The sequence below is a fragment of the Amycolatopsis sp. WQ 127309 genome, assembly GCF_023023025.1.
Taxonomy (GTDB): domain Bacteria; phylum Actinomycetota; class Actinomycetes; order Mycobacteriales; family Pseudonocardiaceae; genus Amycolatopsis.
The window spans coordinates 7,601,223-7,658,375 of record NZ_CP095481.1 but is presented as its reverse complement, the minus strand read 5'-3'; the positions used below and the strand labels follow the sequence as shown (position 1 = coordinate 7,658,375).

Annotated in this window: 51 protein-coding genes (2 of these 51 running past the window's edge); 16 read left to right on the top strand and 35 right to left on the bottom strand. The window is 72.8% G+C overall.

Annotation, left to right across the window (positions count from 1 at the left end; translation table 11 throughout):
- The 14 genes from MUY22_RS34505 to MUY22_RS34440 all read right to left on the bottom strand — a co-directional run.
- Positions 1-480, bottom strand: partial view of a serine hydrolase gene (locus MUY22_RS34505; RefSeq protein WP_247051363.1) — the 5' end (the start) only. It extends 2,868 nt beyond the left edge of the window; the window shows 480 of its 3,348 coding nt (coding positions 1-480); its start codon is at positions 478-480; the stop codon falls past the left edge of the window.
- Positions 477-1,445 (bottom strand): ABC transporter ATP-binding protein, encoded by a 969-nt coding sequence (locus MUY22_RS34500; protein WP_247051362.1) that lies wholly within the window; start codon positions 1,443-1,445, stop codon positions 477-479. Before MUY22_RS34500 ends, MUY22_RS34505 begins: the two co-directional genes overlap by 4 nt.
- Positions 1,442-3,373: a dipeptide/oligopeptide/nickel ABC transporter permease/ATP-binding protein gene (locus tag MUY22_RS34495; RefSeq protein ID WP_247051361.1), complete on the bottom strand. Its 1,932-nt coding sequence runs from the start codon at positions 3,371-3,373 to the stop codon at positions 1,442-1,444. The genes MUY22_RS34500 and MUY22_RS34495 overlap by 4 nt, the downstream gene beginning before the upstream one ends.
- 10 nt (positions 3,374-3,383) lie before the next feature.
- Positions 3,384-4,364 carry an ABC transporter permease gene (locus MUY22_RS34490; RefSeq protein ID WP_247051360.1) on the bottom strand — a complete coding sequence of 327 codons (981 nt, stop codon included), beginning with the start codon at positions 4,362-4,364 and terminating at the stop codon, positions 3,384-3,386.
- Positions 4,361-5,953: an ABC transporter substrate-binding protein gene (locus MUY22_RS34485; protein ID WP_247051359.1), complete on the bottom strand. Its 1,593-nt coding sequence runs from the start codon at positions 5,951-5,953 to the stop codon at positions 4,361-4,363. Before MUY22_RS34485 ends, MUY22_RS34490 begins: the two co-directional genes overlap by 4 nt.
- Positions 5,950-6,837 (bottom strand): serine hydrolase, encoded by an 888-nt coding sequence (locus MUY22_RS34480; protein WP_247051358.1) that lies wholly within the window; start codon positions 6,835-6,837, stop codon positions 5,950-5,952. Before MUY22_RS34480 ends, MUY22_RS34485 begins: the two co-directional genes overlap by 4 nt.
- A complete protein-coding gene (locus MUY22_RS34475; RefSeq protein WP_247051357.1) occupies positions 6,834-8,219 on the bottom strand; it encodes a serine hydrolase in 1,386 nt (461 codons plus the stop codon). The genes MUY22_RS34480 and MUY22_RS34475 overlap by 4 nt, the downstream gene beginning before the upstream one ends.
- A 120-nt stretch (positions 8,220-8,339) precedes the next feature.
- On the bottom strand, positions 8,340-9,443 hold the full coding sequence (gene menC / locus MUY22_RS34470) for an o-succinylbenzoate synthase (RefSeq protein ID WP_247051356.1): 1,104 nt from the start codon (positions 9,441-9,443) through the stop codon (positions 8,340-8,342).
- Positions 9,440-10,321 carry a GNAT family N-acetyltransferase gene (locus MUY22_RS34465; RefSeq protein WP_247051355.1) on the bottom strand — a complete coding sequence of 294 codons (882 nt, stop codon included), beginning with the start codon at positions 10,319-10,321 and terminating at the stop codon, positions 9,440-9,442. Before MUY22_RS34465 ends, menC begins: the two co-directional genes overlap by 4 nt.
- Positions 10,322-10,352: 31 nt before the next feature.
- The gene (locus MUY22_RS34460) at positions 10,353-11,483 is read right to left on the bottom strand and encodes a M20 family metallopeptidase (protein WP_247051354.1); all 1,131 of its coding nucleotides are present in this window, start codon (positions 11,481-11,483) and stop codon (positions 10,353-10,355) included.
- On the bottom strand, positions 11,480-12,946 hold the full coding sequence (locus tag MUY22_RS34455; RefSeq protein ID WP_247051353.1) for an amidohydrolase family protein: 1,467 nt from the start codon (positions 12,944-12,946) through the stop codon (positions 11,480-11,482). Before MUY22_RS34455 ends, MUY22_RS34460 begins: the two co-directional genes overlap by 4 nt.
- A 121-nt stretch (positions 12,947-13,067) precedes the next feature.
- A complete protein-coding gene (locus MUY22_RS34450; protein WP_247051352.1) occupies positions 13,068-13,718 on the bottom strand; it encodes a TetR/AcrR family transcriptional regulator in 651 nt (216 codons plus the stop codon).
- Positions 13,719-13,837: 119 nt separating this feature from the next.
- Complete coding sequence (locus MUY22_RS34445) at positions 13,838-14,737, bottom strand: alpha/beta hydrolase (protein ID WP_247051351.1); 900 nt, start codon at positions 14,735-14,737, stop codon at positions 13,838-13,840.
- On the bottom strand, positions 14,722-15,474 hold the full coding sequence (locus MUY22_RS34440; RefSeq protein ID WP_247051350.1) for an SDR family NAD(P)-dependent oxidoreductase: 753 nt from the start codon (positions 15,472-15,474) through the stop codon (positions 14,722-14,724). Before MUY22_RS34440 ends, MUY22_RS34445 begins: the two co-directional genes overlap by 16 nt.
- A gap of 193 nt (positions 15,475-15,667) precedes the next feature.
- On the opposite strand from MUY22_RS34440, the gene MUY22_RS34435 reads away from it, so the two are divergent.
- On the top strand, positions 15,668-17,446 hold the full coding sequence (locus MUY22_RS34435; RefSeq protein ID WP_247051349.1) for an NAD(P)/FAD-dependent oxidoreductase: 1,779 nt from the start codon (positions 15,668-15,670) through the stop codon (positions 17,444-17,446).
- Here the strand turns inward: MUY22_RS34435 and MUY22_RS34430 are convergent.
- Complete coding sequence (locus MUY22_RS34430) at positions 17,439-18,416, bottom strand: 4,5-dihydroxyphthalate decarboxylase (RefSeq protein WP_247051348.1); 978 nt, start codon at positions 18,414-18,416, stop codon at positions 17,439-17,441. The two genes, MUY22_RS34435 and MUY22_RS34430, sit on opposite strands and share 8 nt — an antisense overlap.
- A gap of 55 nt (positions 18,417-18,471) precedes the next feature.
- Between MUY22_RS34430 and MUY22_RS34425 the strand changes: the two genes are divergently transcribed.
- The 5 genes from MUY22_RS34425 to MUY22_RS34405 all read left to right on the top strand — a co-directional run bounded on the left by MUY22_RS34425 (position 18,472) and on the right by MUY22_RS34405 (position 21,553).
- Complete coding sequence (locus tag MUY22_RS34425; RefSeq protein ID WP_247051347.1) at positions 18,472-18,957, top strand: MarR family winged helix-turn-helix transcriptional regulator; 486 nt, start codon at positions 18,472-18,474, stop codon at positions 18,955-18,957.
- A gap of 74 nt (positions 18,958-19,031) precedes the next feature.
- Positions 19,032-19,427, top strand: coding sequence for a DUF6010 family protein (locus MUY22_RS34420; RefSeq protein WP_247051346.1), 396 nt, complete (start codon positions 19,032-19,034; stop codon positions 19,425-19,427).
- A 10-nt stretch (positions 19,428-19,437) separates the two neighbouring features.
- The gene (locus MUY22_RS34415; RefSeq protein WP_247051345.1) at positions 19,438-19,650 is read left to right on the top strand and encodes a hypothetical protein; all 213 of its coding nucleotides are present in this window, start codon (positions 19,438-19,440) and stop codon (positions 19,648-19,650) included.
- Between the two features lie 38 nt (positions 19,651-19,688).
- Complete coding sequence (locus MUY22_RS34410; RefSeq protein ID WP_247051344.1) at positions 19,689-19,901, top strand: hypothetical protein; 213 nt, start codon at positions 19,689-19,691, stop codon at positions 19,899-19,901.
- Positions 19,902-20,068: 167 nt separating this feature from the next.
- A complete protein-coding gene (locus tag MUY22_RS34405; RefSeq protein WP_247051343.1) occupies positions 20,069-21,553 on the top strand; it encodes a hypothetical protein in 1,485 nt (494 codons plus the stop codon).
- Positions 21,554-21,604: 51 nt separating this feature from the next.
- Here MUY22_RS34405 and MUY22_RS34400 read toward each other — a convergent pair whose 3' ends face one another.
- From MUY22_RS34400 to MUY22_RS34355, 10 genes are read right to left on the bottom strand one after another with little or no spacing between them, the layout of a single operon-like run.
- Positions 21,605-22,420, bottom strand: a complete 816-nt coding sequence (locus MUY22_RS34400; RefSeq protein WP_247051342.1) for a CoA ester lyase — start codon at positions 22,418-22,420, stop codon at positions 21,605-21,607.
- A complete protein-coding gene (locus MUY22_RS34395) occupies positions 22,417-23,625 on the bottom strand; it encodes a CaiB/BaiF CoA-transferase family protein (RefSeq protein ID WP_247051341.1) in 1,209 nt (402 codons plus the stop codon). The genes MUY22_RS34400 and MUY22_RS34395 overlap by 4 nt, the downstream gene beginning before the upstream one ends.
- Complete coding sequence (locus MUY22_RS34390) at positions 23,622-25,496, bottom strand: SUMF1/EgtB/PvdO family nonheme iron enzyme (protein ID WP_247051340.1); 1,875 nt, start codon at positions 25,494-25,496, stop codon at positions 23,622-23,624. The genes MUY22_RS34395 and MUY22_RS34390 overlap by 4 nt, the downstream gene beginning before the upstream one ends.
- Positions 25,493-26,374 (bottom strand): ribokinase, encoded by an 882-nt coding sequence (locus tag MUY22_RS34385; protein WP_247064250.1) that lies wholly within the window; start codon positions 26,372-26,374, stop codon positions 25,493-25,495. Before MUY22_RS34385 ends, MUY22_RS34390 begins: the two co-directional genes overlap by 4 nt.
- Positions 26,375-26,420: 46 nt before the next feature.
- Positions 26,421-27,719, bottom strand: a complete 1,299-nt coding sequence (locus tag MUY22_RS34380; RefSeq protein WP_247051339.1) for an ADP-ribosylglycohydrolase family protein — start codon at positions 27,717-27,719, stop codon at positions 26,421-26,423.
- Complete coding sequence (locus tag MUY22_RS34375) at positions 27,716-28,879, bottom strand: ADP-ribosylglycohydrolase family protein (protein WP_247051338.1); 1,164 nt, start codon at positions 28,877-28,879, stop codon at positions 27,716-27,718. Before MUY22_RS34375 ends, MUY22_RS34380 begins: the two co-directional genes overlap by 4 nt.
- A gap of 13 nt (positions 28,880-28,892) precedes the next feature.
- Entirely contained in the window at positions 28,893-30,170 is a 1,278-nt protein-coding gene (locus MUY22_RS34370; protein ID WP_247051337.1) for an ABC transporter substrate-binding protein, read from the bottom strand.
- A 38-nt stretch (positions 30,171-30,208) separates the two neighbouring features.
- The gene (locus MUY22_RS34365; RefSeq protein ID WP_247051336.1) at positions 30,209-31,036 is read right to left on the bottom strand and encodes a carbohydrate ABC transporter permease; all 828 of its coding nucleotides are present in this window, start codon (positions 31,034-31,036) and stop codon (positions 30,209-30,211) included.
- Positions 31,037-31,039: 3 nt separating this feature from the next.
- Positions 31,040-31,951 carry a carbohydrate ABC transporter permease gene (locus MUY22_RS34360; RefSeq protein WP_247051335.1) on the bottom strand — a complete coding sequence of 304 codons (912 nt, stop codon included), beginning with the start codon at positions 31,949-31,951 and terminating at the stop codon, positions 31,040-31,042.
- A gap of 29 nt (positions 31,952-31,980) precedes the next feature.
- Positions 31,981-32,988, bottom strand: a complete 1,008-nt coding sequence (locus tag MUY22_RS34355) for a LacI family DNA-binding transcriptional regulator (RefSeq protein WP_247051334.1) — start codon at positions 32,986-32,988, stop codon at positions 31,981-31,983.
- Positions 32,989-33,563: 575 nt separating this feature from the next.
- Between MUY22_RS34355 and MUY22_RS34350 the strand changes: the two genes are divergently transcribed.
- Positions 33,564-34,409: an alpha/beta hydrolase gene (locus tag MUY22_RS34350; RefSeq protein ID WP_247051333.1), complete on the top strand. Its 846-nt coding sequence runs from the start codon at positions 33,564-33,566 to the stop codon at positions 34,407-34,409.
- Positions 34,410-34,454: 45 nt separating this feature from the next.
- On the opposite strand, the gene MUY22_RS34345 is transcribed toward MUY22_RS34350, so the two are convergent.
- Entirely contained in the window at positions 34,455-35,411 is a 957-nt protein-coding gene (locus MUY22_RS34345) for an alpha/beta hydrolase (protein ID WP_247051332.1), read from the bottom strand.
- 103 nt (positions 35,412-35,514) lie between these two features.
- Here MUY22_RS34345 and MUY22_RS34340 point away from each other — a divergent pair, with 103 nt between their 5' ends.
- Positions 35,515-36,549: a helix-turn-helix domain-containing protein gene (locus tag MUY22_RS34340; protein ID WP_247051331.1), complete on the top strand. Its 1,035-nt coding sequence runs from the start codon at positions 35,515-35,517 to the stop codon at positions 36,547-36,549.
- 20 nt (positions 36,550-36,569) lie between these two features.
- Here MUY22_RS34340 and MUY22_RS34335 read toward each other — a convergent pair whose 3' ends face one another.
- The 8 genes from MUY22_RS34335 to MUY22_RS34300 all read right to left on the bottom strand — a co-directional run bounded on the left by MUY22_RS34335 (position 36,570) and on the right by MUY22_RS34300 (position 47,295).
- On the bottom strand, positions 36,570-37,718 hold the full coding sequence (locus MUY22_RS34335; RefSeq protein ID WP_247051330.1) for an epoxide hydrolase family protein: 1,149 nt from the start codon (positions 37,716-37,718) through the stop codon (positions 36,570-36,572).
- Between the two features lie 66 nt (positions 37,719-37,784).
- Positions 37,785-39,506 carry an acyclic terpene utilization AtuA family protein gene (locus tag MUY22_RS34330; protein WP_247051329.1) on the bottom strand — a complete coding sequence of 574 codons (1,722 nt, stop codon included), beginning with the start codon at positions 39,504-39,506 and terminating at the stop codon, positions 37,785-37,787.
- Positions 39,503-40,282 carry a TIGR03084 family metal-binding protein gene (locus MUY22_RS34325; RefSeq protein ID WP_247051328.1) on the bottom strand — a complete coding sequence of 260 codons (780 nt, stop codon included), beginning with the start codon at positions 40,280-40,282 and terminating at the stop codon, positions 39,503-39,505. Before MUY22_RS34325 ends, MUY22_RS34330 begins: the two co-directional genes overlap by 4 nt.
- A gap of 1 nt (position 40,283) precedes the next feature.
- Positions 40,284-41,030: an enoyl-CoA hydratase/isomerase family protein gene (locus MUY22_RS34320; protein ID WP_247051327.1), complete on the bottom strand. Its 747-nt coding sequence runs from the start codon at positions 41,028-41,030 to the stop codon at positions 40,284-40,286.
- Entirely contained in the window at positions 41,027-42,979 is a 1,953-nt protein-coding gene (locus MUY22_RS34315) for a biotin carboxylase N-terminal domain-containing protein (protein ID WP_247051326.1), read from the bottom strand. The genes MUY22_RS34320 and MUY22_RS34315 overlap by 4 nt, the downstream gene beginning before the upstream one ends.
- Positions 42,980-42,983: 4 nt before the next feature.
- Positions 42,984-44,582 (bottom strand): acyl-CoA carboxylase subunit beta, encoded by a 1,599-nt coding sequence (locus tag MUY22_RS34310; RefSeq protein WP_247051325.1) that lies wholly within the window; start codon positions 44,580-44,582, stop codon positions 42,984-42,986.
- The gene (locus MUY22_RS34305; RefSeq protein WP_247051324.1) at positions 44,579-46,135 is read right to left on the bottom strand and encodes an AMP-binding protein; all 1,557 of its coding nucleotides are present in this window, start codon (positions 46,133-46,135) and stop codon (positions 44,579-44,581) included. The genes MUY22_RS34310 and MUY22_RS34305 overlap by 4 nt, the downstream gene beginning before the upstream one ends.
- Before the next feature lie 8 nt (positions 46,136-46,143).
- Positions 46,144-47,295 carry an acyl-CoA dehydrogenase family protein gene (locus MUY22_RS34300; RefSeq protein ID WP_247051323.1) on the bottom strand — a complete coding sequence of 384 codons (1,152 nt, stop codon included), beginning with the start codon at positions 47,293-47,295 and terminating at the stop codon, positions 46,144-46,146.
- 69 nt (positions 47,296-47,364) lie between these two features.
- On the opposite strand from MUY22_RS34300, the gene MUY22_RS34295 reads away from it, so the two are divergent.
- Positions 47,365-47,970, top strand: coding sequence for a TetR/AcrR family transcriptional regulator (locus MUY22_RS34295; protein WP_247051322.1), 606 nt, complete (start codon positions 47,365-47,367; stop codon positions 47,968-47,970).
- Positions 47,971-48,054: 84 nt separating this feature from the next.
- Positions 48,055-49,746 (top strand): AMP-binding protein, encoded by a 1,692-nt coding sequence (locus MUY22_RS34290; protein ID WP_247051321.1) that lies wholly within the window; start codon positions 48,055-48,057, stop codon positions 49,744-49,746.
- A gap of 65 nt (positions 49,747-49,811) precedes the next feature.
- Here the strand turns inward: MUY22_RS34290 and MUY22_RS34285 are convergent, their stop codons facing one another.
- Complete coding sequence (locus MUY22_RS34285) at positions 49,812-51,911, bottom strand: RICIN domain-containing protein (RefSeq protein WP_247051320.1); 2,100 nt, start codon at positions 51,909-51,911, stop codon at positions 49,812-49,814.
- Positions 51,912-52,066: 155 nt separating this feature from the next.
- Here MUY22_RS34285 and MUY22_RS34280 point away from each other — a divergent pair, with 155 nt between their 5' ends.
- From MUY22_RS34280 to MUY22_RS34255, 6 genes are all read left to right on the top strand, one after another.
- Entirely contained in the window at positions 52,067-52,801 is a 735-nt protein-coding gene (locus MUY22_RS34280) for an SDR family NAD(P)-dependent oxidoreductase (RefSeq protein WP_247064248.1), read from the top strand.
- Positions 52,798-53,856, top strand: coding sequence for a sensor histidine kinase (locus MUY22_RS34275; protein WP_247051319.1), 1,059 nt, complete (start codon positions 52,798-52,800; stop codon positions 53,854-53,856). Before MUY22_RS34280 ends, MUY22_RS34275 begins: the two co-directional genes overlap by 4 nt.
- Entirely contained in the window at positions 53,849-55,198 is a 1,350-nt protein-coding gene (locus MUY22_RS34270) for a hypothetical protein (protein ID WP_247051318.1), read from the top strand. The genes MUY22_RS34275 and MUY22_RS34270 overlap by 8 nt, the downstream gene beginning before the upstream one ends.
- Positions 55,183-55,833 carry a response regulator transcription factor gene (locus MUY22_RS34265; RefSeq protein WP_247051317.1) on the top strand — a complete coding sequence of 217 codons (651 nt, stop codon included), beginning with the start codon at positions 55,183-55,185 and terminating at the stop codon, positions 55,831-55,833. The genes MUY22_RS34270 and MUY22_RS34265 overlap by 16 nt, the downstream gene beginning before the upstream one ends.
- Before the next feature lie 182 nt (positions 55,834-56,015).
- Positions 56,016-56,639 (top strand): hypothetical protein, encoded by a 624-nt coding sequence (locus MUY22_RS34260; RefSeq protein ID WP_247051316.1) that lies wholly within the window; start codon positions 56,016-56,018, stop codon positions 56,637-56,639.
- A 145-nt stretch (positions 56,640-56,784) separates the two neighbouring features.
- Positions 56,785-57,153: the 5' portion of a hypothetical protein gene (locus MUY22_RS34255; protein WP_247051315.1), read on the top strand. It continues 54 nt past the right edge of the window; only the first 369 of its 423 coding nucleotides appear in the window; its start codon is at positions 56,785-56,787; its stop codon lies beyond the right edge, outside the window.

The following is a 57,153-nucleotide window of genomic DNA, read 5'->3' as shown; positions in this document are numbered from 1 at the left end:
GGCGCCGTCGGCCTTGAAGTCGAGCCGGTCGGCGACCACCGGGGCGCCCGCGCGGCGGCCGCGGGCGGCGGCGTCGTCACCCTCGTCCGCGGCCAGGTCGACCGGGGCCGAGAAGGCGATCTCGGCGCCGTCCGGCCGCCACACCGGGCGGCCCGCGCCGAGCGGGAGCGTGGTGACCTGCTCGGGTTCGCCGCCGTCGGCGGGCAGCAGCCACAGCTGCGCCGGGCCGTCCGCGGCGCGCAGGAACGCGATCCGCGTGCCGTCGGGCGCCCACACCGGGGCGAGGTCGGCGGTCCCGCGGGTCAGCCGGCGCGCCGGGCCGCCGCTCGTGGCGACCAGCCAGAGCGAGCGGGTGTCGCGATCCGCTTCGCGGTCGGCGGTGCGCACGACGTAGGTGATCCGCGTGCCGTCCGGGGAGAGCGCGGGCTGCTCGGGGAACTCCAGGGCGTACAGGTCGTCGGCGCTCAGACGGCGGGTCATGCGGATCTCCTCGTGGGATTCGGTGCGGTCGTGGCGAAGTGGCACGCCGCGGCGTGGGGCCGGTCCGCGGCCGCGGCGGCCGGGTCGGCGCTGAGGCAGACGGTGCGGTCGGGGTGCACGAGCGGGCCGATCGGGCACCGCGGGTGGTAGTGGCAGCCGGACGGCGGGTGGTGCGGGTCGGCGGGTTCGGTGTCGGCGAGCGCGTCGACGCCGGGGTCGTCGAGCAGGCCGTGGTGCGCGGACGGCGCGGCGGCCAGCAGCTCCCGCGTGTACGGGTGCCGCGGATCGGTGAGCACCTGCTCGGCCGGCCCGGCCTCGACGATCCGGCCGAGGTACATGACCGCGACGAAGTCGCTCACGTACCGCACCACGGCGAGGTTGTGGGAGATGAACAGCATCGACAGCGCGAGGCGCCGCTGGACGTCGCGGACCAGGTTGAGCACGGCGCCCTGCACCGAGACGTCGAGCGCGGAGGTGATCTCGTCGGCGATCAGCACCTTCGGCTGCCCGGCGAGCGCCCGGGCGAGGGCGACGCGCTGGCGCTGCCCGCCCGACAGCTGACCGGGCAGCGTCGTGGCGCGGTCCGGGTCCAGGTTCACCAGTTCGAGCAGCCGCGCGACCTCGGCCCGCCGAGCGGCCCCGCCGCGGTGCGCGCCGCGCGGCATCGCCTCGGCGATGGACTCGCCGACGGCCATCCGCGGGTCCAGCGAGGAGTACGGGTCCTGGAACACCATCTGCAGCGGCTTGCGCCGGGGCAGGCGCCGGACGTCGACGCCGTCGAGCAGCACCCGGCCGCCGCTGACCGGCGACAGGCCGACCGCGGCCCTGGCCAGCGTCGACTTGCCGGAGCCCGACTCGCCGACCAGGCCGACGACCTGTCCGGACGGTACGGTCAGGTTGACGCCGTCCACCGCCGTCAGCCGGCCGTACCGGACGCTCACCGTGTCGAACCGCAGCTCGCTCACGCGGCACCTTCCTTTCGCGACTGTCCGGAAAGGACACTCACGGCGGTTTCGTGCGGGTGCCAGCACGCCACGCCGTGGCCGTCTCCGGCCCGTTCCAGCACGGGATCCTCGGTGAGACAACGCTCGGTCGCCAACGGGCACCGCGCCGCGAAAGCACATCCGACGGGAACCTGGTCCGGCTCCGGCGGGCGACCGGGGATCACGGCGAGGGGCTCGTCGCGGTCGGTGCCGAGGTCGACCGTCGTGGCCAGCAGCGCCCGGGTGTACGGGTGGCGGGCCGCGCCCGGGAGGTCCGCCGTCGGCAGGTCCTCGACGACGCGGCCGGCGTACATCACCAGCATCCGTTCGCACGTCTGGGAAACCACCGCGATGTCGTGGCTGATGAGCAAGATCGCCGCGCCCTCGGCGTCGCGCGTGCGGGCCAGCAGCCGCAGCACCTGCCGCTGGACCGTGACGTCGAGGGCCGTCGTCGGCTCGTCCGCGACGATCAGCTTCGGCGAGCCCATCAGGCCCATCCCGATCATAGCGCGCTGGCGCATGCCGCCGGAGAACTCGTGCGGGTACTGCCGGGCGCGCCGCCGGGCGGCCGGGACGCGCACCGCGGCGAGCCGGTCCACCGCGCGCTCGAACGCCGCGCGCCGCGACAGGCCGTGGTGCTGCTCGGACACCTCCGCCAGCTGCCCGCCGACGCGCCGCGCCGGGTTGAACGACGTCATCGGGTCCTGGAACACCATGGCCAGCGACGTCCCGAGCAGGCCGCGCAGCTCGCGGTCGGACGTGGTGAGCAGCGACGTCCCGGCGAACTCCAGCCGGTCCGCCGTCACGACTCCGGGCAACTCGATCAGCCGTGACACGGCCAGCGCCGTCAGGCTCTTGCCGGAGCCGGACTCGCCGACGACGCCGATCGCCTCGCCGGCGCGCACGGTGAAGCTCACGCCGCGCACCGGCACCGTCCACCCACCCGCTCGCGGGAACGCCACCTGCAGGTTCTCGACGACGAGCACGGCGTCGTCCGCCGGCGCCCCGACGACCGCGGGCCGCGGCACGGGCACCGGGCCGGACGCGCTCCGGGCGGCGCGCGAGCGGACCCCGACCACGGCGGCCACGGTCTCCCCGACCAGGTTGAACGCCAGCCCGGCGAGCACCACGGCGACGCCGGGCGCGATCGCGGCCACCGGCGTCACGTAGATCCCGTCCAGGCCTTCACGCAGCAGCCGGCCCCAGTCGTAGTCCGGGGCCTGCACGCCGATGCCGAGGAACGAGAGCCCGGCGAAGGCGAGCAACGACGACCCGGCGCCGATGGTCGCGTTGACGACCAGCGGTTCGCCGATGTTCGGCAGCACGTGCCGGGCCAGCAGCCGGATCCGGCCGACGCCGGACACCCGGGCCGCGGCGACGAAGTCGCGCCCGGCCACCGACGCCGAGAGCGTCTGGACCAGCCGGGCGAACGCCGGGGCCATCGCGAAGGCGATCGCCAGCACCGCGCCGTGCGTGCCGACGCCGAAGATCACCGCGAAGAACAGCGCCAGCAGCAGCCCGGGGAACGCGACGGCGATGTTGATCGCCGCGGTGAGCAGCCGGCCCGCCCACCGGGGCAGCACCGCCGGCAACGACCCGAGGAGCACCCCGGCGCCGACGCCGATCACGGTCGCGAGCACCGCGAGGCCGACCGAGAGCCGGGTCGCGACGAGCGTGCGCAGGAAGATGTCGCGGCCGAGGGAATCGGTGCCGAACGGGTGCGCCCCGGACGCGCCCTGGCCGATCGCGTCGGTGTCGACCACCGCGGCGCCGTCGCCCCAGAACAGCGGCGCCAGCACGGACAGCGCGATCACCAGCACCAGCAGCACCGCCGAGCACGCGCCCACCGGCGTGCGCACGGCCGTCGTCCACACCGAGCCGCGCTTCCCTGCCGAACGCCGTGCGCGCATCGCCGTCACCTCAGCTCTCCCGGATCGTCGAACGCGGGTCGAGCAGCCCGAGCACGACGTCGACCAGCAGGTTCACCAGCAGCACGCCGATGCCGTAGACGAGCACGATCCCCTGCACCAGCGGGTAGTCCTTCTGCAGGATCGACTGCACGATCGTCGAGCCGAGCCCCGGCCAGGCGAACACGTTCTCCACCAGCACGGTGCCCGCGACCAGGCCGGTCAGCATCAGCCCGCCCAGGGTCAGCGTCGCGGTCAGCGCGTTCGGCAGCGCGTGCCGGACGTACACCAGCCGCGCGGGCAGCCGTTTCGCCCGCGCGGTGCGGACGAAGTCGGCGCCCAGCACCGAAAGCAGCTCCACCCGGACGATCCGGGCGAGCACCGCGGCCGGCCCGATCGTGAGGGCCGCCACCGGCAGCACGTACGCGCCCGGGCCGTCGCCGCCCGCGACCGGGAACCAGCCGAAACCGACCGCGAACACCGCCACCAGCCCGACCGCCAGCAGGAAGTCCGGGATGGCGGCGAGCAGCACGCTCCCCGACGTGAACGCCAGCTCACCACCCCGGCGACGACCACCGCGCGTCAGCACCGCGAAGCACACCCCGACCGGCACCGCGACCACGACGACCACCACGAACGCCAGCACGGCCAGCTGCAACGTCGCCGGCAGCCGGTCGCCGATCACCTGGGTCACCGGCTGCCCGCTCGCCATCGACGTGCCGAAGTCGCCGGTGACCAGGCCCTTCAGGTAGTGCCCGTACTGCGTCCACAGTGGATCGTCGAGGCCGAGCTCGGCGCGCCGCGCCCGCACCAGCTCGGCGGGCGCGGTCATCCCGAGCGCGGCCCGTACCGGATCGCCGGGGACCAGGTGGATCATCAGGAACGCCGCCGTGATGAGCGCCCACAGGGACACGGCGAACCGGGCCAGCCGGCGCCCGGCGAACGCCGGCCACGGGCTGCCCCGCAGGCCGGCGGGCGCCGCCGCCGTGGTCATTTCGCGTACATCCGGATCGAGGACGGCGTGACGGCGCCCTGGCTGACCGTGAACTTCGTGCCGCTGCCGTAGACCGGGATGACCGAGTCGACGTAGGGCACCACGTCCACCCGCTTGATCAGCGCCGTCTCGGCGGCGTTCCACATCGGGCAGCCGGCGTCGCCGCTGATCGCGGCGGCCTGCTTAACGCCCTGGTCGTAGCCGGGGTTCGCGATGTGCGCGAAGTTCGTCCCGTCCGGCGCGGACGGGCCGGACACGAACGGCACCAGCCAGCTGGGCAGGGTGAGCCCGATCGGGCCGAGCGACACCTCCCACTCGCCGGTGCCGAACAGCACCTGGGACAGGCCCGGGCTGTCGACGCCCTTGAGCGTGACCTCGGCGCCGAGCGCCTTCCAGGTCTGCTGCACCAGTTCCGCGGTGGGCGCCATCGTCGGGCCGAGCTGGGTGCCGTAGATGACGTTCAGCGTCAGGCGCTTGCCGTTCTTCACCCGGACACCGTCCGCGCCGGCCCTCCACCCCGCGGCGTCCAGCGCGGACGCGGCCGCGGCGGCGTCGTGGGCCGGCAGGTTGCCGGTGACGGTGTCGCCCGAGCACGCCTTGGGGTCGGCCGTGACCAGGCCCTGCGACGGCTTGCCCGTGCCGCTGGCCAGCACCTTGCCCAGCTGCGCCAGGTCGAGCGACTGCGTCAGCGCGCGCCGCACGGCTTCGTCCTCGCCGGGACGGCCCGCGGCCTGGTTGTAGAAGATCTCGCCCAGCGGGGCGTTGTAGTCCCCGTGGAACAGCTTGCGCGCGTCGAGGCGCTGGCGGTCCGGGCCGGTGATCGCCGCGGCGTTGAGCTCGCCCGAGAGCAGCAGGTTCGCCGCCGTCGAGGTGTTGGAGATGACCCGCAGGACGACCTTGTCGGGCAGGCCCGGCTCGGCCTTCCAGTCGCCGGGGCCCCACGTGTAGTCCTTGCGGCGGGTGAAGGTGTAGTGGTCGTTCGGCACGGCTTCGGAGACGGCGAACAGGCCGGTGCCGCTCTCACCCTTCGCCAGCAGCTTCCGGTCGGCCAACCCCTTGCCGCAGACGATCGGCAGCCCGCCGATGTTGCGGAGCAGGAACGCGTCCGGCGCGCCGCTGGTGACCGTGATCGTGCGGGTGGTCTCGTCGGCGGTGGCCTTGGTGCCGGACGTGACCGTTATGCCGGCGAACGGCGACTTGTTCGCCGGGTCGCCGACGAACGCGATGTTCGCCGCGACGTCGGCGGCGGTCAGCGGGGCACCGTCCGCGCAGGTGAGGCCCGGGCGCAGGGTGAAGGTGGCGGCGGTGGTCGACGTCGCGGTCCACTTCTCGGCCAGCTCCGGCAGGGGCTTGCCGTCCGCGCTGAGCTCGAGCAGGGAGTCGTACAGGAACTTGTCGACCTGGCCGGTCACCGACAGCACCGACATGTGCGGGTCGAGGTTGCCCGGGTCGGAGCCGAGGGCGAGGGTGAAGGTCTGGCCCTCGACGGGGGTCTGGCCCGAGCCGGTGTTGTCTCCCGGTCCCGCGCAGGCGGTCGCCACGAGGGCGAGCCCGCCGAGCAGGACCACCGCGGTCCGTGTGGGGGTCATGGGGTTTCCTTCCGCAGGTGGTCCACGGCGAGGCGGGCGGCCGCGCCGATCGCGGCGTCGACGGCGGGCTGCCGTTCGTCGAGCGAGTCCGCGCGGGTGAAGACCGCGACGGCGAACCGGCGTCCGTCCGGAAAGGACAGCACGCCGGCTTCGTTGCGGACCGCCGGCAGGGTGCCGGTCTTGGCCGCGATCGTGACGTCCGAACCGAAGCCGGAGGAGATCCGGTGCGGCCAGATCTGGCGCGCCATCATCCAGCGGACCCGCTCGCACGCGGCGGGTTCTGCAGCGCGGTCGGTCCAGACGGCGTCGAGCAGGGTGGTGATCTCCCGGGGCGTCGACGACGTCGTGCGGTCCGGGTCGAGCACCGAGAGCTTCCACGTCTGCTCCGGAGTGGCCCCGGCGAACGCGGCGTCGAGATCACCGTCGGCGCCCAGGTCGGCCATGACCGAGGCGAAGAGGTCCTCGCAGCAGCCGATCAGCCGCGTCCGCTTCAGGTCCAGGTCGGCGAGCACGCGGTCGACGGCGTCCTGGCCGATCCGGTGGTAGAGCACGTCGGTGGCGGCGTTGTCGCTCATGGTCAGCATGAACAGCGCTAGGTCGCGCCAGCTCATCTCGACGTCGTCCGCGCAGCCGGCGGTGCCGATCCCGCCGATGCGGTAGCGCTTTCCGACGCGGGTGCGCTCGGTTTCGTCGAGGCGGCCCGCCACCACTTCGCGGGCGTAGGCGACGGCGACCGGGATCTTGAACACCGACGCCAGCACCACCGGGTCGTCGGCGCCGAGCGCCACCTCGGCCGGGCCGCCGCCGATCTCCCGCGCGTGGACGAAGCCCCGCGCGCCCGCCGCGGTGAAGACCGCGGCGATCTCGTCTTCGACAGCGGTCATGCGCGCACCCGGCGGTCGGCGCGGCCGGTGTGCAGGTACAGCGCGTGGCCGGTGCCGTCGTCGCCGACGAAGGCGTGCGGGATGTACATGCCCTGCATCGGCTCGGCGAGGATCAGCGTGTCGCCGTTCATCGCGACCAGTTCGCTCTTCACCGGGCCGCTCAGCTCGGCGAAGATCCCCTTCGGGACGCGCTCCACCCAGACGCGGCCGCTGTCGTCCTGGCTGACCACGATGTCCGCGACCGTCGAGGAGTACTCGCCGACGTAGCGGGAGGCGTCGACGCGCGGCGCGGCCGGGTCCGGCACCGGCGGGAGGGTCAGCTCGATGCCGGTCAGCTCCCGCAGGACGTGCCCGATGATCTCGGTGTAGAGCGGGATCGGGTCGCCGCCGTTGGTCAGCAGCGCGACGGCGACGCCGTGCTCCGGGGCGACCCGCAGGAACGACGCCTGGCCGATCGTGTTGCCGTCGTGCCCGACCAGGGCGCCGCCGGGTGAGTCGAACAGCGACCAGCCGAGCCCCCACGCGTCGCCCATCAGGCCGAGGTCGGGCAGCTCCACCAGGCGTTCCCGCATCGCCTGGGCGCTCGCCGCGCTCAGCACGCGGGTGCCGTCCGGGGCCTCGCCGTCACGCAGGTGCATGCCGGCGAACATCGCGAGGTCCCGCGCCCGCATCGCGAGCATCGACCCGGCCGGCGCGTTCGACGGCGCCAGCGCCCAGATCCCCGCGGGTTCCGGCTCGGCGCACGGCTCCGGCGACAGGTGGCCGAGCGCGGCGCGGAACCGGATCGCCTCGTACGGGCTCTGCGCCGCGTGCGTCAGTCCCAGCGGGACGAACAGGTGACCACCCAGGCACTGGTTGTAGTCCTTGTCCCGCAGCACTTCCACGACCCGGCCGAGCACGCAGAGCGCGGCGTTGTTGTAGGAGAACATCTCGCCGGGCGGAAAGAGCTGGGGCACGTCGTGGAGGGTGGCGACGTACTTCTCGACGCAGTCCTCGCCGCGGCCGGTGTCGGTGAAGATGTCGCCTTCGAAGCCGGAGGTGTGGCACATCAGCTGCCGGACGGTGATCCGCGCGGCCGCGTCGTCGTCGGCGAGCGCGAACCCGGGCAGGTACCGGCGGACGGGCTCGTCGAGGTCCAGCTTCCCCTCGTCGACGAGCTGCATCGCCAGCGTCACCGTCCAGACCTTGGTGACCGAGCCGATCTGGAACACCGAGTCGGCGTCCGCCTCGACGCCGGTGGCCTTGTTGAGCACCCCGGCCGCGCGGTCGAGGATCTCGCCGCCGGCGTACACGGCGACCGACGCGGCCGGCACGTGGTTTTCGGCCAGCAGTGCGGGAAGCCGGCTTTCGAGCCAGGCCCCGAGGTCGGTGAGTTTCGCCATGACTGCCTCTCGTCCGATGGTGAACCGGCGTTGCCGGGGATGCTATGACCTGCGCTTACCCCACCGGTTCGTCGAATCCGACGAGACCGGGGGAAACTTTCATCGCGGCGGACGAACCGGTCAGGCCAGCCAGCTCTTCGCCGTGGTCACCTCGGCGAGCCGGCCCGCGATCGGCGTCACGCCGAGGCCGGGGCCGGACGGCACCGGCAGGTGCCCGTCCGCCAGCACGAACGGCTCGGTGATGTCCTCGCGGTAGAACCGGTCCGACGCCGACGTGTCGCCTGGGAGCGTGAAGCCGGGCAGCGACGCGAGCGCGACGTTGGCCGCCCGGCCCAGCCCGGTCTCGATCATCCCGCCGCACCAGACCGGGATCCCGTGCGCGGCGCAGACGTCGTGCACCCGGCGCGCTTCCAGGTATCCGCCGACCCGGCTCGGCTTGATGTTGACGATCCGGCACGCGCCGAGCGTGATCGCGTCGGCGGCCGAACGCGCGGAGACGATGGACTCGTCCAGGCAGATCGGCGTCCGGATGTGCTTGGCCAGCTCCGCGTGCCCGAGGACGTCCTCCTCTTCGAGGGGCTGCTCGATCAGCAGCAGCTCGAACGGGTCGAGCCGGGCGAGCTGCGGGATGTCCGACAGCGTGTACGCGGTGTTGGCGTCGACCTGGAGCAGGACGTCGTCGCCGAAGCGTTCCCGGACCGCGCGCACCGGTTCGACGTCCCAGCCGGGCTCGATCTTGAGCTTGATCCGGACGTACCCGTCGTCGAGGTAGCCGCCGACGACGTCGAGCAGGTGCGGGACGGTCTCCATGATCCCGACGGACACTCCGCACGGCACCGAGTCCTTTGTGGACCCCAGCGCGGCCGCGAACGACACGCCGTGCGCCCGCAGCTCGGCGTCGAGCACGGCCATCTCCAGCGCCGCCTTGGCCATCCGGTGGCCCTTGAACTTCGCCAGCAGCGGCGCGACCTTGTTCGCCGTCAGGTCGCCGGCCGCGGTGAGCGCCGGAACGAGGAAGGTCCGCAGCACGTGCTCGACGCCGTCGACGTACTCCGAGGAGTACAGCGGGTCGACCATCGCGCCGCACTCGCCCCAGCCCTCGCCGTCGGAGGTGACCGCGCGCAGGAGCAGCAGTTCGCGCTCGGCCTGCGTGCCGAACGACGTCCGGAACGGCGCCACCAGGGGCATCCGGACGCGCAGGAGCTCCACACCACTGAGTTTCACGGCTTCTCCTTGGCCAGAACGTAAAAACCGGCACGATCGAACCCGACGACCTCGGCGCCGCCGGCCATCAGGCCGCCCAGCACCTCCCGCAGCGCCGCCCGCCACGACCGGCCCCGGCCGGGGTCGGTGCGGCGCAGTGCCTCGATGTCCGGCGGCACGGCGACGAGCACCAGCGGCCCGTCCGCGGGCCCGCTCACCGGGCTGCCGTCCGGGCCGACCGCCAGCGCGGTCGACGCGCCCCGCGCCCGCAGCGCGACCGCGTCAAACCTCGCCGGTTCGCCGAGCGCGGCGGCCCGCACGGCGGGGCTCGCCAGCTCCCAGGCGACCATGATCCGGTCGGTGTCGCCCGAGCCGTTGATGCTGTCGTGCATCGGGCCGTAGAAGTCGGGCAGGTACTGCGCCGGGCGGGCGCCGAGCTTGGTCACGTTGAAGTGGGCGTTGCGCCGCACGAGCGGGTCGAACGTCCAGGAGATCACCGGGACGTCCTGGTGCAGCGCCCACGCGCGCTGGTGCAGCTTGAGCGCGAAGCCGAGCCCGCGGCCGAGCCCGGCCGGGAGGACCCCGGCGATGTGGCTGTGCAGTCCGCCTTTCGCGGGCCGGCCGAAGAACCCGAAGCAGGCGCCGAGCAGCCGCGGGCCGTCGAAGGCGCCGGCGACGTAGTTGCCCGCGGCGACCATCGCCTTGAGCAGCTCGGCGTTCACCGGCCGGCTGCCCGGTTCGGGCTGCCAGATCGTCTCGAAGAGCAGGGCCACCGCGTTCAGATCGGGGATCTCGGCGAGCTCACGGACCTCGGCCCCCGAAGCCGCGGCGGCAGCGGTGGCCGTGAGGGCCGCCTCGTCCCGCACGGACGGGACCGTGTTCGTCACAACGTCAGTCACGGGACCATCCTTTCCGGACACGGCCGGCGCGTCACCGTTGTCCCGCACCGGATTCGCCCCCGGTGTTGGTCGTGGCGGACGAAGTCCCGCTCGCCAGCACGGTTTTGGCCAGCGAGACGAGCAGCGCGGTGCGCGGGAGCAGCTGGTCGACGACGACGTGTTCGTCGTCCGCGTGCGCGCCGCCGCCCACCGCGCCGAGGCCGTCGAGGGTGGGAACGCCCAGCCCGGCCGTGAAGTTGCCGTCCGACGCGCCGCCGACCGACGCGGACGTGAGCGTGCCACCCGCGAGGGAGTTCGCCAGGGCGAACAGATCCGCCGACGCGACGGCGTCGAGCGGCGCGCGGTTGATGCCGCCCGCGATCCGGATCCGCGAGCCGGGCAGCACCGGTTCCAGGCTCCGGACGGCCTGGTCGACGCGGTCCTGCTCGGCCGCGTCCCACACGCGGGCGTCGACCGCGACGCTGGCCGCGGCGGGCACGGTGTTGGTCGTCGTCCCGGCGGACAGCGCGGTCGGGACGACGGTGGTGCCCCGCTCGGCGTCGGCGAGCGCGGCCACCGCCAGGATCTGGTGGGCGAGCTCGATCCCCGCGTTGATGCCCTTCTCCGGTTCGAGCCCGGCGTGCGCGGCGCGGCCCTCGACCTCGATCCAGTACCGGGAAACGCCCTTGCGGCGGGTCTTCAGCGCGCCGCCGTCGGCGGACGCTTCGAGGACGAACACCGCGTCGCAGCCGCGGGCCTCCTCCTCGATCAGCGAACGGGACAGCGGCGAGCCGATCTCCTCGTCGCCGGTGACGAGGATCGCCAGGCCGGTGCGGTCGGCCAGCGCCGCGGCGGCGTGCAGGGCCATCACCACGCCGGCCTTCATGTCGAAGCAGCCAGGGCCGCGCAGGACGCCGCCGGTGATCGAAAACGGGTGCGTGCGCAGGGAACCCAGTGGCCACACGGTGTCGTGGTGCCCGAGCAGCAGAACGCGCGGCGGGCCGTCGCCGAACCGCCAGCGCAGGTGCGTGCAGCCGTCGGTGACGATCCGGTCCGGCTCGGCACCCAGCAGGCGGCGGCCGATCTTCGCGACGGCTTCGGCGCTGCGCGCGACGGCGTCGTGGTCCTCGGACGGCGACTCGCACCGGACGAGCGTCTCGATGTCGGCGAGGAGGTCGTTCACCGCGGCTCACCCCGCAACGGCTTCCCCGGGAACGCGCTGGTGCGCAGTTCGCCGTCGCCGACCACGGCGACGCCGCCGACGAACAGGTGCCGGACGCCCTGCGACGGCCGGGTGGGATCGGCGTACGTGGCCGCGTCGGTGATCGTCGCCGGGTCGAGGACGACAACGTCGGCGTCGGCGCCCACCCCGAGGTGGCCCTTGCCGCGGGCCGCGGGCGCGACGTCGTCGAGCAGCCGCGACGGCAGGTAGGCGCAACGGCGGAACGCTTCGAGCCAGGTCCAGGCCCCGGTCTCGCGCACCATCAGGCGCAAGGTCTTGGCGAAGGTGCCCGCGGTCCGCGGGTGCGTCGTGCCGCCCGGCGGGAGCGGCCACTCGGTGCTCTCGGTGCGGCCATCCGTCCAGTACACCGGCATCGCGTCGCTCGCGACGATCGAGTCGGGGAAGGCAAGCGCCTGGCGCAGCGTCGCCTGGTCGCGGGGGTTGTCCTCGTCGAGGAACTCCAGCAGGCACGGCGCGCCGGGGTCGGCTTCGCGCAGCTGGCGCAGCCGGGCTTCGTCCGCGACGCGCTCGCCGGTCTCGAGGATCACCACGCTCGACGGTGAAAGTCCCCTGAGCCGCAAGCGGTCCGGCTCGATGAACGCGGCGCCGACGGCGGTGCTGCCGGCGCCGTACGGGTAGGCCTCGACGGTGACGCGGGAGCCCGCGCGGCGGGACTTCTCCAGGGTGGCCAGGACGCGGTCGAGGTGGTGGCCGGAGGTGCTGTTGACGTGGCAGTGGTGCATGGCCGCGCCGGTCTCGGCCGCGGCGATGACGATCTCCTCGGAGCCGTCGACCGGGATCGCCGGGTCGACCTCGACCAGCTCGCGGACGTGCGTGTAGGTCGGCACGCCGGCCTTCGCGGCGAGGTGCGCGACGGCCAGGAACTCGCCGGGCTCGGTCGCGGGCGCGTACCCCATCAGGACGCCGATGCCGAGCGCGCCGGCGGCCAGCTCACCCTCCACAAGGGACAGCCAGGCGGCGAGTTCTTCCGGCGACGACGACCGTTGCCACAAGGGGTTGCCCAGCACGGCCAGGCCGCTGTCGATCTGCGCGTCCGGCTCGATCCCGGCCAGCACCTGCGCCCGCGCGGCGGCCCAGCAGGCGGAGAAGCCGTAGTTCAGCGGCCGCCCGGCCGCGGCGGCCTCGGCGTAAGCCCGTTCGAGGGGCATCAGGCCGGCTTCGAGGTCGAGCGCGGTGGTCACGCCGTCCAGCGCCTGCAGCCGCTGCCCGGCGACGGAGTGCACGTGGCTGTGCAGGTCGACGAACCCGGGCCCGACGACGAGCCCGCTGACGTCCACCACGGCGGGCGCGTCGAGCCCGCTCCCGACGGCGGCGACCTTGCCGTCGTCCAGGAGCACGTCGGCGACGCCGTCGAACCCGGTCCCGGGGTCGACGACCCGCCCGCCCCGCAAGAGTGTCCGCACCGCTGCGCCTCCTCGTCGTCACGTACTCGGGTCGTGGCGACGATAGGAGGGATTCCGGCGGAGCCGTTGGTGCGCGGCGACGAACCGGGACGGTCCGGTCCATCCGCGCGGACGAACCCGGTCAGGGAGCGGCGGTCACCGGGGCCAAGAGCAGGCCGGTGACCGCGTCGATCAGGCCGGTGCCGGCGTCGTACCAGGTCGCGCGGGGGGTCGCGGTGTCCTCGGCCAGGGCGCGCTCGCGCTCCGCCGTCATGTGGATCATCAGCTGACGTGCCATGTCGCCGCGCTCGGCCCGGACGTCCGGCGGCAGGACCGACAGGCTCCGGTTGAGCCCCGCGACCACCTTCGCGAGGACCGGTGAGGTCAGCGACTCCTCGGCGATGATCGCGCGCAGGGCCGGGTCGGTCAGCACCTGGGCGGTGAAGCGGGCGAACCACGTCGGGGAGCCCAGCTCCTGCAGGTACGTCGTGGTCGGGCGGATCAGGCAGGCCACCCAGTCACGCAGCTCGCCCGGGCCGTCGATGGCTCCGGCGAGCTCGGCGCGCAGCTTCTCGACGCGCTCGGAGTGCTTGCGGACGATCGCGCGGACCAGGTCGGTTTTGGTGCCGAAGTGGTAGTTGACGGCGGCGTTGTTGCCCTGGCCCGCGGCCTCGCTGATGTGCCGGTTGGACACCACCTGCACCCCGTGCTCGGCGAACAGCCGCTCCGCCGTGACGAGGATGGACTCCCGAGTGGCGCTCGCGCGCTCCGCCCGGACGGCCTTCACGTTCATCTCTGCCACCTCGTCTCCCCCGTGCTCGGCTGCCTTCACCTTACGGAGCCCCCGCCCGCCGGACGTCCCTGGCCAGGCACGCCGTACACCGGCTCGGCTCCTCGGCGGCCGGCCGGGGCTCAGGCGAAGCGGCTCAGCCACTTCCGCGCGGTGGCGAGGTACACCCGGGCGAAGCCGGTGTCCGGGGCCCAGGCCTCGAACCCGTGCGGCGCGCCCGGCACCACGTGGACGGTCGTGTCCACGCCCGCCGCGCGCAGGCGGCGGGCGTACTCGGCGTCTTCGTCGTGGAACAGATCGATGTCGCCGACGCCGATCCACGCCGGCGAGAGCCCGCTCAGGTTCTCGCGGCGGGCGGGCACCGCGTAGTGCGGGACGACCGCCGCACCGGGTTCGACGCCGAGGTAAGCGCGCCAGCCGAAGCGGTTGAGGCGGTTGTCCCAGCCGCGGTGGCGTCGCGCGTCGAGATCGCGGCGGGCGGCGGTGCGGTCGTCGAGCATCGGGCAGAACAGCCACTGGGCCACGGGCGTCTCCCCCGCGTCCCGCAGCCGCTGGACGAGTGCGGCCGCGAGCCCGCCGCCGGCGCTCTGCCCGCCGACGACCACCCGTGCCGGGTCGGCGGCGTGCGCCCGCGTCCACGTCCAAGCGGCGTGGCAGTCGTCGAGCGCCGCCGGGTACGCGGCCTCCGGGGCGAGCCGGTATTCGGCCGACACCACGGTGATCCCCAGCTCCCTGGCAGTGTCCGCGCAGAACCGGTCGTCCTGGACGGCGGCGCCGATGACCAGGCCACCGCCGTGGATCCACAGCAGCGTCAGGTCGGACCGCGGCACGCGCGGCCGGTAGACGCGCCACCCGGGGGTGACCTCGACGTCGACGTCCGGTGGCTCTGCCGGGCGCGTCCGGGTGGTCGCCCACCGCACCAGGCGCAGCCCCCAGGGCCGGTCCAGCGGCAGGCGCGGCAGCCACCGCGCCTTGCCGCGCAGCTCGGGCGCGATCTCCGCGAGCTTCACTGGGCCGCCCACCCGCCGTCCGACGGCAGCACGACGCCGTTGACGTTCGCGCCGTCGTCGCTGAGCAGGAACGTGATCGACGCGGCCAGCTGCTCCGCCGTGGCGATCGGCGGCATCAGGCCGAAGAACGCGCCGAGCCGGCCCTGCCCGAACGCCGACGGCGTGCCGCCCGGTGCGATGCCGGTCGCCACCCCGCCCGGCGCGACGGCGTTGACGCGGATGCCGTGCGGCCCGTACATCACCGCGCAGTTGCGGGTGATCCCGACGACCGCGTGTTTCGAAGCGGTGTAAGCGATCCCGGCGGCCGAACCACGCAACGCGGCCTCGGAGGCGATGTTCACGATGGAGCCGGAGCCGGCCGCCAGCATCGCCGGGACGACCGCGCGGATGAGCCGGAACGTGCCGTCGACGTTGACGGCGAAGACACGCCGCCACAGTTCGTCGCTGACCTCGTGGGCCGGCGAGAAGTCGTCGGCGATCCCGGCGACGTTGGCCAGGCCGTCGATCCGCGTCCCGGCGGCGGCCAGGATCCGCTCGACGCCGCCGGCGTCGGTGATGTCCGCGGCCACCGGGACCAGCGCGGGCGTCTCGGCGGCGAACTCGTCGAGCCGCCCGGCCGAGACGTCGACCGCGACCACCCGGCCGCCCTCGCGCGCGATGCGGGACGCCGTCGCACGGCCGATGCCGGACGCGGCACCGGTGACGACGACCGTGCGGCCGTCGAACCGGCCGGGGACGGTGCTCACCACGGCGCGAAGCCCGCGCCGGCGAGCAGGGCCCGGATGAGCGGGCCGCCTTCGGGGTGGGCCACCCACTCGCCGATCGGTGTGTCCGCGGTGATCATGACGACAGCGTACCGCAGATTTAAATCAGCTGCTTGACCAAAGTTCCCGAACTGGGTTTGCTGGAGGTGAGCCGATCACCGAACCCGGAAGGGCACCCATGTCCCCCACCTCGCCCCTGCCCGCCGACCTGGGTTTCGACCCGGACGCCCTGCGCGCGAAGTACCGCGCCGAGCGCGACCGGCGCCTGCGGCCGGACGGCAGCGCGCAGTACCAGCGGCCCACCGGCCGGTTCGGGTACTACGCCGAAGACCCGTACGTCGAGGGCGACCTCGTGCGCGAGCCGCTGCGCGACCGCGTCGAGGCCGTGGTGGTCGGCGGCGGGTTCGGCGGCCTGCTCGCCGCCGCGCGGCTGCGCCAGGCCGGCGTCGGGACCATCCGCGTGATCGAGAAGGGCGGCGACTTCGGCGGCACGTGGTACTGGAACCGCTACCCCGGCATCCACTGCGACATCGAGTCCTACGTGTACCTCCCGCTGCTGGAGGAGGTCGGCCACGTCCCCGGCTGGAAGTACTCGCCGGGCGCGGAGATCCTGGAGCACGCCCGCGCGATCGGGCGGACGTTCGACCTCTACGACGACGCGTGTTTCCGCACCGCGGTCAGCGAACTGCGCTGGGACGACGGCGAGTGGCTCGTCCGCACCGACCGCGACGACGAGATCCGCGCGCGGTACGTCGTCGTCTCGAACGGGACGCTCGACCACCCGAAGCTGCCCGGCATCCCGGGCATCGAGACGTTCGCCGGGCACACGTTCCACACCAGCCGGTGGGACTACGGCTACACCGGCGGCACCGCCGACGGCGGCCTGACCGGGCTGGCCGACAAGCGCGTCGCGCTGATCGGCACCGGCGCGACCGCCGTGCAGGTCGTCCCGCACCTCGGGCGCGACGCGCGGGAGCTGGTCGTCTTCCAGCGGACGCCGTCCACTGTGGACGTCCGCGGGAACGGGCCCACCGACCCGGCGTGGGCCGGCTCCCTGACCCCGGGCTGGCAGCGACGGCGCCGGGACAACTTCCTCACCGTCGTCACCGGCGGCAGTGCCGAGGAGGACCTGGTGGGCGACGGCTGGACCGGCAGCGCCCGCCTGCTGAAGGACCTGGTCGCGACCGACGCCTACACGGACGTCCCGGCCGAGGCGCACGAGCTCGCCGACTTCCGGAAGATGAACGAGCTGCGCGACCGGGTCGACGCGCTCGTCGACGACCCGGCCACGGCCGCGGCGCTCAAGCCCTGGTACCGCTACATGTGCAAGCGCCCGACGTTCAGCGACCACTACCTGCAGACGTTCAACCGGCCGAACGTGACCCTGGTGGACACCGCCGACAGCGGCGGTGTGGAAGCCGTCACCGAACGGGCCGTCGTCGCCGGCGGCCGGGAGTACGAGGCCGACTGCATCATCTTCGCGACCGGGTTCTCGGTCGGCGCCTCGGACGTCATGGCCGGGCGCCTGCCGATCGTCGGCCGCGACGGCGTCTCGCTGCTGGAGCGCTGGCGGAGCGGCCCCCGGACGCTGCACGGCGTCGCGAGCCACGGGTTCCCGAACCTGTTCCAGCTCGGCTCGCTGCAGAACGCCCCCTCGGTGAACTTCGTGCACGTGCTCGACGAGCAGGCGAGCCACATCGGCGCGGTCGTCGCCGAAGCCCGCAAGCGCGGAGCGTCCCTTGTGGAGCCCACGGCGGCGGCCGAGCAGGCGTGGGTCGAGACGATCCGCCGGAAGGCGCCGGACCGCTACGCGTTCCAGCTGGAGTGCACCCCGGGCTACTACAACAACGAAGGCAAGCCGCGGGAACACAGCCAATCGTTCGGCGACGGGCCGGTCGCCTTCCACGCACTGCTCGCCGACTGGCGGGAGAACGGCGGAATGGACGAGGTCATGTGAACAGCTCGTCGACCGTCCGCCGCCGGTCACCCAGGCCCTGTTCGAAGAAGTAGCGAAGGAAGGTGTCGAGCGTGTCGCGGTTCTTCTCGACGCCGTAGGGCCACCAGTCGCCGTTCAGCATCCGGTCGTCGCGCTCGAAGAGCGGGGTGAACCACGGGATCATCAGCTCGACGTGCTGGCCGAGGGCGCCGCGCCGGTACTGCGTCAGCGCGGCGTCCTTGGCCTCGCCGAAGGCCCGGCACGTCGCGTGGACGACGTCCGGGTGCTCGGCGAGGAACTCCCGGCGCACGACCAGGATGTGCATGATCGGGTGGCTGCCGGTGCGCGTGAAGTACTCCCGTTCCACGGTCTCGTAGTCGGGGAACAGCCGCCCGACCGCCGGGTCGCCGTCGACGACGCACTGCGGGACGCGGCCCGAGATCAGGGCGTCGATCTCGCCGGTGGCCAGCATCGGGCCGAGCGCCCGGCCGGCCGGGGTGACGTCGACGTCCGCGGGGTGCCGGAAGGGCACGAAGCCGAAGGGCGCCATGGGTTCGTCGACGCCGCCGACCAGCCAGTGGGACTGATCGGGCGTCACGCCGTAGTCATCGGCGAGGACGCCTTTCGCGACCACGCCGGCATCGTGGCCGTAGGTGCCGAACTCGCCGATCGTCTTGCCGGCCAGGTCCTCGGGCTGCTCGATGCCGCTCTTGGTGTTGACGAAGACGGCGGCGTGGCGGAAGTGCCGGGCCGGGAACACCGGGAGGGCCACGAACGGCGGGTCCGCCAGGTCGAGCGTGCGCAGGTAGAACGTCAGGCCCAGCTCGGCGATGTCGTAGGCCTGGTCCCGCACCATGCGTTCGAAGACGTCCGAAGCGAGGCGCGCGTCTTCGAAAACCGCGTCGGCGCCGGGGATCTCGACGGTGCCGTCGAACAGGGCACGCGTCCGGTCGTACTTCATGCAGCCGATCTTCAGGGGTACGTCACTCATACTAAACGACTTTAGTATCGGCCTTCACGTCTCGCAACGCTTAGGATCCGGCGGCATGGAGAACGACACCCGCGCCCTCGACGCGCTCTTCGCCGACGCCTCCCTCGGCGCGCCGGAGAACGCGGTCGGGTTCGTGCTGTGGCGGCTCGTACACCGCTACCAGCGCGAGGCCGACCGCGCGCTGGTGCCGCTGGACCTCACCCAGCTCCAGTTCATGACGCTGACCATGGCCGCGTGGCTCGCGCGCGCCGGCGAACCGGTGCCGCAGGCCGCGCTCTCCCGCTTCGGCGACATCCACCCGATGCAGCTCTCGCACATGCTCAAGGCGCTGGCGGGCAAGGGATTCATCACCCGGACGCCCAGCGCGGCCGACGTCCGGGCCAAGTGCGTCGAGGTCACCACCGCCGGGCGGGACGTCCTGCGGGCGGCGCTGCCCTTGGTCATCGAGGTCCAGCAGCGGCTGTTCGGCGCCGAAGGCGCGCCGGGCGGCGACCTGCTGGCGGCGCTCGTCCGGCTGGACCGGGAGCACCTCGGAGCCTGACTGGCGAGAATCCGGCGGAGGATGGCAGAACAGCCACTGGCCGGTGCGGCCGCGGGTTCCTAGCGTGGTCCACCATGATCGCGGTACTGGCGCCGATCCTGGTCGGCCTCGTCTACGTCCTGCTCAACTCGCTGATCCGCGAGCCGCACCGGCAGCGCTTCAACGCGCTGATGGTCGCCGGTGCCGGGGCGGCCTACCTCTCCGGTGGTGCGCTCGGGCCGTGGGAGCTGGCGTTCTGCGCGGTGCTGACCTACGTCGCGTTCCGCGGGCTCGACTCGTGGACGTTCATCGGGATCGGCTGGCTCCTGCACACCGGCTGGGACGTCGTCCACCACCTGAAGGGCCAGCCGATCCTCCCGTTCGCCCACGACTCGTCGTTCGGCTGCGCGTTCTGCGACCCGGTGATCGCGATCTGGTGCTTCACCGGCGGGCGGTCCGTCGTGGCGTCGCTGCGCACGGCTCGCGCGTAGGCTGACGGCCATGTCCGACTCCCTCGACGTGCTCATCGAGCAGCTGGGCGAGCGAGGCGACCTCGCCGGCCTCCGCCGCATCGCCGACACCGGCGACCCGACGGCGCTCGACGTGCTCATCGAGGTGGCCACCGAGCAGGAGAACCTCGCCGAGCTGCGGCGCCTCGCGGACGGCGGCAGCACGACGGCCGCGGAAGTGCTCGCCGAGCTCACCGCGGACTGACGTGGTTGCCGCGCCGGCCGGCCGGGTATCCCGGATCCATGAGCGCCAGCCAAGACAGCACCGCCGTCGAACGCGCGGCGCACGCCTACTGCCCCCGCTGCAACCCGGATCCCCAGCCGGGTGACCGCGTCACCGCGTTGTGCGGGGCCACCCACCCGTACTGGGGACGTCGTGAGCGCCCGATGACGCGGTGCCCGGCCTGCGAAGCGCTGGCCGGCGCGGCGGTCCTGCACTGCGGCCACTCCGGCTGAGGCGCACCCCGCGTCACGGCGTGCGCCGAACGCGCCGCGCACGTCCGCGGACACCCCGTGACCAGGCACCCAGCACCGGCGCGTCCGGCCACGCGCAGTGAGATCCGGACCACCGGAATCGGGTGTTCCGGAACCACCCGGCGAACCGACCACCTAGGCTGACCGGTGTGAAGAGGGTGGGGATGGCCGTCGCGGCCGGGTTCGTCGCTGCGCTGGGGCTGATCATCAGCCTCGGTCTGCTCGGCACCCCGAACGGCGCCGGCGACAACGGTGACGGTTACCGGCTGTTCTGCACCGCCGGGCTCAGCCCGGCCACCCCCGACCACAAAGCGAGCTGGCTCGGCGGCGTCGTGCTGGACTTCGGCCGCGGCACGCCGTGCCCCGACCCGCAGCCCTCGAGCGCCGCGGTGCTGTTCAAAGCGGTCGCGGACGGCGACGGGCCGTTCAGCCTCACCTCGCTCGGCTGGCTGTACACGCTGCTGGTCTTCCTGGTCACCGCGCTTGCGGCCTGGGCGTTGCTCGCCCGTGGCTGGCGCCGTCTCGCACTGCTGCTCCCGCCCGTCCTCCCGCTGCTCAACCCCGACTTCGCGCGGCTGTTCCTCTCGACGTTCGGCGAGCCCGCCGGCCTGTTCGGCGCGTACACGCTGCTCTGCGGGCTCGCGGTGATCGCCGGCACCCAGGTCGAGGACGGCTTCGAGCGGCTGTCCGCGCTGCTGCTGGTCGCGGCCGGCGGCGTCGTCGCGGGGCTGGCGAAGATCGGGTTCCTGCCGCTGTTCGTGCTGGCGGTGCTCGTCTGCGCGGTGACCGGCGCCCGGGCGGGGGCCGGGCGCTGGTGGTCGGGCCGGCTCGTCGGGCCGCTGATCGCCGTCCTGCTCGTGCTGGAGATCATCGCGCCGATCCGGGCGAACCTCGCCTGGCAGGAGCGCAACTACGCCGACGTCAACGCGGTGAACGTCGTTTACACCCTCGGCCTGGTCGAGCTGCCGGGGTCGGCGGCCGAGCTGGGTCTGCCCGAAGCCGCGAGCCAGAGCGCGGGCAAGGCGTACTACCCCGACGGGCCGGAGCAGCTGGCCGGCGCGGACGTGCTGCTGGAGGAACCCAGCGCGGTCAAGGGCAAGGTCTGGAGCCTGCTGCTGGCCCACCCGGCGGCGCTGGCCCGCGCGATCGGCATCGGCCTGCAGGCCACGCACGGCCGCGACCTGCCGTACCTCCCGAACCGCCCCTGGGGCGCGGCGACCAAGGCCCCGGACAACTCGGCCCCGGTCAGCGGCGACATGGGCGGCAACCCGCAGACGTTCCGCGAGTGGCTCGACACCATGAGCCTGCCGTGGTGGCCGTCCCTGCTGGTGCTGCTCGGCCTGGCCGGCGCCGTGCTCGCCCTGCTGCGCCGCCGGGCGTGGACGAACCGCGCGGGTCTGCAGGCCGGCGTCTCGGTGACGGCGGCCCTGGGCATCGCGGTGATGGCCGTGGTCGGCGACGGCTACTTCGAGATCGCGAAGCACGTCTGGCTGGCGGCGTACCTGCTGGACGTGGCGGCGCTGTCGTTGTGCGTCATGGCGGCCCCGGTGGTCTACCGGTTCGTCCGGGACCAGCTGAACCGACGTCGGAAGGTCGCGGCGCCCGAGCCCGAGGCGCCCGCTCAGGTCGGCTGAGACCGCTCCACTGCTGCTGTTCGGACAACAGCTTTGTACTGCTCCGCTGTACTACTCCGCGAGCGAGAGCACCGTGCGCGCTTGTTCGACCATGGCGACGTCGAGGAAGGTGCCGTCGGCGAGGGCGATCGCGCCGACCCCGGCCGCCGTCGCGTCCGTGACGCGCTCGACGACCTCCCGCGCCCGCGCGATCTCCTGCGGCGTCGGCAGGAACGCGGCGCGGATCGTGGCCAGCTGCACCGGGTGGATCGCCGTCCGGCCGCGGAAGCCGAGGGCCCGCCCGGCCCGGCAGGACTCGGCCAGGCCGTCGAGGTCCCGGACGTTGGCGTAAGCCGACATCGCGGGCGGCGCCAGCCGGGCCGCGCGGGCCGCGACGATCACGCGGCTGCGGGCCCACGTCAGCCCGGCGTCGCCGGCGACGCCGAGGTCCGAGCGCAGGTCGGCTTCGCCGAGGCCGAGCGACGCGATCCGCGGCGACGCCGTCGCGATGTCGAGGGCCCGTTCGACGCCCAGCGCGGACTCGATGAGCGGGTGCAGCGCGCGGTCCGGCAGGGCGGCCGCGACGGCCCGGATCTCCTCGGGCGACTCGACTTTCGGCAGCCGTACGCCCACTTCCAGCGGCAACGTGGCGACCGCAGCGAGGTCGGCCGCGTGCCACGGTGTGCTCGGGTGGTTGACGCGCACCTGCACCGGACGCGCGACGGAAGCCAGCAGCCGCAAGACGTTCGCCCGCGCCGCGTCCTTGTGCGCGGGCGCGACGGCGTCCTCCAGGTCGACGAGCACGACGTCGGCCGCGGAGCCGAGGGCCTTGGCCACCCGGTCCGGCCGGTCGGCGGGTACGTAGAGGAACGTCAGCGGCGGGCTCACACCGCACCCCGCTCGCGCAGCTCGGCGACGCGCTCCGGGGAGAACCCCAGCTCGCCGAGCACCGCGTCGGTGTCGGCGCCGTGCGGCCGGCCGGTGAAGCCGATGACGCCGTCGTGGCCCGAAAGCCGGAACAGCGGGCCCTGCATCAGCATCGGCCCGAGGTCGGGGTCCTCGATCTCGTGGATCGTGCCGAGCGCCCGGAACTGCGGGTCTTCGACGATGTCCGCGGCGTCGTAGATCGGCGCCACGGCGGCCTGTGCCTGTTCGAACGCGGCGACGACGTCGTCGCGCGTGCGCTGCCCGATCCACGCGCCGACGGCTTCGTCGAGTTCGTCGGCGTGCCGCGCGCGTTCGGCACCGGTCGCGAACCACGGCTCGTCGGCCAGGTCGGGCCGTCCGACGAGCCGGACGACGCGCTCCGCGATCGACTGCGCCGACGTCGACACCGCGACCCACTGGCCGTCGGCGGTGCGGTAGGTGTTGCGCGGCGCGTTGTTCGTGGACCGGTTCCCGGTGCGCGGCTGGACGGTGCGCAGCTGGTCCCAGCGGGTGATCTGCGGCCCGAGCATGGCCAGCATCGGCTCGATGATGGCGGTGTCGACGACCTGGCCGCGCCCGCTCTGCCCGCGCGAGGCGAGCGCGACCATGATCGCGTACGCCGTGGCCAGCGACGCGACGCCGTCCGCGAGCCCGAACGGCGGGAGCGTCGGCGGGCCGTCGGGCTCCCCGGTCGTGGCCGCGAAGCCGCTCATCGCCTCGGCGAGCGTGCCGAAGCCCGGGCGCGACCGGTACGGCCCTAGCTGGCCGAAACCGGTCACGCGGGCGAGCACGAGCCGCGGGTTCCAGCCGGCCAGGACGTCGTACCCGAGGCCCCAGCGCTCGAGGGTGCCCGGGCGGAAGTTCTCGATCACGACGTCCGCGCTGGTCACGAGCGCGAGGAAGACCTCGCGGCCGCCGTCGCTGCCGAGGTCGGCGGTGATGGTGCGCTTGTTGCGGCCCAGGGTCTTCCACCACAGGTTGACGCCGTCCTTGGCGGCGCCGTGGCTGCGCGACGGGTCGGGTTTGCGCGGGTGCTCGACCTTGATCACCTCGGCGCCCATGTCGCCCAGGTGCATCGCGGCCATCGGGCCGGCGAACAGCGTGGACGCGTCGACGACGCGCAGCCCGGCGAGGGCACCGCCGGCGGGGTCGCGGGTGACGCTCATGCCGGCACGTCCCACGCGCACCGGAAGCCGACCGTCGCCGCGCGGGCGAGGCCGAGTCCGGGCAGCAGCAGCTTGACGCTGTACGCCGGTTCCCGGCGCCCGCCCTCGACGTACCACTCGGAGCCGTCGGCCCGGAAGTCGCTGCCGCCCTTGAGCATCACGAAGCGCGTCCGTCCGTCCGAGTGTTCGCTTTCGGTCCAGTTCCACACGGCCGGAGTGCCGCGCTTGAGGCTTCCGGTCTCCCCCGCGAGCTGCCATTCGTCCTCGGTGGGCAGCCGCCCGCCGCGCCAGGCGCAGTACGCGCGGGCGTCGTCGAGGTCGACGTAGGTCACCGGCTCGTCCGGGCCGCCGCGGTGCTCCAGGAACCGGTGCGGGTACTCCGGCCGGTAACCGGTGGCCTCGACGAACTCGGCGAACTCGGCGTTCGTCACCTCGGTGGCCGCGACGGCGACCGGCGTGGCCAGCTCGCCGTCGCGTTGCAGCGTCCGGGCGTCGTGCAGGCGTGGCGGGAGCGGTTTCCATTCGTCCACGTAGGGCGCGCCCTGGTACATCCCGGTTTCGCGGGCGCGGTACCGGACGGTCAGCACGTACGGTCCGTTGGGGACGATCACGGCGTCCGGCTCGGGTTCACCTTTGGTCCTTTGTGGACTTATGCGCGTCGCGAGCCGGTGCGGGAAGCGAGCGTCGGGGTCGTGCGGGGTGGTCTCCAGGTCGTGCAGCCACGCGGGCTCGGTGGCGCCTTCGGCGACCTCCAGTGCCGCGCCGATCCCCCGGGCCGGGACTCCGCCCAGGAGGTCGATGCCCGGCAGCGCACCCTCGTAGTCGGTGTCGCCGCGGTTGACGATCGTCCACAGTGTCACGCCGTCCCGCTCCCAGCTCGACGCGTGGAGCCCGCGGGCCAGGTCGGCCAGCGGTGTCCAGTCGCCGTCAAGGAGCAAGTCGCTCGCCGCACGCTGGACGGTCACCATCCGCCGCACGGTCGCGGCGTCCCGGCGGGACCAGCCGACCCACACGCCGAACACGACCTCCCAGACCATCACGCCGACGCCGTTGAGCCACGCGGACTGCAGTTCTTCGGTGTGGTCGCGGTGCCAGCGGCGGACGTGGTGCTGCATGTGCCGGCGCTCGTACCAGTGGGAGCGCAGGACGCCGGGCACGGGCGAGTCGGCGAAGAACTGGGCCCACGACGCGGCGTGGTCCTCGATCCGCTCGACCGCGAGCTTCGACTCGCCTTCCAGCACGAGCCCCGGCTTGGCGGCTTCGAGCCGCTCGACGAACTCCGGCTCGGCCTTCTTGAGGGTGTCGAGGAAGACGCCGTCGACGTCGAGGTCGGCGACGAGCGCGGCCAGCTCGGTGAGGTCGTCGGCACCACGGCGGGTCCCGACGTCCCAGGGGTTGTAGTCGACGAACACGCGCAGGCCGGCCCGGTGCAGGTCCTCGACGAGGACCTCGAGGCCGGGGACGTCGCGGTAGAAGTCCCACTGGTTGCGGTCGTCGAGGCCGATCACCGGGTAGGCGTGCCACAGGACGACGGCGTCGAGGCCGCCGAAGCGGGCGCGGGCGTCGTCGAGGAACCGCTCGGGCGTGAAGCGGTGGTCGGCGAAGGAGTAGAGCAGCTCGTCCCACAACCACACCTGGGCGACGCTGTAGCAGGTCTGCGCCCAGGCCGCACCCGGCCGCGCGTAGGCGTCGCCGGTGTAGCCGTGGCGGGCTCGCGCGTCTTCGCGCCAGACGTGCAGCTTCTCGCGCCACGCGGGGACGTCCGCGGGATCGTCGGGTGCGGCGAAGATCTTGGCTTCGTCCAATTCGGACAGCGGGCCACGCACCGGCGTCGGCCGGTCGATGGGCCGCGGGACAAGCGGGTCGGTCATGACACCCTTCCTCCGAGCAGCGCGACCTCATCGGCGGACGGGACGGCGGTCTGCGCCCCGGGCCGCGTCACGGCCAGGGCACCGGCCGCACAGGCCAGCCGGGTGGCGGCTTCGACGTCGAGCCCGCGGGCGAGCGACGCTGCGAGGACGCCGCAGAAGGTGTCGCCGGCGCCGGTCGTGTCGATGACCTGCACCGGGATACCGTTGACGTGCACCGGTTCCCGCTCACGGCGGAGGACCACGCAGCCCTCACCGCCCAGTGTCACCACGGCCACCGGCACACGGTCGAGCAGCGCTTCGGGAGTGCCCGTGAGGTCGGCGGCTTCGTGCTCGTTGACGACGAGGATGTCGACCGCGCCCCACAGCTCCGGCGGCAACGCACGCGACGGCGCGGCGTTGAGCACGAAGAGCGCCCCGGCCTCGCGTGCCGCGGCGGCTTCGGTCACAACGTCAAGAGGAATCTCCAGCTGGGCGAGCACGACGTCGGCTTGAGCGATCCGCTCGGCGTGCTTGTCATTGAGCTGCAGGAGGTCATTGGCCCCGGGGGCGACGACGATGGCGTTCTCCCCGCCCGGATCGACGGTCACGAACGCGGTCCCGGTGGGCGCATCCACGCGCGCGACGAGATCGGTGCGGACACCGGCGCCGCCTAGCGAGACGAGCAGCAGATCGGCGGCCTCGTCGTCCCCGAGAGCGCCGACGAAGGAGGTATCGGCCCCACCGGCCCACGCGGCGGCGACGGCTTGGTTCGCACCCTTGCCGCCAGGACTGCGCCGCAACCGATCCCCGAGGACGGTCTCGCCCCCATGCGGATGCCGGGGCACGTCGACGACAAGGTCCACATTCGCCGACCCGACGACGACCACACGCCCACTCACGCCACACCACCCACGAACGCCGTGCCGATCTGCGCCGCCCACTCCGTCACGACGTCACCTCCACCAGCGCCGCCGTGCGGGCCGCCAGGTCCGTGATCTGCCGTTCCCCGCCCGGCAGGGATGTCGCGATGCGGCCGTCCAGGGGCTTTGTCCAGTACTCGCCGATGCCGTCGACTCCGCGCAACGCGCCGACCACTCCCCCGACCGTCGCCGCGGCCGAATCCGTGTCCCAGCCCGCCGTCACCGCGATCGAGACGCTCGGGCCGAACTCGCCGCCGCCCTTGGCCAAGGCGAAGGCGATCACCGCGGCGTTGTTGAGCACGTGTACCCAGTGCAGGTCGCCGTACGCGGCGTGCAGCTGGTCGAGGCCCGCGCGGACATCGCCCGACCGCGCCGCCGAACGACCCAGCGCGACCGCGGACGCCAGCGAACTCCCGGCGGGGATCACGACGTCGGCCGCGTCGAGGACCTCGTCCGGCGTCGCGCACACCATCGCCGCCGACGCCAGGGCCGCGGCCCACATCGCGCCGTACACGCCGTTGCGGGTGTGGCTCAGCCGCGCGTCCGTCCGCGCCAGCCGTGCCGCCGCCACGACGTCACCCGGCGAGACCCAGCCGAAGACGTCCGCGCGGATCAGCGCGCCGATCCACTCCCGGAACGGGTTGCGGTACGTGGCGGGCGACGGTCGCGCGTCGAGGATGTTGCGGTACGCCGCCCGCTCGGCCGTGAACACCCGGCCCGCGGGCAGGTTGTCCAGCCACAGCTGGGCGACGTCGTCCGTGCCGAAGTCCCGCCCGTGCGTCTCCAGCAGGGTGAGCGCGAGGATCGGGTAGTTGAGGTCGTCGTCCTCGGGCATCCCGTCGATGTTCTCCTCGAGCGACGTCGGGGCCGAGCGCCGGTTCCACGGCCACCGCGCGGCCACCTCGTCGGGCAGGCCCACCGCGGTGAACCAGCCCGACAGCGGCCAGCGGCCGGTCGCGCGCAGGATCTCCTCGATGCCCGCGCGCGGGATCTTCTCCACCGGCTTGCCCAGCAGGCACCCGGCGGCCCGGCCGGTCCACGCGCCGAGCAGCCGGTCCGTCCCACCCCGCGGCAGCTCAGGCGAGGCCGGAAAGTCCCACGACGGCTCCGGAACAGACGGCCGCGCGTCGAGTTCGTCCAGCAGTTCCCGCGCCAGCGCCCGCAGTTCCGCCGCTCCCGGTCCTGCGCCGCTCACGACCGGGACGGGGTCGCCGCCCGCCGCGACCCAGCGGGCCCGGACCGCCGAGACGTCCCGGCCCTCCGCGGCCGACTGCACCAGTTCGTGAGCCAGGAGGTCCTCCGGTTGCGCCCAGGTCAGCCTCACGCGGCGCCCCCGAGGACGTCGAGGGCCGCCACTCGCGCGAGCGCGCGTTCGCGGTCGGCCCGCAGGATGTCCGCGGCCGCCGAGGCCAGCAGGTGCCCGGTCTCCCGCAGGTCCATCCGGCTGGCGTCGCCGATCGTGTCGACCCACTCCTTCGGCACGACGGCCGTGCCACCGAGGCCCGCGCAGAGCGCCGCGGCCATCACGGCGATCGAGTCGGCGTCGCGGCCGTAGTTCACCGAGGCGAGCACCGCGCCGCGGAAGTCGCCGCGGTGCGCGAGGACGAACGCCAGCGCGGCCGGCAGCTCCTCGATCGCCTTGGTCCGCGACGGGCGCCTCGCGTCCATCGACATCTGCCGGTAGTGCGGCCCGACCGAGTCGAACGGCGCCACCGTCTCCCGCACGAGCGCGGCCAGCTTTCGTTCCTCGTCGTCGGTGGCCGGGGCGACGGTCCGGCCACCGAACTCGTCGACGACGGCCCGCAGCGCCGCCGCCGTCCCGTCGTGAGCGACATCCAACCCCGCCGCGACCACGTCGTCGAGCGACGCGCCCGGCGCGACCGCGGCGGCGACCATCGCGGCCAGCACCCCCGCCGCCTCCCGGCCGTAGCTCGACTGGTGCGCGGCCGTCAGGTCGATCGCTTCGGCGTACGCGGCCCGCGGGTCACCCGCGTTGACGACCCCGACCGGCGCGACGTACATCGCCGCCCCGCAGTTGACGACGTTGCCCACACCGGCTTCGCGCGGGTCGACGTGTCCGTAGTGGAGTCTCGCGACGATCCACTTCTCCGCGAGGAACACCCGCTGCAGCAGCAACGCCGTCGACTCCAGCTCCGGCACCCAGCGCGGCTCGCCGATCATGAGCGGCACCAGGTCCTCGGCCATCGCGTACGCGTCGAGGTGTTCGCGGCGCTTCGCGTACACCTCGACGAGCGCCCGCGTCATGAGGGTGTCGTCGGTGACGTGCCCGTCGCCCTTGTGGTACGGCGCGATCGGGCGGGCGGCCCGCCAGTCCGGGTACCACGGGCCGACGACGCCGGTCACCCGGCCGCCGTGCCGCTCTTCGATCTGCTCGGGGGTCCACCCTTCGGTGGCGCCGCCGAGCGCGTCCCCGACGGCCGCGCCGGTGATCACCGCGACGGCCCGGTCTTCCAGCCAGGTCAAGAATCCGCTCCTGTCACTTGCTGACGCTCTTCCAGCCGTCTTCCAGCTGCTTGGCCAAGCCGGCCGCGTCGATCTTCTGCCCGAGGAACTGCTGGTACGCCGGGGTCGCGACGGTGTCCTTCCACTGCGCGTACTTGCCGGCGAACAGATACGGCGCCGAAGTCAGGTACTGGCCGGACGCGAGGATCGGGCCCCAGCCGTTCAACGCGGCGAGCTTCGTGGTCAGCGCCTGCCGCGCGGACGTCGTCGGCGGGATCAGCGCGTCGGCCTCGTTCATCGCGGCGAGGTTGTCGGTGCTGGTGAAGAAGTCGACGAACTCCGCGGCTTCCTTGACGTGGCCCGAGTCCTTGTTCACCGACAGCGTCTGCGGGTTGGCGGCCTGCGCGGGCCCGGCCGAGCCGGCCAGCGGCGGCAGCACGACCCAGTCGAAGCCCTTCGGCGCGTCCTTCGCGATGTTGGCCGCCTGGTAGGAACCCTGCACGGTCATGGCGATCTGGCCGGCGTAGAACGGCGCGAGGGCCTTCGTCCCGGACTGCGTCAGCGTGACCGGCATGATCGAGTGGTCCTGGTGCGCCATCGCGTCGACGAGCTGCGGCAGTGCCTGCTCCCCCGGGCCGACGGCCAGCTTCGCGTCGTTGCCGGCGCCTTCGAAGTACTTCCCGCCGAAGCCCGGGGCCAGCGCGACGAACGCCGCCGTCGGGCTCGACAGGCCCCAGCCGAGGCCGAACTTGCCGTCCTTGGTCGTCGCCTTCGCGATGTCGCGCAGCTGGTCCCAGGTCATCGTCGCGCCGGTCGGGATCGTCACACCGGCCTGCTGCAGCTGGGTCTTGTTCGCGAAGACCACATAGGACTGCAGCTCGGTCGGGAAGGCGACCACCTTGCCGTCGACCGTCACCGAGTCGAGGACGCCCTTCGGGATGTCCGCTTTCTTTTCCGCCGGCAGGTACTGCGTCAGGTCCGCGAGGTAGCCGTCGGTGGCGAACGGCGCGATGCTCGCCGCCTCGTAGTGCACGATGTCCGGCGCGGTGCCCGCGTTGAACTGGGTGATCAGCTTGTCGTAGACGCCGTCCCAGCCCGCCTGGACGATCTTGACCTGGACGTCCGGGTGCGCCTTGTTCCAGTCGCCGACGATCTTCTGCGTCTGGGCGATCGCGGCCGGCTGGTCCGAAAGGGACTGGAAGGTGAGGGTGACCGGCCCGTCGCCGCTGTCGCCGCTGCCGCCGCCGCACGCGGCGAGCAGCAGGCTGGTGACCATCAGGCAGGCGGCGACCACCGCGCGTCGTGTCTTCATCGACCGACCTTTCGAGGAATCTCTCAGTGGGGTGGGAGTCATCCCTTCACCGCCCCGGCCATCAAGCCGCTGGTCAGCTTGCGGCGCAGGATGCTGAAGAAGACGATGCTGGGGATGGCGGCGAGCACGGCGCCCGCCGCGAGCGGGCCGAGGGCGACCTTGCCCTCGCCGCCGACGAACATGTTGAGCGTGATGGGCAGCGTGTAGTTCTCCGGCGACTGCAGGAGGACCAGCGCGAAGAAGAACTCGTTCCACGACGAGACGAAGCTGAACATCGCCGTCGCGACGACGCCGGGGGCGAGCAGCGGGAACACGATGGTGCGCAGCACGTTCAGCCGGCTCGCGCCGTCCATCGCCCCGGCTTCCTCGAGCTCCACCGGGATCGCGGCGACGTACCCCTGCAGCATCCACAGCGCGAACGGCAGCATGTACGTCGTGTGCACCAGCGTCAGGCCGGCGAGGTTGTCGGCCAGCCCGAGCGTCCGCAGGATCAGGAACAGCGGCAGGATGATCAGCACGACCGGGAACACCTGGCTGACCAGGATCCAGCCGACCCCGGCGACCCGCAGCTTGCCCCGCAGCCGGGCCAGCACGTAGGCCGCGGGCACGGCGATGAGCACGGCCAGCGCGGTCGACGCGAGCGCGACGACCAGGCTGTTGCCCGCCGAGCGGATCAGGCCCTGCTTGTCGAGGGCCTCGGTGTAGTTCTCCCAGTGCCACTCGCTCGGCAGCAGGCTCACCGTCAGCGAGTTCAGCTCACCGGACGACTTCACCGACGCGGACATCAGCCACAGCAACGGGAACCCGAGGAACAGGATGTACAGCGCGAGGGCCGCGTACTGGGCCGGGCGCACGAGTCCGCGCATGGCTCAGCGCCCCTTTCCGGCACGGTCGTCGCGGAACTGCGACCGCAGGTAGACGGCGAGGATCAGCACGACCACGAGGACGAGCACGAGGCCCATCGCGGCGGCGTAACCGATCTCGCGGTTCTTGAAGGCCTCCAGGTAGACGAACAGCACCGGGACCATGGTCTTGCCGCCCGGCCCGCCCGCGGTGAGGACGTAGACCAGCGAGAACGAGTTGAAGTTCCAGATGAAGTTGAGCGACGTGATCGACGTGACGATCGGGCGCAGGCTCGGCCACGTCACCGCGGTGAAGCGCCGCCACGCGCCGGCGCCGTCCATCGCCGCGGCTTCGTGCAGCTCGGCCGGGATCTGCTGCAGGCCGGCCAGGAGCGTCACGGTCGTCTGCGGCATGCCGACCCAGACGCCGACGACGATCACCGCGGGCAGCGCGAACGAGAAGTCGCCGAGCCAGTTGATGTCGTCGGGCAGGCCGACGCTGCCGAGGACGGCGTTGAGCGGGCCGCCGTTGGCCGAGTAGATCATCTGCCACATGATCGCCACGACGACCGGCGGCATCGCCCACGGCACGAGCGCGAGCACCCGCGTGAGCCCCTGGAGCCGCAGGCCCGAGTTGAGCAGCAGTGCCAAGCCCATCGCGGCGGCAAGCTGGAGCACGGTGACCCCGACGGTCCAGATCATGCCGATCCGCAGCGAGTCCCAGAACAGGTCGTTCTCCGCCAGGCGCCCGAAGTTGTCAAAACCGGCGAAGGCGTAGTCCGGGTGGCGCACCAGGCGCGCGTCGGTGAAGGCCAGGAAGATCCCGACGACGATCGGCGCCACGCTGAGCACGAGGATCGGGATCAGCGACGGCAGCACGAGCCCGATCGCCTCGCGGCGCCGGGTGCGCTGCCGCGTCGGCTTCCGCTTCGTCGGCACGGGACGCTCTTTCAGGGCCGGGGCCGTCATCACGCACTTCCCGGGTTCGAGGACTCGCGCACCACGAGTTCGGGGCCGACGGCGATCTGCTGCACCGCGCGGTCCGGGTCGTCGGCGAGCTGGAGCATGATCTCGGCGGCCGCGCGGCCGCGTTCGGTCGAGCCGAGGGAGACGCTGGTCAGGCTCGGCTGGAAGACGCGGCCGATCTCGGTGTCGTCCATCCCGGTGACCGCGACGTCTTCGGGCACCGACAGCCCGAGTTCCCGCACGGCCCGGATGGCGCCGATGGCCAGCAGGTCGTTGGCCGCGACGAGCGCGTCGACCGGGCCGCGGGCGAAGAGCCGGCGGGCCGCGTCGAGCCCGGCGGTGACGGTGAAGTCGGCGGCGATCTCCTGGTCCTCCCGGTCAAAGGTGATCTCCTGCGTGACGGCGTCGAACCCCCGCTGGCGCGCGGCGCCGGGCGTGGTGTCGAGCGGGCCGTTGAGGAAGCCGAGCCGGCGGCGGCCGAGGGCGTGCAGGTGGCGGACGGCGTCGCCGATCCCGCCCGCGGAGTCCGTGGAGACCGAGCTGATGCCGCGGTCGTCGAGGGCCCGCCCGATCACCACGACCGGCACCGGGGCCTGCTGGATCTCGGCGATCAGCCGGTCGTCGGTGCGCAGCGGGCTGACGATCATGCCGTCGACGAAGCCGCTGTTCAGGCTGCGGACGAGCTCGGTGGTCGACGTCGCGGTGTCGCCGGTGCTCATCACGACGACGCGGTAGCCGTGCGGTTCGAGGACCGCGTGGATGGCCCGCATCATCTCGACGTAGACGGGGTTGCCGATGTCCGCGACCGCGAACGCGACCTGGAAGGTCTTCTTCATCCGCAGCGAGCGCCCGATGGCATCGGCGCTGTACCCGAGCGCGGCGGCCGCGGCCCGCACGCGCTCGACCATCGCCGGGCTCGCCCCGGTGCCGTGCAGGGCACGGGAGGTCGAGGCCAGGGAAACCCCGGCGCGCTCGGCCACCTGGATCAGCGTGGCGCGTGGTGACGTCATCGTCGCTTCTACCCTCGGATAAGTCTTCTGGAAACGTTTCCAGCCTGCGGAAGCCGGGTTTGGAAACGTTTCCAACTGGAGTTGACGCCGATCCTGACACTCGGTCGGCGGTTGTGTCAACCACCGGAACCCGCGTTGTGAAATCGCCCGGCCTGGCCCCTCGGTGCCGCCCCGGAGTGGCCAACACACGCGCGACCTCGCTTCCGCGCCGCGCGTTGGCCACTCCAGGCGGTGTGTTGGCCGTCGCGGTCGCCGTGTTGCCCACTCCGGGCACCGTGTCGACCGTCGCGGTCGCCGCGTTAACCACTCCGGGCACCGTGTTAGCCGGCCCGGGCAGCACCTTTGTCACTCCGGGGGCGGCGTGTTGGCAGGCCCTAACGCCGTGTTGGCCGCTCCAGTCGTCATGCTGGCCACTCCCGGCGGTGTGTTGGCCACTCCGGGCGGGCCGTGGGAACCTGGCACCGGCCCGAAACCGGCCTTGCCGGGCCCCGGGCGCAACTCCGGCGAAACGCGGCATTCCTCCCGCATCGTGGTACTGCTGGCCGCGCGCACGGCTGGGTCCCGATAGTGGTCCCGTGCTCACGCCCCGTGCTCCCCTGGCCGCGTTCGCCCTGCCCCGAGCCGAGCGTGCCGGGGCCCGGGTGGTCTACCGCGATGCGCTCGTGGCGCCGTTGCCCGGCTATCGGCCGTTGCTGCTGGACCTCGTCGTGCCGGCCGGCGCCCCGCCCGCGGTGGTGGTGTTCCTGGACGGCGGCGCGCTCGCGGCCGGCTCGCACAAGCACGGGCGGATCGGCGACCACGTCACCGAAACGTTGGTGGACAACGGTTTCGCGGTCGCGCGGGCGCAGTACCGGCTGGGCCGGGAGGCCGCCTTCCCCGCACAGCTGCACGACGTGAAGGCCGCCGTCCGGTGGATCCGCCGGCACGGCACCGAACTGGGCGTCGACGTCGGCCGGGTCGCGGCCTGGGGGCACTCGGCGGGCGGGTACCTCGCCGCGATGCTCGCCGTCACGGCGGACCACCCGAGCCTGGACGGCGACCTCGGCGTCACCGGCGAGCCGAGCGGGCTCGCCGCGGCCGTCGCCTGGAGCCCGCCGACGGACTTCACCCGCATCCCGCCCCCGCCCGAGGGAACGTCGTTGCACCGCACCGGCCACGACCCGCACGACTGGCTGCCGGACGCGACGGCGAGCCCGCTGCTGCACGTCTCGGCCACCGCCGCCCCGCTGCTGTTGGTGCACGGCACCGACGACTCCGGCATCCCGATCGCCCACAGCGAAGCGCTCGTCGCGGCGTACTGGCGCGCCGGGGCCGACGCCGACCTCATCCGGCTCGAAGGCGCCGGCCACTTCTACAGCAGGCAGAAACTGCAGCAGGCCACCGAGTCCGGCCTCACTTTCTTGCGCGAACGCCTCGGCTGAGCCACCCGCGCCCGCCTCGCAACGGCCAACACACCGCCCGGTGCGTCAGTCCTTCGCCGTCACGCCGAGGCCGCGGCGCAAAGCCGCCACCTCGTCCGCCAGCATGCGGCGTGACACCGCCGCGTCCTGGATGATCGCCGAGCCGTGGAACGTGCCCGGGTAGTGGTGCAGCTCCGTCGTTACTCCCGCCTGCAGAAGACGTTGCGCGTACTGGATTCCCTCGTCGCGCAGCGGGTCGAACTGGCAGGTCGTCACGAACGCCGGCGGCAGCCCCGTCAGGTCCGTGGCGCGGGCCGGGGCCGCGTACGGCGAGACGTCGCCCGGTTCGGGGCCCAGGTAGCTCGCCCAGCTGTAGACGGCGTTCGGGCGGTTCCACATCGGAGTGTCGACGTACGCCTGCATCGACGGCGTTTCCAGGCGGTCGTCCAGCTCCGGGATGCCGAGGTACTGGAAGCGCAGCGCCGGGCCGCCGCGGTCGCGGGCCAGCAGGGCCGTCGCGGCGGCGAGGCCGCCGCCCGCGCTCTCGCCGCCGACGCCGATGCGGTCCGGGTCGATGCCCAGCTCGGCCGCCTTCGCCGCCGTCCAGGTCAGTGCCGCGTAGCAGTCCTCGACCGGCGCGGGGAACGGGTGCTCGGGCGCGAGCCGGTAGTCCACCGACACGATCACGATGCCCAGCTCGTCGACCAGGTGCAGCAGCGACGCGTGGAACATGTCCAGGTCGCCGAGGATGAACCCGCCGCCGTGGATGTAGACCAGCCCGGGCACGGTGCCTTCGCGGTCAGCCGGGCCGTACACGCGCACCGGGACGTCGGGCGCGCCGGACGGCCCCGGCACCGTCGTGTCGCGGACGTCGACCGGGTGCACCGGCTCGTAGGCCGGCATGACCTCCTGCAGCTGCGCCATCGAAGCGCGCGCGGCCAGGAGGGCGTCGTAGTCGGGCAGGGTCACCGCGGGGAGCATGTCCAGCCAGGGCAGCAGCTCGGGATCGATCGCGTAGGTCATGCTCCGATCTTCGGCTCGCGCCGCCGACGTCGCCACCGCCACGCGGCGGGGGTTGGCGGCCCGGGCCTCGCCATCCGGCGGCGGACGCGCCTATCGTGGCCTCATGAAGGGCCTGCTGCTGAGGCTGTCCGGACTCGACGCCGACGCCGAGAACGCGGTGCGGGTGATCGGGTTCTTCGACCGCCTGATCACCGATCGCGCGAGTCTCGACGTCCTCGTGCGCAGCACGGCCCGGCTGGCCGACTGCCCGGCCGGGGTGCACGCCCCCGCCCAGGGCCTGGCGCTGCGGGCGGAGCCGGACGCCGACGCCGCGGCCGCGGGCCGGGTGCCGACCGGGGCCGCCGTGCGCCGGCTCGAGGGCGGCGTCGTGGTCTGGGTGGCCCGCGCGGGCGCGCCCACCCCGCTCGACGACATCCTGCTGGAGCGCTTCGCGATCGCCACCGCCGTCCTGCTGGAGCACACCAGCGTGCCGCTGCCCGCGCTCGGCGACCCCGCGCTGGTCGAGCTGGTGCTGTCCGAGGGGATCGGGACGGCCGAGCGGTCGCGGGCGCTGCACCTGCTCGGCCTCGGCACGACGGCCCGGCTGCGGGTGCTGGCGGCCACCGGCACCGACCTCGACGGCCGCGCCGCCACGTTCGGCGACGTCCGTGCCGTGCTCACCGCCGACGGACCCGAAACGGCGCCGCCGGGCGCCCGGATCGGCGTCGGGCCCGTGGTGCCGGTGCTCGACCTGGCGCGGTCCTGGCAGGCCGCGCGCACGGCGCTGCGGTTCACGGCCGGCGCCGAGCCCGTGGTGTGGTGGGACCGCCTCGGCAGCCTCGCCGCGCTGGCCGGGGTGCTCGGCCCCGCGGACCTCGCCGCGCTCCCGGACGTCCAGGCCCTCGACCGCCTCGCCGCCGAACCGCACGGCGACGACCTCGTCGCGGCGTTGACGGCGCTCTGCGCGACGGGCTCGGCCCGCAAGGCGGCGGCCGTCCTGCACCGCCACCACAGCACGATGCCCGCACGCCTCGCCCGCGCCGGGGCCGTCCTCGGCTTCGACGTCGACTCCCCCGCGGGCCGGTTCCGGCTGCACCTGGCCCTGATGCTGCGGCGGCTGCGCGACGCCGGACCGTCCGAAGTGGACACCGAGCCGTAGCCACGGACCGCGGAACGGCGTCAGTGCCGGAGTTCCCGGAAGAAAGCGCGGATGTCGCCGACGAACAGATCGGGGACTTCGAACGCGGGGAAGTGCCCGCCTTCGGTGTGGTCGCGGAAGAAGACCACGTTGTCGGCGGCGAGCACCCTGCGCACGACCGGGTCACAGTAGAAGAGGGACTGACCCTGCGGAACCGGGGACGATCCGCCCCAGCCGGTGTTCTCGGCGTGGGCCAGTTCCCAGTAGAAGTCGGCCGCCGCGGGCCCGGTCCGGGTGAACCAGTAGAGACTGGCGGTGATCAGGACGTCGTCGCGGCTGATCGGCGTCGCGGGGTTGGCCCATTCGGCGAACTTCTCGGCGATCCAGGCCAGCTGCAGGATCGGGGAGTCGGCCAGGCCCGCCGACAACGCGTTGGGCTCGGTCGAGTGCAGGACGCGGTAGCCCTTCGTCCGCGACCAGCGTCGCTGCGCGGCCTCGAGTTCGGTGCGTTCGCCGGGGCTCAGGCCGTCCGGCACCGGGAGGTCTTCGCCGGCCATGCCGAGCTGGAGCCGGTCGCCGTGGGTGTGGGCACCGATCACCCGGTCGGGTAGCAGCGCCGCGACCCGGCCGGTCACGCCGGCGCCGAGGTCGCCTCCCTCGACGCCGAAGCGCTCGTACCCCAGACGGGTCATCAGTTCGCCGAACGCCGGCGCGGTCCGCTCGAGGTTCCAGCCTCGTGCGGAGAGCGGGCTGGAGAAAACGAAGCCGGGCAACGAGGGGATGACCAAGTGGAACGCGTCGGCCGGGTCGCCGCCGTGGGCGCGTGGATCGGTCAGTGGCCCGCTCGCGGTGAGGAACTCGACGAACGAGGTCGGGTAGCTGTGGTTGAGCAGCAGCGGCGTGGCGTCCGGTTCGGGCGAGCGCAGGTGCAGGAAGTGGATGGTTTGCCCGTCGATCTCGGTGACGAACTGGTCGAAGGTGTTCAGCTCGGCCTCGTGAGCGCGCCAGTCGAACCCGTCGGCCCAGTACGCGGCCAAGTCGCGGAGGTAACCGGCGGGGATCCCCCGGTCCCAGTCCGATTCGCCACCCGGCACCGGGTACGGCGACCGGGTACGGGCCAGGCGCTCCCGCAGGTCATCGAGTTCGCTCTGCGGAATGTCGATCCGGAACGGAACGATGTCGGTGCTCATGAAGATCAACCTAGGCGTGACTCAGGTCAGGGGCTGTCCTTGATCACCCGATCAGGATCGCCCGGCTCACGGCTCCAGCAACGCCACCGGGACGCTGGCGGGCCGGCTTCGCAGGTATTCGCCCAGTCCCTTCGCCTGCGGGTCCGGCCGGGTAGCCGACGCCACGCCGTCGCCCAGCAATCCCACCACCACGAAGTTCAGTGCCCGCAGGTTCGGCAGCTCGAACCGGCGGATCTCCAGCTCGGCAGCCTCCGGCAGCAACTCCCGGAAGCGCGAGACGTCCAGATAACCGCGCAACCACAGGAACTCGTCGTCGGTGCGCGTCCAGAACCCGACGTTCGCGTTGCCGCCCTTGTCCCCCGACCGTGCGCCCGCGATCGTGCCGAGCGACACCCGTCGTGTCGGCCCGAAGTCGCGGGGCTCAAAAGAAACCGCTGGCGAAGACACCGAAGCGCCGGTCGGCGGATGCGGGATCACGAGCCGTGAACCATCCGGCAAGGTCACCCGGTGCTCCACCGAGGACGCGGGCACCAACGCAGGCCAGTAGACACCGAAAGCGCTCTCCGCGGTCGGCGGCGTTGTCGTGTGGAAGCCCGGGTAGCCACCGAGCGCGAGTTCCATCGTCGTGTTGGCGAAGCGGCGGCCGACCTTGCGGGCGTCCGGGTCCTTCACCGTGATCCGCAGGTGCGCGGTCGCCTCGGCGTTGACCGGCGAGCCCGGGTGGTCGAACCGCAGCAGCGTGACGTCGACCTCGGCGAACTGCTCCCGGCCGCCCAGCAGGTCGAACAGCTGCTGCTCGGCCCACGCGGCCTTCTCCTCGATGCGGTCGCCGGTCAGCACCAGCGTCATCGTGTTGCGGTAGCCGCCGTCGTGGTTCAGCGCGACCTTGAGCCGCTCGCCCGGCGGGCTGCCGCGGGTCCCGCTGATCCGGACGCGGTCCGGCGCCTCCGTGTCAAGCCGCAGGCTGTCGAAGTGCGCGACGGCGTCCGGCCCGGCGTACGCGGGCTCGGCGATCTCGTACAGCAACTGCGCGGTGACCGTGCCGACCGAGACCAGTCCCCCGGTGTCCGCGTGCTTCGTGATGACGCTCGACCCGTCGGCCGCGACCTCGGCGATCGGGAAGCCGGGGTAGCGCCGGTCGGTGACCTCGTCGAAGAAGGCGTAGTTGCCGCCGGTCGCCTGCGGGCCGCACTCGATCACGTGCCCGGCGGCCATCGCCCCGGCGATCTCGTCGACGTCCCCCGGCGTCCAGCCGTGCCACCACGCGGCCGGGCCGGTGAGCAGCGACGCGTCGGTGACCCGCCCGGTGACGACGACGTCCGCGCCCGCCTCCAGCGCCGCCGCGATCCCCCAGCCGCCGAGATAAGCGTTGGCGGTCAACGGTTCCACGCCGGCTTCGGAGAGCTTGCGGCCGGTGTCGAGGTGCACCAGGTCCGGCAGGCGGTCGACGATGTCGTCGCCGTCGACGTAGGCGACCTTCGGGTGCAGGCCCAGCGCTTCGATCCGGGCCGCCAGCCCGGCCGGGTTCAGGCCACCGGCGTTCGAAACGATCCGGATACCCCGGTCGAGGCAGGTGCCGAGCACGTGTTCGAGCTGGGTGAGGAACGTCTTGGCGTAGCCGGCGGCGGGATCTTTCCGGCGCGCCTTCCAGAGGATCAGCATGGTCAGTTCGGCGAGGTAGTCGCCGGTGAGGACGTCGATCGGGCCGCCCTCGACCATCTCCCGCGCCGCCTCCAGGCGGTCGCCGTAGAAGCCGGAGCAGTTCGCGATCCGGACCGGGCGCTTCACGCGCGTCCCCGGCCGGGCGCGCCGGCGAAGGCTTGGGCGATGCCGATCCACTCCTGCGCAACGGGTCCTCGCACGACCAGGCCGGTGTCCGAAGCGTCACGCCGTTGGGTGACCGCCAGGCAGAAGTCCAGCGCCGAACCTTCGACGCGGTCGGCGGCGGCGCCGTCACCCCACGTCCACCTGTCCCCCGACGGCGCGTGCAGGACGACCCGGATCGGGACGACCGGCGCCGGGCGATCGTGGAGCCCGAAGCTGAACGCCGTCGTCGAGACGCCGAGGTGCGCGATGTGCCGGAGCCGGTCGGTCGGCTCGCGCGTCACGCCGAGCGTGTCGGCGATGTCCTGCCCGTGCGCCCAGGTCTCCATGATCCGCGCGGTCACCGACGACGCGACGCTCATGTCCGGCCCGTACCACGGCAGCCGGGCGCGCGGGTCGCGGCCGCGGAACGCCGTGACGAACGTCGTCCGCGCGCGCCGGAACCACACCCGGATCTCGTCGGCGCCCAGCCCCCGGTGCTGGGCGGCGACGCGGTCGGGGAAGTCCATCCCGTCGGCCAGCAACGCGGCCGACGCGAGCCGGAAGCCCTCGGGGTCGACGGCGGCCTGCGTCGCGGTCTGGTCGAAGAAGGCCAGGTGCGTGACCTGGTCGCGGATGTCCCAGCCCACCGCGGGGGTCGGCCGGGCGACGCCGTCGTCGTCGAGCGGGGCGAGCATGGCCTCGACGTCGGCGGTCTCGGCGAGCAGGTCGTCGAGGAGAACGTCCAGGGAAACGGGCATGTCAGCGTCCTTCCCACACGGGCGTGCGCTTCTCGCGGAACGCCGCGGGCCCTTCCTGCGCGTCCCGCGAGCGGTAGACCGGCGCCCAGATCTCGTCGGCGCGGTCGTAGACGTCCTGGCGTTGCAGGTACGCCGTCTGCTTCGCCGCCCGCACGGACAGCGGCGCGTTGGCGGCGATCCGCTCCGCCAGGGCCTGCGTCCGGGACCGCAGCTCGTCCAGCGGTACGACGTCGTTCACCAGCCCGACCTCCCGGGCGCGGTGGGCGGTGAGGGGGTCGCCGGTCAGCAGGATCTCCATCGCGATCCGTGGCGGCACCAGCCAGGACAGCGGTGCGGCCCACGGCGCGCCGCGGCCCACCTTCACCTCGGTCACGGCGAACCGGGCGTGCTCAGCGGCCACGACGAGATCGCACTGCTGGGCCAGCAGGAACCCGCCCGCGTAGGCGACGCCGTTGACGGCCGCGATCGTCGGCTTCGGGACGTCGATGTTGCGGCCGAACTGCGGCAGGAAGCCCGGCGGCGGGATCTCCAGGGCCGTCTCGGCCATCTCTTTGAGGTCGCCGCCGGCGCAGAACGCCTTGTCGCCCGCGCCGGTCAGGACGAGCACCGCGGCCGAGTCGTCGGCGACGAACCGCCGGGTGCCGGCCCAGAGGCCGTCGCGGACCTCCTTCGACAGGGCGTTGCGGGCTTCGGGCCGGTCGATCGTCAGCCAGGCCACGCCGTTGCGGACTTCGTAGGAGACGCTCACGACACGACCGCCAGCACCTGGCCGGTGTCGACCTGGTCGCCTTGACCCACCCGCAGGTCGGACAGGACGCCGTCGGCCGGGGCGGCGACGGTGTGCTCCATCTTCATCGCCTCCAGGACGACCAGCGGCTGCCCGGCCGTCACGGCGTCGCCCTCACCCGCCAGCACGCGCACCACCGCACCGGGCATGGTGGCGAGCAGCGACCCCGCGGCCGCGGCGGCATCCGGGTCGGCGAAGCGCGGCACCTCGGCCAGCGCGGCCGACCCGTCCGGACTGTCCACATAGGACACATCGGCCGCCGTCTGCACGGCGTAGGTGCGGTGGACGCCGTCGATCTCCAGTTCAACCAGCGAAGGTGACGCGGACAGCAGCCGCACGGAACCACCGAGCGGCTCGCCGTTCACCATGACGCGCAAGCCGGACCGGCTCAGTGAATACGCGACCTCCAGGGCCTCCCCGTCCAGGGTGTACGCGATCCGCTGAGGGGCGCGGCCGACGTTGCGCCACCCGGACGGCATCTCGGGCACCACCCGCGCGTCACGCCGGTTGCGCGCCTGGGCCGCCAGAGCCGCGGCCACCGCCTGCCGGGCGCCGTCCGGGGACGCGCCGAGTGCGGCCGGGTCGTGCCGGGTCAGGTAGCCGGTGTCGGTGTGCCCGGCCAGGAACTCCGGCTCGGCCAGGATGCCGGAGAGGAGGTTCCGGTTGGTCGTGACGCCGTGCAGTTCGGCCTGCCGCAGCGCCCGCGCGAGGGTCCGCGCGGCTTCGCGGCGGGTCCGGCCGTGGGCGATCACCTTGGCGAGCATCGGGTCGTAGTGCGGGCCGACGACGGAGCCGTCCTGGACGCCGGAGTCGACGCGGACACCCTTCAGCGCGGGGACGCGGAAGCGGTGCAGGGTGCCGGTGGCGGGCAGGAACCCGGCCGGGACGTCTTCGGCGTAGAGCCGGACTTCGATCGCGTGCCCGTCGATCCGCGCACCCAGCACCGAAGGCGGCAGCGGTTCACCCTCGGCCACCCGCAGCTGCAGCTCGACGAGGTCCAGGCCGGTGACCAGCTCGGTGACCGGGTGCTCGACCTGCAGCCGCGTGTTGACCTCCAGGAAGAAGAACTTGCCGCCGGAGTCCAGCACGAACTCGACCGTGCCCGCGCCGGTGTAGCCGATGGCCTTCCCGGCGGCGACGGCCGCGGCACCCAGCTCGGCGCGCAGGGCGTCGTCGACCGCCGGAGACGGGCACTCCTCGACGATCTTCTGGTACCGCCGCTGGATCGAGCACTCGCGCTCGAAGAGGTGCACCACCTCGCCGTGGGTGTCGCCGAGGATCTGGACCTCGACGTGACGCGGGTCGACGACGAACCGTTCCAGGAACACCGAGCCGTCGCCGAACGCCGACGCGGCTTCCCTCCGGGCACCCTCGACGGCCTCGGACAGCCCGGCGGCGTCGTGCACGACACGCATGCCCCGGCCGCCACCGCCGAACGCGGCCTTGACCAGCACCGGGAACCCGATCGACGCGGCCACGGCGGCCAGGTCGGTCTCGTCGGTGACGGTCGCCCCCGGCAGCACCGGCACCCCGGCCGCGTCCATCAGCGCCTTCGCCTCGATCTTCGACCCCATCGAGGCGATGGCCTCGGGCGACGGCCCAACGAACGTCAGCCCGGCCTCGCCGCAGGCGCGGGCAAAAGCGGCGTTCTCCGACAGGAACCCATAACCGGGGTGGACGGCGTCGGCCCCGGTCGCGCGCGCGGCGGCGATCACCAGGTCAGCACGCAGGTAGGTGTCACCAGGTGCGGACCCGGGCAGCCGGACGGCCTCGTCGGCGAGCCGGACGAAGGGCGCGCCCGCGTCCGGGTCGGAGTAGACCGCGACGGTGGAGATGCCGAGGTCGTGCGCGGTGCGCATGACCCGGGCGGCGATCTCCCCGCGGTTGGCGACGAGCAGTTTCGCGATCATCGGCTCACATCCGGAAGACGCCGAAGCCGCGACGGCCCTCGACGCGGTTGGAGTGGACGGCGGACAGCGACATCCCGAGCACGTCCCGGGTGTCGCGCGGGTCGACGATGCCGTCGTCGTACAAGCGTGAGGTGACGGCGAAGGCGTGCGACTCGGTCTCGATCTGCGCCTCGATGGCGGCGGTTCGCGCGCGGTCGGCGTCGTCGTCGAACGGCTTTCCCTGCGACGCGGCGGAGTTGCGGCCGACGATCGACATCACGCCGGCGAGCTGGGCCGCGCCCATCACGGCGAGTTTCGCGCCCGGCCAGGCGAACATCAGCCGCGGGTCGTACGCGCGCCCGGACATGCCGTAGTTGCCGGCGCCGAACGAGGACGCCATGTTGACGGTCAGGTGCGGCACCGTGCTGTTGGTGACGGCGTTGATCATCTTGGCGCCGTCCTTGATGATGCCGCCCTGCTCGTAGCGGGTGCCGACCATGTAGCCGGTCGTGTTCTGCAGGAACACCAGCGGGACGTCGGTCTGGTTGGCGAGCAGGATGAACTCGCTGGCCTTCTTGGCCTCCTCGCTGAACAGCACACCGCGGTGGTTGGCGAGCACGCCGACGGGATAGCCGTGGATGCTCGCCCAGCCCGTCACCAGCGAAGTGCCGTAGAGCGGTTTGTACTCGTCGAAGTCCGAGTCATCGACGGTCCGGGCGAGGATCTCACGCGGGTCGAACGGCACCTTCGGGTCCGGCGGCACGATCCCCAGGATCTCCTCGGGGTCGAACCTCGGCGGCTCCGGCGTCCGGCTGGGCGCGGGCCCGAGCTTGCGCCAGTTGATCCGGGAGATCACGCGGCGGCCGAGGCGGATCGCGTCCCGCTCGTCGACGGCGAAGTAATCGGAGAGGCCGGAGACGCGGGAGTGCATGTCGGCGCCGCCGAGGGACTCGTCGTCGGCCTCCTCGCCGGTGGCCATCTTGACCAGCGGCGGCCCGCCGAGGAACACCTTGGCCTGGTGGTCGACCAGCACGGCGTAGTCGCACATGCCGGGCACGTACGCGCCGCCGGCGGTCGAGTTGCCGAACACAATGGCCAGGGTCGGGATGCCCAGCGACGACAGTTCGGTCAGCTCGTGGAAGATCCGCCCGGCCGGCACGAACAGGTCGGCCTGCGTCGGCAGGTCGGCCCCGCCGGACTCGACGAGGTTGATCACCGGCAGCCGGTTGACGCGGGCGATCTCCAGTGCCCGCAACGTCTTGCGCAGCGAGTAGGGGTTCATCGCGCCGCCGCGCACGGTCGGGTCGTGCCCGATGACCACACACTCCACATCGGACACCACGCCGATGCCGGTCAGCACCGACGCGCCGACGGTGAAGTCGGTGCCCCACGCGGCGAGCGCCGCCAGTTCCAGGAACGGGCTGTCCGGGTCGAGCAGCAGCTCGAGGCGTTCGCGGACCGGGAGCTTGCCGCGGTCGCGGTGGCGCTGGACGTACCGCTCGCCGCCGCCGGCGATGGCCAGCTCCAGCTGCTCTTCGAGCTTCGCCAGGGCGTCGAGCTGGGCCTTCCGGTTGGTCGCGTAGCTCTCGGCGGAGACGTCGAGCAGGGACTTGAGGACGGTCATTCCGCTCCCCCGTAGTGCCCGGAGTGCTGGTCCCGGACCACGTTCTTCTGGATCTTCCCGGTGGATGTCCGCGGCAGCTCGTCGGTGACGATCACGGCCTTCGGGACCTTGTAACCATCCAGGCGGTCCTTCAGCCGCAGCCGCAGGTCCTCGGCGTCGATCGACGCCCCCGGCTTCGGCACGACCACCGCCGTGATGGCCTCGGTCCACCGCTCGTGCGGCAGCCCGACGACCACCACCTCGGCGACGTCCGGCTCGGTGTCGTAGACGGCCCGCTCGACCTCGATCGAGGCGACGTTCTCGCCGCCGGTCTTGATGACGTCCTTGGAGCGGTCGGCGAACCACAGCATGCCGTCCGGCCCGAACCGGCCGACGTCGCCGGAGTGGAACCAGCCGTACCGGAACGCCTCCTCGGTCGCCTCGGGGTTGTGCAGGTACTCCTGCATCGTCGACGGCGCCCGGTAGACGATCTCGCCCTGTTCGCCGCGCGGCAGCAGCTTCCCGCCGGAGTCCATGATCCCGACCTGGACGCCGGTGAGCGGGGTGCCGACCGCGCCGACGTGCGAGAGCTGGTGCTCGGGCCGGAACAGCGTCGTGATCGGGCTCATCTCGGTCTGCCCGAACAGCAGCGCGAAGTCGCAGCGGAAGCCGTCGAGGCACGCCTTGATCTGCGCCTCCGGCATCGGTGCCATGGCGTAGACGGCGCGGCGCAGCGACGACAGGTCACGTCCGGCGAACGACGGGTGCTCCAGCGCCGCGCGGAACATCATCGGCAGGCCGAAGACCTGGGTGATCCGCTCGCGTTCGATCGTGTCGAGGAACCGGGCCGGGTCGAAGCCGCGGTGCACGAAGATCGTGGCGCCGAGGAGGATCGCGGGTGTGCAGAAGGCGTTCAGCTGCGCGGTGTGGAACATCGGCATCATCGCGACGAACCGGTCGTCGGGACGCCAGCCGGAGTCCAGCGCGGCCGACATCGACTCCAGGTGGATCGCCAGGTGCGTCCCGACGACGCCCTTCGGTGAGGCCGTGGTCCCGGAGGTGTACAGATAGGACAGTGGCGCACGGTCCTCGATGACCACCTCGGGTGACGTCGTGTCGTCCGAGACCACGTCGTCGAGGGTCAGTCCGGTGACGTCGCCGCCGGTGCCGGGCGCGATGATCACGTCGGTGTCGCCGGGCACCGCGGGCAGGACCGCGTCGGCGAGCCGGCTTTCCACGACGATGCCGCGAGCCTGCGAATGGCCGAGCACGTAAGCGATCTCGTCGCCGCGCCAGCCGAGGTTGATCGGCACGCAGACGAGACCGAGCTTCGCGCAGGCGTAGTAGACGGCGAGGAACTCGGCGCTGTTGGCCGACGCCAGCGCGAGGACGTCGCCGGTCGTGTACCCGCGCGCCGCCAGGCCGTGCGCGAGCCGGTTGACCCAGGTGTCGAACTCGCCGTAGGTCCAGCGGCGGTCGCCGTCGACCACGGCGAGCGTCTCCGGGCGGGCGAACGCGACGCGGGTCAGGGCGTCACCGACGTTGACCCGGTGGACGAGGTTGTGGTCCGTCATCAGTCCTCCTAGTAGGACCGGGGCAGCCCGAGGCTGTGCTGCGCGACGAAGTTGAGGATCATTTCGCGGTTCACCGGGGCGATCCGCAGCAACCGGGCGAGCCCCCAGTACGGCAGCAGCCCGAAGTCCGCCGAGACGCCGTTGCCGCCGTGGGTCTGGATCGCGGCGTCGACGGCGGCCAGCGCGGCCTCCGCGGCGGCGTACTTGGCCATGTTCGACGCCTCGCCCGCCGGCCGGCCGGCGTCGTGCAGGGCCGCCGCGCGGTGCGTCATCAGGGCGGCCAGCTCGGTTTCGATCTTGGCCTTGGCCAGCGGGTGCGAAACCCCCTGGTGGACACCGATCGGCCGGTCCCACACGGTCCGCTCCCGGGCGTAGCGGGCGGCGACGTCGAGGGCGTAGCGCGCGATGCCGACGCAGAGCGCGGCGCCGGTGATGCGCTCGGGGTTGAGGCCGTGGAAGACCTGCCGGAAGCCCGCGCCTTCATCGCCGACGAGCGCCGTGGCGGGCAGGCGGACGCCGTCGAAGTGCAGGGTGAACTGCTTCTCCGGGAGCATGACGTCCACCGGCAGCGGCGTCACCGTGAGGCCGGGCGCGTCCACCGGGACCAGGAACAGCGACAGCTGGGCCGTGCCGTCGGGGTCGCGGCCGGTGCGGGCGACGAGCAGCAGCGCGTCGGCGGTGTCGACGCCGGAGATGTAGTACTTCTCGCCGTCGACCACCCAGTCGTCGCCGTCGCGGCGGGCGGTGGTGGCCAGCTTGTGGGTGTTGGAGCCGGCGTCGGGCTCGGTGATGGCGAAGACGACCTTCGTCCGGCCGCTCGCGATGCCGGGCAGCCACTCCTTGCGCTGCTCCGGCGTGCCGAACTCGGTGAGCACCTCGGCGGAGATGGCTTCGGTGACGAGCAGGAGCAGGATCGGCGCGCCCTTCGCGGCGCTCTCCTCGATGACGATGGTCAGCTCGGCCAGGCCGCGGCCGCCCCCGCCGTACTCCTCGGGGATGTTGACGCCGATGAAGCCGGCGTCGCCGAGCGCGTGCCACAGCTCGGTGCACTCACGGCCTTCACGCGCGTGGTCGACGTAGTACTTACCGCCGAACGGGGCCGCGATGGCGCCGACCGCGGCCCGCAGGTCACGGGCCTCGTCGCTCTCGAACACGTCCACGCCGACGCTCCTTAGTGATTCTTCATTCACTTATAGCGCACCGTAGCGCTGGTCTGCGAGGATGACAAGATGACGGCACCCTCCTCGACCACCCGCCGCCGGCGCGACCCAGACCGGCGGGAGCGGATCCTGACCGCCGCGGCCGAACTGACCGCGCGGCGCGGGTTCCACGCGATCGGCATGGCCGACATCGGCGCGGAGGCGGGCATCGTCGGATCCGGCGTCTACCGGCACTTCGAGAACAAGGACGCCATCCTGGTCGCACTGCTCGACCGGGTGATGACGCGGCTGCAGGACGGCGCCGCCGCGATCCTCGCCGAAGCGCCCGCCGACCACGCCGTGCTTTCCGGCCTGATCAGGGATCACATCCGCGTTGCCATCGAGGATCGCACCGTGCTGGCGGTCTACCACCGCGAAATCCACAACCTGCCCGAGGAGGACCGGCGGCGGCTGCGCCGGCTGCAGCGCCACTACCTCGAGGACTGGGTCCACGTGCTGGCCCCGCTGCGCCCCGACCTCGCCGACGGCGAACTGCGCCTGGCCGTGCACGCGGCGATCGGCGCCGTGCAGTCCACGTTGTTCTTCCGCAGCGGGCTCGCCCCGGAGCGGCTCGCCGCCCTGCTCGGCGAAATGGCGCACGCTTGCCTCGGCGTCCCGGCACCACCATCCCCGTGAGTGAATGGCGAATAACTTTCTCTTGATTTGGTGACCTGGCTCACGGCATGCTGATCGACGTCGGCGACGGCGAAGGAGCCCGGGATGACCACGACCAGTGCCCTGCCCCACCACCCGCACGGCGCCGCCTTGCCGGACCCGGCCGCCATCGACGTCGAAACCCTGCGCGGACGCCGCGCGGTGAACCGCTGGGAACGGACGTCGGTCGGCGACATCTTCGAGCGGCTCACCTGGAGCCGGCCGGACCAGGTCGCGATCAGCGCGGCCGAGGGCGCGTACGGCGAGGAGCAGTTCGCCTCCGTGACGTACCGCGAAGCCGACCGGATCGCGAACCGGCTCGCCCACGCCCTCGCCGCGGAAGGTCTCGTGCCCGGCGACCGCGTGCTGCTGTTCTGCGAGAACACCGTCGAGGCGTTCCTGGCCAAGATCGGCATCGCCAAAGCGGGCATGGTCGTCGTCCCGCTGAACCCCGGCCTCGCCCCGGACGTCGTCGAGCACCTCGTGCGGCAGACCGAGCCGCGGCTGGCGATCGTCGACGCCGAACTGTGGCCGCGCCTCGAAGGCGTCGCGGGCGTGCGGGTCGGCGCCACCATCACGGTCGGCGGCGGCCCGGTCGCGGGCACGCCGTCGTTCGGCGCGTTCCTGGCCGGGCAGCCGGACACCGAACCCGACGTCGAGATCCACGGCGACGACATCTTCCAGCTGCTGTTCACCTCCGGCACCACCGCGATGCCGAAGGGCGTGATGCTCTCGCACAGCTACGCGCACCTGGCCGGGCTGAACTTCGCGCTGTCGCTCACGCGCGGCCTGCGGCACGAGACCGACCTGCGGGTCTGCACGTTCCTGCCGATGCTCTACCACGTAGGTGATGCGCTGTTCACCTACTCGACGTTCCTCGCCGGCGGCACGCTCGTCCTAGGCCGCCGCCCGGTCCCCGGCCCGGTCGCGGCGTCGCTCGCGCAGTCACGCGCCACCGCCGTCTGGGCCGGCTCACCGCAGTTCGTCGCGGCGCTCGCCGACACGATCGACGCCGACCTGTCGCTGGACCTGACGTCGCTGACCACGCTCGTCTACGGCTGGGGCGCGCTCGCGCCCGGGTTGCTGCGGCGCCTCGAAGCCCGGACGGCACCCGGGTTCGTCACGGTCGGAATCTTCGGGCAGACGGAAGCCATCGCCTGTCACCGGTTCTGGCCGTCGGCGTGGCCGGAGGTGCACGCGCGCACGGCGCCGGCGATGAACTACGTCGGCGTGCCGAGCGGGCTGCTCGCCTCCGACGTCGTCGACGAGCTGGGCGAACCGGTTCGCGGCGTCCCGGGCGAGGCGGTCTACCGGTCGCCGGTGATGACGGCGGGCTACTACCGCGACGCGGAGGCGACCCGCGAGGCATTCCGTGGCGGCTGGTTCCACTCCGGCGACTCGGCCGTCGTGGACGAAGACGGCCTGCGCGTGATGGTCGACCGCTACAAGGACATCGTGAAGACGGGCGGCGAGAACGTCTCCAGCATGCGCGTCGAGGCGGTGCTGGGCCAGCACCCGGCGGTCCTGCGGGCCGCGGTGATCGGCCTGCCGCACGAGCACTGGGGCGAAGCGGTGACGGCGGTCGTCGTCCTCCGCGCTCCCGCCACCGAAGCCGAACTGATCGGCTACTGCCGCGAACGCCTGGCCGGCTACGAAAGCCCCAAGCGCGTGGTGTTCGCCGAGACCCTGCCGGACACGGTGGGCGGCAAGATCCTCAAGTACAAACTCCGAGCCCAGCACGCAGCTTTGTACGGCTAGGGGTGTCGTGAGTGTTCAGGGCGGTTAGATCCGCCCTGAACACTCACGACAACTTGCACCGAGCGTCAGCCGAGTGCCCAGCGCTGCAGCGCCGTCCCCGTGTCCGCCTGCTGGGTCACCGCCGCGCCGTCCACTGTGGACGCCGTGATCAGTACCAGGCCGCTGTGCTGCGCCTTCAGTGTCGAGCCCGTGACCAGCCAGCGCTGGTTGGCGCCGCCCGTGCACGTCCACTGGATGACCTTCGCGCCCGCCGACGTCGAGCCGTCGGCGACGTCCAGGCACAGGCCCGATTCCGCGTTCGCGATGCGGTAGCTGCCGTCGGTCTGGTGGGTGAAGACCCACTTCTGGTTGCTGCCGCCGTTCGGCGTCCACGTCACCAGCGCCGTGCCCGCGGTCGTCGAGTGGGCCGGGACGTCGAGGGCCTTGCCGGACGCGGTCAGCGTGTGCGTCCCGTCCACAGTGGACGAGGCGGTGAACGTCAGTGTCTGCTCGGCCGCGGTCCGCGAGGCACCCGACCAGGCGCGGAACGGCGTGGTGTCGGCCGCGCCGGAGAGACTGAGCGACAGCCCGCTGTAGCGGTTGACCAGCCGGAACCCGCCGCCCTGGGCCGGGACGGCGAACCACTGCTGCCCGACCGACGACCCCGTCGTCACGACCGGTTTCGTGCCCCAGGCGCGGTTCGCGGGCGACGTCGGCACGCCGAGCGCCTGGCCGGTGGCCGCGTTGGTGATCCGGTAGGCGCCGTCACCGGTCGCCGTGAACGTCCACGCGGCCAGGTCCGAGGTCCCGGTCGTCGACGTCGTCGCGGAGCTGCCCGAAACCTGGGCCAGGACGCGGCCGGCGCCGCTGCCGATGCGGTAGGTCTTCGCCGGGTCGACCGGCGACGCGGCGGGCGTGCCGGTGACCGTGACGTTCGCGTACTCGCCGTCCGACGACGCGCACGCGATCGAGCAGTACGACCGGAACGACTTGCCGACGATCGTGGCGCTGGTCTTGTTCGCGTCGTCGGCGAACCAGCGGTACCAGGAGCCGGACTTGTACGCGCCGGAGTCGCCGATCAGCCGCCACTTCTGCGTGGCCAGGTCGTCGGTGACGTAGAACTTCTGCGGCGCGGTGCCGGTGACCACCTCGGGCTCGCCGATGTAGACGCCGAGGTGCGCGTCGTAGGCGATGTTCATGACGAACAGGTCGGACTTCGGCGGCAGCTGCCCGGCCGCGACCTGCTGGTCGACGTTGCCGGTGTTCGCGGGGTCGTAGTCGTCGGACGGCGGGGTGTAGCCGGTGGCGGTGGTGCCGGTCGGCACCATGTTGCTCTCCTGGCCGCCGACGCCGGGCTGCGTCCACTTGCCGTCGTACCACTTCTGCCACGAGCCGGTCGCCATCTTGGCCGACATCGGCGACCGCGCGACGTGCGCGAGCCCGACCATGCCCCCGCCCGCGCCGGCCTTCGGCACGATCCGCGAGCCGTAGTAGACGTAGAAGTAGCCCGACACCGGGTCGGCGAACAGGCGCGGGTCGCCGTCGCCGTAGTCGAAGGTCTGGTTCGGGAACGCCGCCGTGTCGCCGCGCTTCGTGCTGTACGGCGAGGTGATGGCGTGGCCCTTGATGCTCCAGGTGTGGCCCTGGTCGGTCGAGACCGCCCAGTCGATCGCGTCGTAGTGCGAGAACGAGTACGCGCCGAACGGCTCGGGGGTGAACTCGTTGTGCACCAGGCCGTACCAGGCGCCGGTGTCCGGGTCGACCCAGGTGCCGACCAGGTCGCAGAAGTTCTTCTCCACGTAGCTCGACCCGGCCGGTGGGTCGGTCGCCTCCTTGCCGGTCGGGCTCGTGTTGCAGCGCCAGGTGGTGTCGTTGTTCTTGTCCCGGGGCTCGGCCGGGTTCACGGCGTTGCTGAGCGCGCTCGACTTCGTCGCCGAGTCGAACTCGGCGCCGGTGTAGAACTCCCACTCGCGCGGGCCGTCCGCGCCGTAGAGGGCGGCGGACTGCTGGAAGTAGAACGTGCCGTCCTTGTCGATGAACGCGCCGGCCGGGGTGTCGGTCGGATGGGCGTACGTGCCGGTGGACCCGACGGTGACGGTGTAGGCGGCGGCCGCGTCGGCCGGAGAGGCGGCGACGAGGCCCGCGGCAAGTGCCGCGGCGGCGAGCGAAGCGCTGAGCGATGACATGACCACGGTCGTCTCCTCGGGGGCCTGAGCGAGCGATCGAACAATATCGAACAGCTTCTGTGTCGTTTTCTGATCTGTCAAGGGTCGTTATGAGCATGTTTGCTCATTCGGCCGTGATCTACGATCGGAGCGTGACGAACGACGTGGCCCCCGGCCTGCCCGACCTGTCCGGCACGGTCACCTGTGTCACCGGCGCGTCCGGCACAATCGGCCGCAGGATCGCGTGGCGGTTCACCGAGGCGGGCGGCGCCGTGGCGGTGCACCACCGGCGTCCCGGCGCGGCCGACGACCTCGTGGCCGAGCTCGGCGACCGGGCCCGCGCGTTCACCGCCGACCTGACCGACGACGACGCCTGCCACGCGATGCTGGCCGCCGTCGCGGACTGGGGCGGCCGGCTCGACGCGCTCGTCAACAACGCCGGCGTCCAGCCGGTGGAAGACCTCGACGGGCTGCCGGTCGAGCGGTGGCGGGCGATGCTGGACGCGAACCTGACGAGCGCGTTCTCCTGCACCCAGGCCGCGGTCGGGCTGATGGGCGACGGCGGCAGCGTCACGCACATCGCGTCGATCGAGGCGAAGCAGCCCGCGCCCGGGCACGTCCACTACAGCGCGGCCAAGGCGGCGCTGGTGATGCACGCGCGCGGTGCGGCGCTGGAGTACGGGCCGCGCGGGATCCGCGTCAACACGGTGTCGCCCGGGCTGATCGATCGCCCGGGCATGGACTGGCCCGAGGGCGTCGAACGCTGGCGCCGCGCCGCACCCCTGGGGCGGCTGGGCACGCCCGAAGACGTCGCGAACGCGTGCGTCTTCTTGGCTTCACCGCTGGCGTCCTGGGTCACCGGCCACGACCTCGTCGTCGACGGCGGCGTCTCGGCCCGGCCCACCTGGTGACGCCCGGCCCCGTCGAAGCCCAGTTCCGGGCGGCGGTCACGCGGTTCGCCGGGCCCGCGCGGGCGGTGGCGACCGGGCTCGTCGGCACGTTCGGCGTCCTCGCCACCCCGACCGGCGCGCTGCCCCTCGCGTTCGGCCTGCTCGCGCTCACCCTGGTCGCGGGCGCGGCCGACGTCTTCGCGGGCCGCGGGACGGCGTTCGTCCTGTCGGTGCTGCGCGCGGGCGCGGTGTGCGCGTGCCAGCCGTGGACGACGAACCTGTGGGCGGTCAACGTCCTGACGATCACGGCGATCACGTGGCAGTGGGAGTACCGGCCGCGCTTGACCGGGCCGGTGGTGGCCGGGCTGCTGGTGCTGGCCGCGCTCACCGGCTTGGACGACTGGCTCCCGGTCGCGCTGCGGGTGGTCGTGGAGACCGTCCTGGCGCGCTTGGCGTTCGTCCTGCTGATCCGCTCAACGACACGTACAGACGCACTGCGCGCCGACCGGGCCGCGCTCGAGCGAACGGAAACCCTGGCCCGCGACCGCCGCCGCCGCGAGCGCGAGTACCTGGCCCTGCTCCACGACACGGCATCGGCGACCTTCCTCACGGTGGCCGCGGGCGCCACAGCCGACCCGGCGGCGGTGGCGGGCTACGCCGCGCGGGACCTGGCCATCCTCACCGGCCAGGAGGACGCACCGGCCGAACTGGAAGCGGGCCTGCGGGCGGTGGTCGCGAACCGCGAGTTCCGCGTCGAAACGGTCTGGACACAGGTCCCGCTGATCCCGGCCGCGGCAGCCCTGGCCCTGATCCGCGCGACGGACGAGGTATTACGCAACGCCGAACGCCACTCCGGCGCGGCGTGCGCAACCCTGCACCTGGCACCGACGCGGGACGGCGTCGTGGTGACGATCTCGGACACCGGCGGGGGTTTCGACCCATCGGGGATTCCGGTGTCCCGCCGGGGAGTCCGGGTCTCGGTGGTCGAGCGTCTGCGCACCGCGGGCGGAACGGCGGAGGTCCGGTCACAACCGGGCGAGGGCACGACGGTGACGCTGAGGTGGCCCGATGCCTGACCACGAACCGGCAACCCCGGACGAACAAGCCCCGAACCACGCCAACCCCACGGCGAACCACGCCCTCGGCCGCGCGACCGAAGCACCGCCACGCCCCGGCACCTCCACCACGACGGCGACACACCCGACCCGCCCCCTCACCGAACCACCACCCCACACCCCCGCCGAAGCGGCCGGACACCTCGCCGGACCGCCGGCCTCAACCGACACTGCGGCCGCCACCGCCGCCGCGGCAAAGCGCTCGGCCGGTGCCGGACCGCTCGCTCTCGCCGATCCCGCCGTCCGGCTTGCGGCAGCGGTCCGGATCGTGACGCTGGGCGTCGCCGCCATCGTCCAAATCGGACTCTGCCTCGCTCCCCTGCTCCGCCATCCCTCCCTCGCCGCCGTTGTCGCCTACGTCACCTTCGCCGTCGTCACCTCGGCCTCCGCTTTCTGGCTGCTCCGCCGGCGACCGCTCCCCGGCGTCGTCGCCGCCATCGGGACCGTCCTCGTGCTCGCCGCGTCCAGCGCCGCCACCGCTGTCGTGCCCGCCGATGACTTCTTCCGGGATCGGCACTGGTCGTTCGGGCTCGTCGGGTGGCTGCTCCTCGTTCTGTTGTCCGATCGGCCGCCGCTTCTGGCCGGTGCGCTCGGCCTGCACGCCGCCGTCAGCGTCGCGCAGTTCCTGCTCGCCGGGGCGCCCGCGCGGACCGAATTCGGCGACGCAGCGATCGTGCTGTTCGCCGTCACCGCTTTTCAGCTCGCCATCGGCGGGCTGATCCGGCTGGTCGACCGGCGCACCGGCGAAGCCACCGCCGTCGCCGCCGAGCGGGAGCGCCTCGAGACCCGCGCCGCCCTCGCGCGGCAGGCCGGGCGGGACCTGCGAGCCGGGTTCGCCGAACAGCTCGGCGCCACCCTGCCGCTGCTGGCCGGGCTCGCCGACGGCACCGTCGACCCGCGCAGCGACGCCGCGCGCACCCGGTGCGCGCTCGCCGCCGCGCAGCTTCGGCGGCTGTTCGCGGAAAACGACGACGTGCCCGATCCGCTCGTCCACGAGGTCACCGCCTGCCTCGACGTCGCCGAGCGGCGCGGGGTCGCCGTGACGCTCGCGGTCAGCGGCGATCCCGTCGACGTCCCGCCCGCGCTGCGCCGCCACCTGACCGGCCCGGTCCTCACCGCGCTGACCGGCGCCCGCACGCGCGCCCGGGTGAGCGTGCTGCGGACGCCCGGTCTGGTGCGGGTCGCCGTAGTGGCGGACACCACCGGCGACGGCCACGAATTCCCGGGAGCGACCGGCGTCGTCGTCACGTCCCACACCCAGGACGGGCAGACCTGGATGGAGGCGCGATGGCAACCCGCGTGACGGCCGTCGTCGTCGACGACCACCCGGCGGTGCGCGCCGGCGTGGCGTACTGGCTGGCCGGCGGCGACCCGCCGATCGACGTCGTGGCCGACGGCGAGGACGTCAAGGTCGCGTGGCTCGGCGACGGCGCCGCGGCCGACGTCGTGATCCTCGACCTGCACCTCGGCGGACCCGGGCCCGCGTTCGGCGACCTGCGGCGGCTCGCCGAGGCCGGGCGCCGCGTGGTCGTCTACTCGATGCGCGCCGACGACGACGTCGCGTTGCGGTGCCTCGAACTCGGCGCGCTCTGCTACCTCACGAAGGCGGAGGGGGCCGGGCACCTCGTGGAGGCGACGCGGGCCGCCGCGCTGGACCGGCCCTACACGCCGCCGTCGCTGGCCGGCGCGCTCGCCGGGGACCGCTCCGAGACGCGGCCCGCGCTCTCAGCCCGGGAGGCCGAGGTGCTCGTCGAGTGGTTCCAGTCGGAGTCGAAGGAGTTCGTGGCCCACCGGCTGGGGATCTCGGCGAGCACCGTGAACTCCCACCTCGAACGCATCCGCGTCAAGTACGCGCGCATCGGCCGCGAAGCGCCGACGAAGGCCGCGCTCGTCGCGCGTGCCATCCAGGACGGCCTGATCGGCGTCGACGACCTCTGATGTCCGCGTGTGGTGCGAACGGCCCACACCGGACACCGCCGAAAGGGGCTACGTTCCCGGCGACGGAGCCGCGCGGGTGCCCCGTACGGGCCGCCGCGACCGCCCTGGGGGCGCGATCGCGGCGTTCGCCCGGCTCCTCGCCCGCGCCGGAAACCCGTCCGGCGGGCCGCACGAGGAGATCCATGAAGCACGTCCGCACCACCCTGCTCGCCGCCGCCGGATCCGCCGCCGCCCTCCTGCTTTCCGCCTGTGGCGGGGAATCCGGAACGGCCGCGCCCGCGGTGCCGGCCGCCCCGTCTTCAGCGGCACCGGCCGAGTCGAGCGCGGCGGAGTCGTCGGCCGCCTCCCCCGCGGGCGACGCCACGAAGCCGGGCACCGAGCTGAAGGTCGGCGACCGCGCGGTCGTCCCGTTCAAGTACGGCACGACCAAGTCCGGCACCATCGCGATCACCGTGACGGCCATCGACAAGGGCGCGAACGCCGATCTGGCCAAGTACGGCGACAAAGCGAAGGGCATCACGCCGTACTACCTGCGCGCGTCGATCGAGAACGTCGACGGGGCCGACCTTTCCTACGCTTCGGTGAGCTTGCGCGCCCTCGGCACCGATGGACGGTCCACAGGCGTGATCATCACGGGCAGCACGGACCAGTGCAAGTCGGGCACCGCCCCCAAAGAGTTCGCCGCGCCGGGCGCGAAGTTCGAAACCTGCACGCTGCAAGGTGCGCGAGAGGGCTCCGAAGTGGCTGCGGCGACCTTCGACAAGGGAGACGGCTACGACAAGGCGCCGATCGTCTGGAAAAACTGACACCGATCACACTCGGTGACAACCACGCGAAAGAACCTCATGATCCACTGAGTGGGAAATCGAGCTATATTCGGGAAAACGCATGGTTGAGCTTCCTTATCAGCCGCGCTGATCACTGTCTGTATCCGGGGGTGCTCCGGCGGCCTTGATCATCGCGGTACGTTTCGCGGCGTTCCTCGCGAGCCCCGACGACGCGGCCCGCGCCACTCCTCAAGCGGCCCGCGTCTCCGGCGTGCGCCGCTTCGCCGTGCCGAAAGGAAGTTCCTTGACCGCCACGACGTTGACGCAGGTGCTTCGTGACACCCGCCAGACCACCGGGACCACCCGGCTGATCGTGCGCTGGGACCGCGAAACGGGCTGGGCGCACCTGGCCATCGCCGTTCCGGGCACCGAGCAGGCCCGCTTCGCCGGGTTCCACCGGTTCACCGGCGGTACCACCGACGCCGTCGCCGCCGAGCTGGCGGCCGCGGGGTGCGTTTCCGCTCCCCCACTGCACATCGACGACACGCTGTCC

Bases quoted from the DNA above. Each gene is read 5' to 3' on its own strand.
- MUY22_RS34415 (WP_247051345.1), top strand. From the start codon at position 19,438: ATGTCCGACTCCCTCGACGTGCTCATCGAGCAGCTGGGCGAGCGAGGC.
- MUY22_RS34310 (WP_247051325.1), bottom strand. From the start codon at position 44,582: ATGACCGTCCTCAAGTCCCTGCTCGACGTCTCCGCCGAGAGCTACGCG.
- MUY22_RS34490 (WP_247051360.1), bottom strand. From the start codon at position 4,364: ATGACCACGGCGGCGGCGCCCGCCGGCCTGCGGGGCAGCCCGTGGCCG.
- MUY22_RS34480 (WP_247051358.1), bottom strand. From the start codon at position 6,837: ATGACCGCTGTCGAAGACGAGATCGCCGCGGTCTTCACCGCGGCGGGC.
- MUY22_RS34355 (WP_247051334.1), bottom strand. From the start codon at position 32,988: ATGACGTCACCACGCGCCACGCTGATCCAGGTGGCCGAGCGCGCCGGG.
- MUY22_RS34475 (WP_247051357.1), bottom strand. From the start codon at position 8,219: ATGGCGAAACTCACCGACCTCGGGGCCTGGCTCGAAAGCCGGCTTCCC.
- MUY22_RS34430 (WP_247051348.1), bottom strand. From the start codon at position 18,416: ATGAGTGACGTACCCCTGAAGATCGGCTGCATGAAGTACGACCGGACG.
- MUY22_RS34315 (WP_247051326.1), bottom strand. From the start codon at position 42,979: ATGATCGCGAAACTGCTCGTCGCCAACCGCGGGGAGATCGCCGCCCGG.
- MUY22_RS34495 (WP_247051361.1), bottom strand. From the start codon at position 3,373: ATGCGCGCACGGCGTTCGGCAGGGAAGCGCGGCTCGGTGTGGACGACG.
- MUY22_RS34450 (WP_247051352.1), bottom strand. From the start codon at position 13,718: ATGAACGTGAAGGCCGTCCGGGCGGAGCGCGCGAGCGCCACTCGGGAG.
- MUY22_RS34370 (WP_247051337.1), bottom strand. From the start codon at position 30,170: ATGAAGACACGACGCGCGGTGGTCGCCGCCTGCCTGATGGTCACCAGC.
- MUY22_RS34285 (WP_247051320.1), bottom strand. From the start codon at position 51,911: ATGTCATCGCTCAGCGCTTCGCTCGCCGCCGCGGCACTTGCCGCGGGC.
- MUY22_RS34265 (WP_247051317.1), top strand. From the start codon at position 55,183: ATGGCAACCCGCGTGACGGCCGTCGTCGTCGACGACCACCCGGCGGTG.
- MUY22_RS34420 (WP_247051346.1), top strand. From the start codon at position 19,032: ATGATCGCGGTACTGGCGCCGATCCTGGTCGGCCTCGTCTACGTCCTG.
- MUY22_RS34260 (WP_247051316.1), top strand. From the start codon at position 56,016: ATGAAGCACGTCCGCACCACCCTGCTCGCCGCCGCCGGATCCGCCGCC.
- MUY22_RS34325 (WP_247051328.1), bottom strand. From the start codon at position 40,282: ATGCCCGTTTCCCTGGACGTTCTCCTCGACGACCTGCTCGCCGAGACC.
- MUY22_RS34425 (WP_247051347.1), top strand. From the start codon at position 18,472: ATGGAGAACGACACCCGCGCCCTCGACGCGCTCTTCGCCGACGCCTCC.
- MUY22_RS34270 (WP_247051318.1), top strand. From the start codon at position 53,849: ATGCCTGACCACGAACCGGCAACCCCGGACGAACAAGCCCCGAACCAC.
- MUY22_RS34295 (WP_247051322.1), top strand. From the start codon at position 47,365: ATGACGGCACCCTCCTCGACCACCCGCCGCCGGCGCGACCCAGACCGG.
- MUY22_RS34365 (WP_247051336.1), bottom strand. From the start codon at position 31,036: ATGCGCGGACTCGTGCGCCCGGCCCAGTACGCGGCCCTCGCGCTGTAC.
- MUY22_RS34485 (WP_247051359.1), bottom strand. From the start codon at position 5,953: ATGACCCCCACACGGACCGCGGTGGTCCTGCTCGGCGGGCTCGCCCTC.
- MUY22_RS34340 (WP_247051331.1), top strand. From the start codon at position 35,515: ATGAAGGGCCTGCTGCTGAGGCTGTCCGGACTCGACGCCGACGCCGAG.
- MUY22_RS34305 (WP_247051324.1), bottom strand. From the start codon at position 46,135: ATGACGGACCACAACCTCGTCCACCGGGTCAACGTCGGTGACGCCCTG.
- MUY22_RS34390 (WP_247051340.1), bottom strand. From the start codon at position 25,496: ATGACCGACCCGCTTGTCCCGCGGCCCATCGACCGGCCGACGCCGGTG.
- MUY22_RS34435 (WP_247051349.1), top strand. From the start codon at position 15,668: ATGTCCCCCACCTCGCCCCTGCCCGCCGACCTGGGTTTCGACCCGGAC.
- MUY22_RS34290 (WP_247051321.1), top strand. From the start codon at position 48,055: ATGACCACGACCAGTGCCCTGCCCCACCACCCGCACGGCGCCGCCTTG.
- MUY22_RS34335 (WP_247051330.1), bottom strand. From the start codon at position 37,718: ATGAGCACCGACATCGTTCCGTTCCGGATCGACATTCCGCAGAGCGAA.
- MUY22_RS34345 (WP_247051332.1), bottom strand. From the start codon at position 35,411: ATGACCTACGCGATCGATCCCGAGCTGCTGCCCTGGCTGGACATGCTC.
- MUY22_RS34410 (WP_247051344.1), top strand. From the start codon at position 19,689: ATGAGCGCCAGCCAAGACAGCACCGCCGTCGAACGCGCGGCGCACGCC.
- MUY22_RS34395 (WP_247051341.1), bottom strand. From the start codon at position 23,625: ATGAGCGTCACCCGCGACCCCGCCGGCGGTGCCCTCGCCGGGCTGCGC.